51 protein-coding genes and 1 riboswitch (2 of these 52 cut by a window edge) are annotated in these 57671 nt (G+C 60.3%); of the genes, 18 read left to right on the top strand and 33 right to left on the bottom strand.

Annotation, left to right across the window (positions count from 1 at the left end):
• The 6 genes from hfq to AD669_RS02260 all read right to left on the bottom strand — a co-directional run.
• Positions 1–21, bottom strand: the beginning of a protein-coding gene (gene hfq / locus AD669_RS02285) for an RNA chaperone Hfq (RefSeq protein ID WP_007902656.1). It extends 240 nt beyond the left edge of the window; only the first 21 of its 261 coding nucleotides appear in the window; the start codon lies at positions 19–21; its stop codon lies beyond the left edge, outside the window.
• 95 nt (positions 22–116) lie between these two features.
• Positions 117–1088 (bottom strand): tRNA (adenosine(37)-N6)-dimethylallyltransferase MiaA, encoded by a 972-nt coding sequence (gene miaA / locus AD669_RS02280; protein ID WP_053116771.1) that lies wholly within the window; start codon positions 1086–1088, stop codon positions 117–119.
• Positions 1088–2989, bottom strand: coding sequence for a DNA mismatch repair endonuclease MutL (mutL, locus tag AD669_RS02275; RefSeq protein ID WP_172680066.1), 1902 nt, complete (start codon positions 2987–2989; stop codon positions 1088–1090). The genes miaA and mutL overlap by 1 nt, the downstream gene beginning before the upstream one ends.
• 8 nt (positions 2990–2997) lie before the next feature.
• Positions 2998–4434 carry an N-acetylmuramoyl-L-alanine amidase gene (locus AD669_RS02270; protein ID WP_053116769.1) on the bottom strand — a complete coding sequence of 479 codons (1437 nt, stop codon included), beginning with the start codon at positions 4432–4434 and terminating at the stop codon, positions 2998–3000.
• A complete protein-coding gene (gene tsaE, locus AD669_RS02265) occupies positions 4435–4905 on the bottom strand; it encodes a tRNA (adenosine(37)-N6)-threonylcarbamoyltransferase complex ATPase subunit type 1 TsaE (RefSeq protein ID WP_053116768.1) in 471 nt (156 codons plus the stop codon). It lies immediately after the preceding gene.
• Positions 4893–6392, bottom strand: coding sequence for a bifunctional ADP-dependent NAD(P)H-hydrate dehydratase/NAD(P)H-hydrate epimerase (locus AD669_RS02260; RefSeq protein ID WP_053116767.1), 1500 nt, complete (start codon positions 6390–6392; stop codon positions 4893–4895). The genes tsaE and AD669_RS02260 overlap by 13 nt, the downstream gene beginning before the upstream one ends.
• A gap of 63 nt (positions 6393–6455) precedes the next feature.
• Between AD669_RS02260 and queG the strand changes: the two genes are divergently transcribed.
• The gene (gene queG / locus AD669_RS02255; protein WP_053116766.1) at positions 6456–7520 is read left to right on the top strand and encodes a tRNA epoxyqueuosine(34) reductase QueG; all 1065 of its coding nucleotides are present in this window, start codon (positions 6456–6458) and stop codon (positions 7518–7520) included.
• A 90-nt stretch (positions 7521–7610) separates the two neighbouring features.
• On the opposite strand, the gene AD669_RS02250 is transcribed toward queG, so the two are convergent.
• Together AD669_RS02250 and orn are read right to left on the bottom strand one after the other, a co-directional pair.
• Positions 7611–8222 carry a trimeric intracellular cation channel family protein gene (locus AD669_RS02250; protein ID WP_053116765.1) on the bottom strand — a complete coding sequence of 204 codons (612 nt, stop codon included), beginning with the start codon at positions 8220–8222 and terminating at the stop codon, positions 7611–7613.
• A gap of 183 nt (positions 8223–8405) precedes the next feature.
• Complete coding sequence (gene orn / locus AD669_RS02245) at positions 8406–8948, bottom strand: oligoribonuclease (protein ID WP_053116764.1); 543 nt, start codon at positions 8946–8948, stop codon at positions 8406–8408.
• Between the two features lie 107 nt (positions 8949–9055).
• On the opposite strand from orn, the gene rsgA reads away from it, so the two are divergent.
• From rsgA to AD669_RS02225, 4 genes are all read left to right on the top strand, one after another.
• On the top strand, positions 9056–10087 hold the full coding sequence (gene rsgA / locus AD669_RS02240) for a small ribosomal subunit biogenesis GTPase RsgA (protein WP_007915800.1): 1032 nt from the start codon (positions 9056–9058) through the stop codon (positions 10085–10087).
• A gap of 211 nt (positions 10088–10298) precedes the next feature.
• Positions 10299–10706, top strand: a complete 408-nt coding sequence (locus tag AD669_RS02235; RefSeq protein WP_053116763.1) for a TIR domain-containing protein — start codon at positions 10299–10301, stop codon at positions 10704–10706.
• A gap of 2 nt (positions 10707–10708) precedes the next feature.
• The gene (locus AD669_RS02230) at positions 10709–11668 is read left to right on the top strand and encodes a caspase family protein (RefSeq protein WP_053116762.1); all 960 of its coding nucleotides are present in this window, start codon (positions 10709–10711) and stop codon (positions 11666–11668) included.
• Positions 11668–12153: a toll/interleukin-1 receptor domain-containing protein gene (locus AD669_RS02225; protein WP_053116761.1), complete on the top strand. Its 486-nt coding sequence runs from the start codon at positions 11668–11670 to the stop codon at positions 12151–12153. The genes AD669_RS02230 and AD669_RS02225 overlap by 1 nt, the downstream gene beginning before the upstream one ends.
• A 350-nt stretch (positions 12154–12503) precedes the next feature.
• Here the strand turns inward: AD669_RS02225 and dinD are convergent, their stop codons facing one another.
• The 3 genes from dinD to motA form a co-directional block, all read right to left on the bottom strand.
• Positions 12504–13355: a DNA damage-inducible protein D gene (dinD, locus tag AD669_RS02220; protein ID WP_053116760.1), complete on the bottom strand. Its 852-nt coding sequence runs from the start codon at positions 13353–13355 to the stop codon at positions 12504–12506.
• A gap of 166 nt (positions 13356–13521) precedes the next feature.
• Positions 13522–14574 (bottom strand): flagellar motor protein MotB, encoded by a 1053-nt coding sequence (gene motB, locus AD669_RS02215; RefSeq protein WP_053116759.1) that lies wholly within the window; start codon positions 14572–14574, stop codon positions 13522–13524.
• A gap of 3 nt (positions 14575–14577) precedes the next feature.
• Positions 14578–15429, bottom strand: coding sequence for a flagellar motor stator protein MotA (gene motA, locus AD669_RS02210; protein WP_053116758.1), 852 nt, complete (start codon positions 15427–15429; stop codon positions 14578–14580).
• 166 nt (positions 15430–15595) lie between these two features.
• On the opposite strand from motA, the gene AD669_RS02205 reads away from it, so the two are divergent.
• The 4 genes from AD669_RS02205 to AD669_RS02190 all read left to right on the top strand — a co-directional run bounded on the left by AD669_RS02205 (position 15596) and on the right by AD669_RS02190 (position 20921).
• Positions 15596–17134 carry an HDOD domain-containing protein gene (locus AD669_RS02205; protein WP_053116757.1) on the top strand — a complete coding sequence of 513 codons (1539 nt, stop codon included), beginning with the start codon at positions 15596–15598 and terminating at the stop codon, positions 17132–17134.
• A 42-nt stretch (positions 17135–17176) separates the two neighbouring features.
• Entirely contained in the window at positions 17177–17992 is an 816-nt protein-coding gene (gene rhdA, locus AD669_RS02200) for a thiosulfate sulfurtransferase (protein WP_053116756.1), read from the top strand.
• 18 nt (positions 17993–18010) lie between these two features.
• A complete protein-coding gene (gene asd / locus AD669_RS02195) occupies positions 18011–18871 on the top strand; it encodes an archaetidylserine decarboxylase (protein ID WP_053116755.1) in 861 nt (286 codons plus the stop codon).
• A gap of 298 nt (positions 18872–19169) precedes the next feature.
• A complete protein-coding gene (locus tag AD669_RS02190) occupies positions 19170–20921 on the top strand; it encodes a hypothetical protein (RefSeq protein ID WP_053116754.1) in 1752 nt (583 codons plus the stop codon).
• Between the two features lie 104 nt (positions 20922–21025).
• On the opposite strand, the gene serB is transcribed toward AD669_RS02190, so the two are convergent.
• Positions 21026–22240, bottom strand: coding sequence for a phosphoserine phosphatase SerB (gene serB, locus AD669_RS02185; protein ID WP_053116753.1), 1215 nt, complete (start codon positions 22238–22240; stop codon positions 21026–21028).
• Between the two features lie 134 nt (positions 22241–22374).
• On the opposite strand from serB, the gene AD669_RS02180 reads away from it, so the two are divergent.
• Positions 22375–23892 carry an AhpA/YtjB family protein gene (locus AD669_RS02180; RefSeq protein ID WP_053116752.1) on the top strand — a complete coding sequence of 506 codons (1518 nt, stop codon included), beginning with the start codon at positions 22375–22377 and terminating at the stop codon, positions 23890–23892.
• A 326-nt stretch (positions 23893–24218) separates the two neighbouring features.
• Here AD669_RS02180 and AD669_RS02175 read toward each other — a convergent pair whose 3' ends face one another.
• From AD669_RS02175 to AD669_RS02135, 9 genes are all read right to left on the bottom strand, one after another.
• A complete protein-coding gene (locus AD669_RS02175; protein WP_053116751.1) occupies positions 24219–24932 on the bottom strand; it encodes a membrane integrity-associated transporter subunit PqiC in 714 nt (237 codons plus the stop codon).
• Positions 24933–25108: 176 nt separating this feature from the next.
• On the bottom strand, positions 25109–27373 hold the full coding sequence (parC, locus tag AD669_RS02170; protein ID WP_053116750.1) for a DNA topoisomerase IV subunit A: 2265 nt from the start codon (positions 27371–27373) through the stop codon (positions 25109–25111).
• A gap of 7 nt (positions 27374–27380) precedes the next feature.
• Positions 27381–27905 (bottom strand): TIGR02281 family clan AA aspartic protease, encoded by a 525-nt coding sequence (locus tag AD669_RS02165; RefSeq protein WP_053116749.1) that lies wholly within the window; start codon positions 27903–27905, stop codon positions 27381–27383.
• The gene (locus AD669_RS02160; RefSeq protein WP_053116748.1) at positions 27902–28891 is read right to left on the bottom strand and encodes an esterase-like activity of phytase family protein; all 990 of its coding nucleotides are present in this window, start codon (positions 28889–28891) and stop codon (positions 27902–27904) included. Before AD669_RS02160 ends, AD669_RS02165 begins: the two co-directional genes overlap by 4 nt.
• Positions 28891–30798: a DNA topoisomerase IV subunit B gene (gene parE, locus AD669_RS02155; protein ID WP_053116747.1), complete on the bottom strand. Its 1908-nt coding sequence runs from the start codon at positions 30796–30798 to the stop codon at positions 28891–28893. The genes AD669_RS02160 and parE overlap by 1 nt, the downstream gene beginning before the upstream one ends.
• A 41-nt stretch (positions 30799–30839) precedes the next feature.
• Positions 30840–31448, bottom strand: coding sequence for a YqiA/YcfP family alpha/beta fold hydrolase (locus AD669_RS02150; protein ID WP_053116746.1), 609 nt, complete (start codon positions 31446–31448; stop codon positions 30840–30842).
• Positions 31449–31737: 289 nt separating this feature from the next.
• Positions 31738–32553, bottom strand: a complete 816-nt coding sequence (gene cpdA, locus AD669_RS02145; protein WP_053116745.1) for a 3',5'-cyclic-AMP phosphodiesterase — start codon at positions 32551–32553, stop codon at positions 31738–31740.
• A 99-nt stretch (positions 32554–32652) separates the two neighbouring features.
• Entirely contained in the window at positions 32653–33105 is a 453-nt protein-coding gene (locus tag AD669_RS02140) for a DUF1249 domain-containing protein (protein WP_053116744.1), read from the bottom strand.
• Entirely contained in the window at positions 33096–33713 is a 618-nt protein-coding gene (locus AD669_RS02135; protein ID WP_053116743.1) for an NUDIX domain-containing protein, read from the bottom strand. Before AD669_RS02135 ends, AD669_RS02140 begins: the two co-directional genes overlap by 10 nt.
• Before the next feature lie 227 nt (positions 33714–33940).
• Between AD669_RS02135 and AD669_RS02130 the strand changes: the two genes are divergently transcribed.
• Positions 33941–34687, top strand: a complete 747-nt coding sequence (locus AD669_RS02130) for an RsiV family protein (protein WP_053116742.1) — start codon at positions 33941–33943, stop codon at positions 34685–34687.
• Here the strand turns inward: AD669_RS02130 and cytX are convergent.
• Positions 34656–35948, bottom strand: coding sequence for a putative hydroxymethylpyrimidine transporter CytX (cytX, locus tag AD669_RS02125; RefSeq protein WP_053116741.1), 1293 nt, complete (start codon positions 35946–35948; stop codon positions 34656–34658). The two genes, AD669_RS02130 and cytX, sit on opposite strands and share 32 nt — an antisense overlap.
• Before the next feature lie 145 nt (positions 35949–36093).
• Positions 36094–37983: a phosphomethylpyrimidine synthase ThiC gene (gene thiC / locus AD669_RS02120; RefSeq protein WP_053116740.1), complete on the bottom strand. Its 1890-nt coding sequence runs from the start codon at positions 37981–37983 to the stop codon at positions 36094–36096.
• Positions 37984–38129: 146 nt separating this feature from the next.
• A riboswitch (TPP riboswitch) is annotated at positions 38130–38235 on the bottom strand.
• Between the two features lie 206 nt (positions 38236–38441).
• Here thiC and AD669_RS02115 point away from each other — a divergent pair.
• The gene (locus tag AD669_RS02115; protein WP_053116739.1) at positions 38442–39875 is read left to right on the top strand and encodes a TolC family outer membrane protein; all 1434 of its coding nucleotides are present in this window, start codon (positions 38442–38444) and stop codon (positions 39873–39875) included.
• 169 nt (positions 39876–40044) lie between these two features.
• On the opposite strand, the gene waaA is transcribed toward AD669_RS02115, so the two are convergent.
• Together waaA and AD669_RS02105 are read right to left on the bottom strand one after the other, a co-directional pair.
• Positions 40045–41319: a lipid IV(A) 3-deoxy-D-manno-octulosonic acid transferase gene (gene waaA / locus AD669_RS02110; RefSeq protein ID WP_053116738.1), complete on the bottom strand. Its 1275-nt coding sequence runs from the start codon at positions 41317–41319 to the stop codon at positions 40045–40047.
• Positions 41320–41330: 11 nt separating this feature from the next.
• Positions 41331–42227: a LysR family transcriptional regulator gene (locus AD669_RS02105; RefSeq protein WP_053116737.1), complete on the bottom strand. Its 897-nt coding sequence runs from the start codon at positions 42225–42227 to the stop codon at positions 41331–41333.
• A gap of 111 nt (positions 42228–42338) precedes the next feature.
• Between AD669_RS02105 and AD669_RS02100 the strand changes: the two genes are divergently transcribed.
• The 4 genes from AD669_RS02100 (at position 42339) to AD669_RS02085 (ending at position 45857) form a co-directional block, all read left to right on the top strand.
• Positions 42339–42671 carry a multidrug efflux SMR transporter gene (locus AD669_RS02100; protein WP_053116736.1) on the top strand — a complete coding sequence of 111 codons (333 nt, stop codon included), beginning with the start codon at positions 42339–42341 and terminating at the stop codon, positions 42669–42671.
• Between the two features lie 201 nt (positions 42672–42872).
• Entirely contained in the window at positions 42873–44048 is a 1176-nt protein-coding gene (locus AD669_RS02095) for an FAD-binding oxidoreductase (protein ID WP_053116735.1), read from the top strand.
• Positions 44045–44857 (top strand): aldo/keto reductase, encoded by an 813-nt coding sequence (locus tag AD669_RS02090; protein WP_053116734.1) that lies wholly within the window; start codon positions 44045–44047, stop codon positions 44855–44857. The genes AD669_RS02095 and AD669_RS02090 overlap by 4 nt, the downstream gene beginning before the upstream one ends.
• Before the next feature lie 31 nt (positions 44858–44888).
• The gene (locus AD669_RS02085) at positions 44889–45857 is read left to right on the top strand and encodes a hypothetical protein (protein WP_053116733.1); all 969 of its coding nucleotides are present in this window, start codon (positions 44889–44891) and stop codon (positions 45855–45857) included.
• Between the two features lie 84 nt (positions 45858–45941).
• Here the strand turns inward: AD669_RS02085 and hldE are convergent, their stop codons facing one another.
• The 4 genes from hldE to msbA form a co-directional block, all read right to left on the bottom strand.
• The gene (hldE, locus tag AD669_RS02080; protein WP_053116732.1) at positions 45942–47363 is read right to left on the bottom strand and encodes a bifunctional D-glycero-beta-D-manno-heptose-7-phosphate kinase/D-glycero-beta-D-manno-heptose 1-phosphate adenylyltransferase HldE; all 1422 of its coding nucleotides are present in this window, start codon (positions 47361–47363) and stop codon (positions 45942–45944) included.
• A gap of 102 nt (positions 47364–47465) precedes the next feature.
• A complete protein-coding gene (cysC, locus tag AD669_RS02075; protein ID WP_053116731.1) occupies positions 47466–48077 on the bottom strand; it encodes an adenylyl-sulfate kinase in 612 nt (203 codons plus the stop codon).
• Positions 48070–48774 (bottom strand): sulfotransferase family 2 domain-containing protein, encoded by a 705-nt coding sequence (locus AD669_RS02070; protein ID WP_053116730.1) that lies wholly within the window; start codon positions 48772–48774, stop codon positions 48070–48072. Before AD669_RS02070 ends, cysC begins: the two co-directional genes overlap by 8 nt.
• A 256-nt stretch (positions 48775–49030) precedes the next feature.
• Positions 49031–50833, bottom strand: a complete 1803-nt coding sequence (gene msbA / locus AD669_RS02065; protein WP_053116729.1) for a lipid A export permease/ATP-binding protein MsbA — start codon at positions 50831–50833, stop codon at positions 49031–49033.
• Positions 50834–50992: 159 nt separating this feature from the next.
• Between msbA and AD669_RS02060 the strand changes: the two genes are divergently transcribed.
• Both AD669_RS02060 and AD669_RS02055 read left to right on the top strand, forming a co-directional pair.
• The gene (locus tag AD669_RS02060; protein WP_053116728.1) at positions 50993–52855 is read left to right on the top strand and encodes a bifunctional O-antigen ligase/aminoglycoside phosphotransferase family protein; all 1863 of its coding nucleotides are present in this window, start codon (positions 50993–50995) and stop codon (positions 52853–52855) included.
• Positions 52855–54072 carry an acyltransferase gene (locus AD669_RS02055; protein WP_053116727.1) on the top strand — a complete coding sequence of 406 codons (1218 nt, stop codon included), beginning with the start codon at positions 52855–52857 and terminating at the stop codon, positions 54070–54072. The genes AD669_RS02060 and AD669_RS02055 overlap by 1 nt, the downstream gene beginning before the upstream one ends.
• A gap of 18 nt (positions 54073–54090) precedes the next feature.
• Here the strand turns inward: AD669_RS02055 and AD669_RS02050 are convergent, their stop codons facing one another.
• The 4 genes in view from AD669_RS02050 to AD669_RS02035 are tightly spaced (at most 8 nt apart) and all read right to left on the bottom strand, a layout consistent with a single transcriptional unit that may run on beyond the window.
• On the bottom strand, positions 54091–54981 hold the full coding sequence (locus tag AD669_RS02050) for a glycosyltransferase (RefSeq protein ID WP_053116726.1): 891 nt from the start codon (positions 54979–54981) through the stop codon (positions 54091–54093).
• Positions 54978–56132, bottom strand: coding sequence for a glycosyltransferase family 4 protein (locus AD669_RS02045; RefSeq protein ID WP_053116725.1), 1155 nt, complete (start codon positions 56130–56132; stop codon positions 54978–54980). Before AD669_RS02045 ends, AD669_RS02050 begins: the two co-directional genes overlap by 4 nt.
• Entirely contained in the window at positions 56129–57565 is a 1437-nt protein-coding gene (locus AD669_RS02040; protein WP_053116724.1) for a PIG-L family deacetylase, read from the bottom strand. The genes AD669_RS02045 and AD669_RS02040 overlap by 4 nt, the downstream gene beginning before the upstream one ends.
• 8 nt (positions 57566–57573) lie before the next feature.
• A protein-coding gene (locus tag AD669_RS02035) for an antimicrobial resistance protein Mig-14 (protein ID WP_053116723.1) crosses the window boundary here: on the bottom strand, positions 57574–57671 show its end. The gene runs 799 nt beyond the window's last position; the window shows 98 of its 897 coding nt (coding positions 800–897); the start codon falls outside the window, past its right edge; its stop codon occupies positions 57574–57576.

Genomic DNA, 57671 nt, shown 5'->3' with positions numbered 1-57671 from the left:
TAGCGAATGCCCTTTTGACATGTGCCGCACTCCTTTAAGGATTCAATAATAAAAAATAGGTAATTCAGATGGCTTTAGCCGCCACACCCCCAAGGATAGACGGCAATTGCAAGGACTCAGCTCAATATGGAGATGGTCCCAAGGTATTTCAAGGCGCGTGGCAGATTGTCGCAATCAAGACTGTCCAGCCAGTGTAGATCTTCCCAGCTGCGCAGCCAGGTGAACTGGCGCTTGGCTAATTGGCGCGTGGCGATGATGCCGCGCTCCTGCATGTCGGCCAACGTCAGCTTGCCATCCAGGTAATCCCAGACTTGGCGGTAGCCTACCGCACGTATAGACGGCAACCCTGAATGCAGGTCACTTCTTTTACGCAGGGCTACGACCTCGTCGATGAATCCCTGTTCCAACATAATTGTGAATCTTTGTTTAATGCGCTCGTGCAGTACCTGGCGGTTTGCCGGGGCAATGGCCAAGTTCGCGACAGTATAGGGCAATTGTTGCAGTCCCGAAGCGGCTGCTTCAGTACTTTGCGCAGATTGTTGTGCGCGCAGGGCAGTCATGCTCTGACCGCTGACTCGATAGACTTCCAGTGCCCGACTCAAGCGCTGCGGATCGTTCGGATGAATCCGCGCCGCCGACACCGGGTCGATGACCGCCAATTGGTCGTGCAGGGCTTGCCAGCCAAGGCGTGCAGCCTCTTCCTCGATCTGCGCGCGCACCTCGGGATCAGCCGCCGGCATCTCCGCCAACCCTTCCACCAGCGCCTTGTAATAGAGCATGGTGCCGCCGACCAGCAGCGGAATTTTTCCGCGTGCGGTGATTTCCGCCATCGCTTGCAACGCATCGCGACGGAAATCCGCAGCCGAATACGCCTCCGCCGGATCGAGAATGTCGATCAAGCGGTGCGGATGTTCGGCCAGCAGTTCTTTGGACGGTTTGGCAGTGCCGATGTCCATGCCGCGATAGACCAGCGCCGAATCGACACTGATCAACTCGCACGGCAGCACCTTGGTCAGCTCGATGGCCAGATCAGTCTTGCCCGCAGCGGTCGGGCCCATCAGAAAAATCGCTGGAGGGAGCTGGCTCATCAACGACCGCGCAGGAACAGTTTGTCCAGATCGTCCAGGCCCAGCTGGGTCCAGGTCGGTCGGCCATGGTTGCATTGACCGCTGCGCTCGGTGTTTTCCATATCACGCAGCAGGCCGTTCATTTCCGGCAGGGCCAGACGCCGGTTGGCGCGGATCGCGCCGTGGCAGGCCATGGTGCCGAGCAGTTCGTTCAGGTGCGCCTGAATCCGGTCGCTGGTGCCGTATTCCATCAAGTCCGAGAGTACATCGCCGACCAAGCGGTTGGCTTCGGCTTGCTTCAACAAGGCTGGAATTTGGCGGATCGCCAGAGTTTCCGGGCCCAGCCGCTGCAATTCAAAGCCCAGACGTTGAAACCATGCGGCGTGCTCTTCAGCACAATCGGCTTCGCGCTGACTGACTGCCAACGACTCTGGCACCAGCAATGGCTGACCGCTCAGGCCTTCGCTGGCCATGGCGATCTTCAGGCGCTCGTACATGATCCGCTCGTGCGCTGCGTGCATGTCCACCAGCACCAGCCCTTGGGCGTTCTCGGACAAAATGTAGATGCCTTTGAGCTGCGCCAGCGCGTAACCCAGCGGCGGAATGTCTTCCTGTCCGGCCGGCAGTGCATTGGCGTTGGCTTCAGGCAACGGCGCAAAAAACTCGCGATACGCAGCCTGCGCCTCGGCAGCCGGCGGCATGCCTGACTGCGGGCGCGGCGTGTATTGATACTGATAAGCGCCGCCAGCGCTGGCACCGGACGAGGTGTTAAACGCCGGTTGCGCCTGCGGTTGTTCCAGCAGCGCATTGGCCGCCAGACGCATTTCGCCTTGCGGGCCGAACTCGCCGGCATCGAGGCCGGATGGGCGAACGACGGCAGTGGTGACGGAGCCGGCCAGTTGATCTTCCGGACGCACATCGCCCAACGCACGGTGCAACGTGCCGTAAAGGAAGTCATGCACCATGCGCCCGTCACGGAAGCGCACTTCGTGTTTGGTAGGGTGCACGTTGACGTCGACTGCCGCCGGATCAACTTCGAAAAACAGCGCAAACGTCGGGTGACGGCCGTTGAACAGCACGTCGCGATAGGCCTGACGCACCGCGTGGGCGACCAGTTTGTCGCGCACCGCCCGGCCATTCACAAAGAAATACTGCAAATCCGCCTGGCTGCGGTTGAAGGTCGGCAAACCGACCCAGCCCCACAAGTGCAGGCCGTTGCGCTCGATCTCGATCGGCAGCGCCTGCTCAAGAAAACCCGAACCGCAAATCGCTGCCACTCGCCGTGCGCGGGCCGCATCATCGTGGGCCTCGTGCAGGCTGAGGATGGTTTTGCCGTTGTGGCGCAGATGAAAAGCCACGTCGAAACGCGCCAGCGCCAGACGCTTGATCACTTCTTGCAGGTGATCGAATTCGGTTTTTTCGGTCTTGAGAAATTTGCGCCGCGCCGGGGTGTTGAAGAACAGATCACGAACTTCCACCGAGGTGCCGATCGGGTGGGCCGCCGGTTGAACTCGCGGCGCCATGTCGCGACCTTCGGTTTCAACTTGCCAGGCTTGTTCGGCATCGCGGGTACGCGAGGTCAGGGTCAGGCGCGCCACGGAGCTGATCGACGCCAGTGCCTCACCCCGGAAACCGAGGCTCATCACTTGTTCGAGGTCTTCGAGGTTGCGGATCTTGCTGGTGGCGTGACGGGCCAGCGCCAACGGCAGGTCATCGGCGGAAATACCGCTGCCGTCATCACGGACGCGCAGCAGCTTGACGCCGCCCTGCTCGACATCGACATCGATGCGTTTGGCGCCGGAGTCGAGGCTGTTTTCCAGCAACTCCTTGATCACCGAGGCCGGACGTTCAACCACCTCACCGGCGGCAATCTGGTTCGCCAGCCGTGGGCTGAGCAGTTCGATGCGCGCGGCAGCGTTCAGCACTTCGTTCATTCTTTGGACGCCAGTTCGGTGCCAGGAATGGTCAGGTGCTGGCCGACTTTCAGCTCATCACTTTTCAGATTGTTCGCGTTGCGCAGCGTGGCTGGGGACACCTGATAACGCACGCCGATCATTGCCAGGGTTTCACCCGGGCCGACGCGGTGATCGCGCGGGCCTTGGGCGATTTTTCCGGAATCACGCAGCCAGGCAATGTAGGTGCCCGGTGGCGGATTCTGCTGGAAGAACTGGCGCACGCCGCTGCTGATCGAACGCGCCAGCGCTTGCTGGTGGCTTGAGGCCGAGAGCTTGTTCGCTTCGTTGGCGTTGGAGATAAACCCGGTTTCGACCAGGATCGACGGGATGTCCGGCGACTTCAACACCATAAACCCGGCTTGTTCCACGCGCTGTTTGTGCAACGGCGTGACGCGGCCGATGTTGGTCAGGACTTTCTGGCCGACGTTGAGGCTGGAGGTCAGCGAGGCGGTCATCGACAGGTCGAGCAATACGCCCGCGAGCATGCGGTCTTTATCGTCGAGGCTGACGTTGCCGGCACCACCGATCAAGTCGGAACGGTTTTCGCTGTCGGCCAGCCAACGCGCAGTCTCCGAGGTTGCGCCGCGATCAGACAGGGCAAACACCGAGGCGCCGAAGGCTGCCGCAGACGGCGCGGCGTCGGCGTGGATCGACACGAACAGATCGGCGCCTTTTTTGCGGGCGATTTCGGTACGGCCACGCAACGGGATGAAGTAGTCGCCCGTACGGGTCAGTTCGGCGCGGAAGCCTTTCATGCCGTTGACCTGACGTTGCAGTTCGCGGGCGATCTGCAGCACCACGTCTTTCTCACGCTGACCGCGCGAGCCGGACGCACCCGGGTCTTCGCCACCGTGGCCGGCGTCGATTACCACAATAATGTCGCGCTTGCCGGCCGGGGCTGGCGGCAACTTGATCGCCGGTTCCGTTGGGGTGACCGGCACTGCCGGTATGGTCGCGACCGAAGGGGTCGGCGCAGGTGTTGGAGCGGGTTCGGCGTCGGCTGCGTTGTCGAACAGATCAACCACCAGACGGTTGCCATACTGCCCGTTCGGCGCCAGCGAGAAGCTTTTTGGCGTGACGGCTTTTTTCAGGTCGATGACCACGCGCAGGTCGGTCGGCGTGCGTTGTGCCGAGCGCATGGCGGTGATCGGGGTGTTCGCAGTCTGCAATTTCAGCGGCGCGCCCAAGGTGGCGCCATTGATGTCGATCACCAGCCGATCCGGAGCGGTCAGGGTGAAGACGCTGTGCTGCACCGGGCCGCTCAGGTCGAAGACCAGTCGCGTGTTATCCGGCGCTCGCCACAAGCGCACGCTGTTGACCTTTGAATCGGCCACAGCGTTGACGGTTACTGCCATCAACAACAGTCCAACGGCAGCCACCAACGCGCGAAAGCGCATACCTAACCCCATCATTTAATTGGATTCCAATGCCAAAGCGGCACACCAGGCCTCGCCACGCGAGCCCTGGGATAAAATTTTCAGCGAACGCCCGCTGTCTTGCGGGCTAATGGTAATGGTCAGGTCAGGCTTTGGCAAAAAGCCTGCACCTTTATCGGGCCACTCGATCAGGCACAGCGCATCGTCTTCGAAGTAATCGCGGATGCCGAGAAACTCCAGCTCTTCCGGATCGACCAATCGATACAGGTCGAAGTGGAAGGCGCGGACGTCACCGATCTCGTAGGGCTCGACCAATGTGAAGGTCGGACTTTTTACCGAGCCCACGTGGCCCAGGCCACGAATGATGCCCCGCGACAGCGTGGTTTTGCCCATCCCGAGGTTGCCTTCCAGAAAAATCAGGCCGTGGCCCTGGGTCACGCGGGCGATCCGTGCGCCAAAGTCGCTCATGGCCTGTTCATCGGCCAGGTACAGGGTTACTTCAGACACGGTGCTTGCTCCTCCAACAACTGACGAATGGCTGGAATCAGATCACTGGCCGCCAGCCCACGGCCTAATTTGCCTTGTTGCGCCCCGGCGTTGGCGTGCAGCCACACGGCCAGACACGCGGCGTCGAAACTTTGCATACCCTGCGCCAGCAACGCGCCGGTCAAACCGGCCAGCACATCGCCCAACCCGGCCGTCGCCATCGCCGGGTGGCCCTGATGACACAGCGCCAGTCGCCCATCGGGGTGTGCGATCAGAGTACCCGCACCTTTGAGAGTTACAGTCGCTGCGTATTTTTTGCTCAACGCCCGCGCGGCGGCCGGTCGGTCAGCCTGCACTTCGGCGGTACTGATGCCGAGCAACCGCGCCGCTTCGCCGGGATGCGGGGTGATCACGCAATCCTTGGGCAGCTTCGCAAAACCGCTCGCCAGCAGGTTCAACGCATCGGCGTCCCACACTTGCGGCAACGGCGCATTGGCAGCTGCTGACAGCAACGCCCGGCCCCAACTGGCCTGGCCGAGTCCGGGGCCGATCACCAGTGTCGAGACTTTTTCCAGCAAGCCCATCAATTGATTGGCCGACGATGTGCCGAGCGTCATCACCTCCGGCACACGAGTCAGCGCAGCCGGGACGTGCTCCGGGCGCGTCGCCAGCGAAACCATCCCGGCGCCGCTGCGCAAGGCGCTTTCGGTGCTGAGCAGGATCGCCCCGCCAAACCCGTGATCGCCACCGATCAGCAACACATGGCCGAAACGGCCCTTGTGCGAAGTCGGCCTACGCGCCGCCAGTTTCGGAAGATTAGCCGGGGTGAGCCGTTGGGCGATGACCGGAATGTCACGATAGATGTCGGCGCTGGCTTGCAGATCATTAAACAGCAGCGAACCGATGTGATCCGCCGCATCGCCGGTGAACAAACCGAGTTTCAGCCCGATAAAGGTCACCGTCAGATCGGCCTGCACGGCGGCACCGAGCACATGCCCGGTGTCAGCGCACAATCCGGAAGGGATATCGACGGACGTTACCGGCAAGCCGCTGGCATTAATGGCTTTGATCGCCGAGAGGTAAGGCTCGCGCACGTCACCGCTCAAACCGGTGCCGAGCAAGGCATCAAGAATGACGCCACGAAGTTCGCTGTGAGCCTGCCAGCCTTGCACCGCGACGCCTTCAGCCAGCGCCTCGGCATGGGCCAGCGCGGCATCGCCCTGCAATCGCTGCGGATCGCCGACTGCCAACACTTGCACCTGCCAGCCGGCTCGCTGTGCCATGGCCGCGACCAGATAACCGTCGCCAGCATTGTTGCCATGCCCGGCCAGCACCGTCAGTTCGGTCGCCGACGGCCATTGCCGAACCAGCGCGCGCCACGTTGCATGCGCCGCGCGCTGCATCAATTCGAAGCCCGGCGTGCCGGCGGCAATCAACCGCGCATCGAGTTCGCGCACCTGTGCGGCGCCATACAGCGCGTCGGGTAATTCATCTTTCGTGTGCGGCATGCGTCTTCGGGCTCCGATGTCTGGCAGAATTATACGCACCTCAGCTCCGGTTTCTCTCGCCTCATGTCCGCCATCACCACAGACCTGCCCGCCCTCGCCCAATCGATCAAGGATTGGGGCCGCGAGCTGGGCTTTCAGCAAGTCGGCATCAGCGGTCTGGATCTCGCCGAGCATGAACAACATCTGCAGCGCTGGCTCGCGGCCGGCTACCACGGCGAAATGGACTACATGGGCGCCCACGGCAGCAAACGCTCGCACCCGGAAGAACTGGTGCCGGGCACGTTGCGCGTGGTTTCGCTGCGCATGGACTACCTGCCCGGCGACACCGAAATGGCCAAACGCCTGGCCCAACCGGAAAAAGCTTACGTCTCGCGTTATGCCTTGGGCCGCGATTACCACAAATTGATCCGTAAACGTGTGCAGCAATTAGCCGACAAGATTCAATCCGAGATCGGCCCGTTCGGTTTTCGCGCCTTTGTCGACAGCGCGCCGGTGCTGGAAAAAGCCATCGCCGAGCAGGCCGGACTGGGCTGGATCGGCAAAAACACCTTGGTGCTGAACCGTAAGGCTGGCAGCTATTTCTTCTTGAGCGAGTTGTTCGTCGACTTGCCGTTGCCGGTCGATAATCCGCACAGCACCGAACATTGCGGCCGCTGCACCGCGTGCCTCGACATCTGCCCGACCAATGCCTTCGTCGGCCCCTATGTGCTGGATGCGCGACGCTGCATTTCGTACCTGACCATCGAACTGAAAAACGCGATCCCCGAAGACCTGCGCCCACTGATCGGCAACCGCGTGTTCGGCTGCGACGACTGCCAGATCGTCTGCCCGTGGAACCGCTTCGCCAAACCCTCTGGGGAGAGCGACTTCAAACCACGGCACAATCTGGACAATGCGGAACTGGCTGAGTTGTTTATGTGGGACGAGGATAAATTCCTCAGCAGCACCGAAGGCTCACCGCTGCGCCGCGCCGGGTATGAGCGTTGGTTGCGCAATCTGGCGGTAGGGCTCGGTAACGCGCCGTCGAGCATTCCAGTGCTGGAAGCGTTGAAGGCGCGGCGGGACTATCCGTCAGAGCTGGTACAAGAACACGTCGAATGGGCTCTGAAACAACACGGAATCGCATAACCCCCTGTAGGAGCTGCCGCAGGCTGCGATCTTTTGATCTTGAACGTCAAAAGATCGCAGCCTTCGGCAGCTCCTACATGGAATATCGCGTTACGGCTGATCGTTGTAAACGAACTTGGGCATTTCCCAATGGAAGCGGATCGCCAGCAGGCGCAGCAGGAAACCGCCGAACAACGTAATCAGGATCGCCTGCTCGCTTGGCACATTCAGATACAGGCAAAGCATGTAACACCACGCCGCGGCGAACGAGACGCTGGCGTAGAGTTCTCGGCGGAAGATCAGCGGGATGTCGTTGCAGAAGATGTCGCGGAGGATGCCGCCGAAGACGCCGGTGATCACGCCGCTGACGGAGGCCACCAGCATGCCGTGGCCCATTTCCAGTGCGGTCATGCAGCCGATCAGGGTGAAGGCCACCAGACCGACGGCGTCGAGCACCAGAAACAGTGAGCGCAGGTGGCGCATCCAGCGGGCGGTGAACACGGTGAACATTGCTGCGACCGAGGTCAGCACCAGGTATTCCGGGTGTTTGACCCACGTCAGTGGGTAGTGTCCGAGCAGTACGTCGCGCACCGAACCGCCGCCCAATGCCGTGACGCAGGCGATCAGCACCACGCCAAACCAGTCCATGCCACGACGGCCGGCGGACAGCGCGCCGGTCATGGCTTCAGCGGTGATGGCAATCAGATAGAGCATCAGCAACATGGTGGCGATCCAGTCAGGAAGGCGCGCAGTCTAGCCATTTCGGTGCGGCACCAAAAGAGGGCGCCACAGCAAACACAAAACCCCGTAGGAGCTGCCGCAGGCTGCGATCTTTTGATCTTTGTTTTAAACCTGAAAAACAAGATCAAAAGATCGCAGCCTTCGGCAGCTCCTACAGGGATCGCATCAGAATTTGATGAAGTGCTTGCGGTAGTGCTGCAGCTCGGCGATCGATTCGCGAATATCGTCCAGCGCCAAATGGGTGCTGCCCTTTTTGAAGCTGTCGCGTACGTCCGGTGCCCAGCGTGCGGCCAGTTCCTTGAGCGTCGAGACGTCGAGGTTGCGGTAGTGGAAGTAGCTTTCCAGCGCTTTCATGTGGGTATAAAGGAAGCGACGATCCTGGCAGATGCTGTTGCCGCAGATCGGCGACTTGCCCTTCGGCACCCATTTCTCGAGGAAGGCGATGGTTTCCGCTTCGGCTTCGGCCATGCTGATGCGGCTGTCGCGCACGCGCTGGGTCAGGCCGGAGTTGCCGTGGGTGCGGGTGTTCCACTCGTCCATGCGCGCGAGCACTTCGTCGCTGTGGTGGATGGCGATCACCGGGCCTTCGGCCAAGGTGTTGAGGTCACTGTCGGTGACGATGGTGGCCATTTCGATGATGACGTCGTTGTCCGGGTCAAGGCCGGTCATTTCGAGGTCGATCCAGATCAGATTCTGCGGGTTTTGCATGTTTCGGCTCCTGAGCAATGCTGCGCAGTTTAGCCTAGGCCGGCTGCCGGGCGTGCTAAACTCGCGGCCGTTTTACCTAATCGCTGCATTCTTCAGACGGAACACCCATGGCCAAACGCCAACTCAATCGTCGTCAAAACTGGCGCATCGAAAAGATTCAGGGCGAACGCGCCGCACGCGCCGCCAAACGCGAGTCCTCGGCTGTCGAAGCCCTGGAGGGCGGCGACCTGGGCCCGGAACAGACCGGCCTGGTGATCGCTCACTTCGGCGTGCAAGTCGAAGTCGAGGCCATTGACGGCGAACAGGCCGGCCAGGTTTTTCGCTGCCACTTGCGCGCCAACCTGCCTGCGCTGGTGACCGGCGACACGGTTGTCTGGCGTGCCGGCAATCAGGGCATCGGTGTGATCGTCGCGCAACTGCCGCGTACCACCGAACTCTGCCGTCCGGACAGCCGAGGCCAGTTGAAGCCGGTCGCGGCCAACGTCGACATGATCGTCATCGTCTTCGCCCCGCTGCCCGAGCCGCATGCCAACCTGATCGACCGCTATCTCGTAGCCGCCGAACACGCCGGCATCCGCCCGTTGCTGTTGCTGAACAAATTCGACCTGATCGACGAGCACAACGCACCGGCGCTCAATGCGCTGCTGGCGGTGTACCGCACGCTGGGTTATCCGGTGCTGGAAGTGTCGGCGCACCACGGTGACGGCATGGAACAGCTGCAAAAGCAGCTCGACGGACGCATCAGCGTGTTCGTCGGTCAGTCCGGTGTCGGCAAGTCGTCGCTGGTCAACAGCTTGCTGCCTGAAGTCGAAACCCGCGTCGGGCCGCTGTCCGAGTTGTCCGGTCAGGGCACGCACACGACGACCACCGCGCGCCTGTTCCACTTCCCCGGCGGCGGTGAGTTGATCGACTCCCCGGGTATCCGTGAATTCGGCCTCGGCCACGTCAGCCGCGCCGATGTTGAAGCCGGTTTCATCGAGTTCGACGACCTGCTCGGCACTTGCCGTTTCCGCGACTGCAAGCACGACCGCGAGCCCGGTTGCGCCTTGCTCAAGGCACTGGAAGACGGCCGCGTTCAGCAACAGCGCATGAACAGCTACCGCTCGATCATCGCCAGCCTGCCCGAAAACGGCTATTAAACAGTCGCACCGGCAGCCCTTTCCCCAAGGGCTGCCGGATGTCGGTTTTCCCCTGACACCCTCCTCCCTTTTTTAAACATCGGTCTTTTCTGTAGGACTTTTGCACGCCTGATTGCAGGACATTTCTCTTTCTTCGCCCAAGCCTTGTGGGCACGTTTCATGAGCCTACATTGAGTTCCTCGTCGCACGTTCGCGCCCCAGAGGAACCCCCATGCAAACCTACCATTTGTTCATCAGCCACTCGTGGAACTACTCCCACGCCCACGACAATCTGGTGCGCCTGCTCAGTGCCCACCCCGACTTCACCTACAAGAATTTTTCGGTGCCGCCGCACAACCCGATCATGGGCGCGCAGACTGACAAACAGCTCGAAGAAGCCATCGAAAACAAGATTCGTCCGTGCTCGGCGGTGCTGATCATGGCCGGCATGTATTCGACCTACAGCAAGTGGATCAACAAGGAAATCGAGATCGCCAAGCGCATGGGCAAGGTGATCATCGCGGTGAAACCGTTCGGCGCCGAACGCATTTCCACGGTGGTGCGTAACGCCGCACACGCCGAATGCGCGTGGAACACCAACAGCATCGTCGGCGCGATCCGCCTGCACACGGCGGCCTGATCATGCGCAAGGGACTGTTTATCGGCATCAACGACTACACGCATATTTCGCGCCTGAGCGGTTGCAGCAATGACGCCATGGCCATGGCCTCGGTGCTGAAAACCGACGCCGACGGCGACCCCAACTTCAAGAATGTCGTGCTGACGTCGGCTGAGGATTACCTGGGCCGGGAGATGCTCGAAGACCAGATCCGCGAGCTGTTTTCCGGCGACTGCAATGTCGCCCTGCTGTATTTCGCCGGGCATGGCGGTTTCGATACCGACAATGACGAAGGCATGTTGCTGCCCCAGGATTATCGCAACGCCAAGGACGGCATCCGCATCAGCGACATCCTCAACTGGGCGAGCAAAGCCACGCGCATCAAGAACAAAGTGATCATCCTTGATTGCTGCCAAAGCGGCGCCGCCGGCGAGGTTCGTGCCTTGCGCAGCGAAAGCAGTGTGGTCGGCGAAGGCATGACCATTCTGACCGCGTGCAAAAAGGAAGAACCGGCCATGGAAGGCGCGCAACACGGCGTGTTTACCGGTTTACTGCTGCAGGCTTTGCACGGTGGCGCGGCGAACATTCTCGGCAAGATCACGCCCGGCAGCCTCTATTCCTTTGTCGATAACGCGCTCGACGCTTGGGAACAACGCCCGGTGTTCAAGACCAATGTGTCGCAGTTCATTTCCCTGCGCGAAGTCTCGCCGCTGATCCCCAAAGAGATCCTGCGCAAATTGCCCGAATGGTTTGCCGAAGCCGAATCGACCTACCCGCTCGACCCCAGCTACGAACCGACCGAAGCCAGCTTCAATCCGGAACACGGCGAGGTCTTCGCGCAACTGCAGAAGTGCAATCGCCACAGCCTGATCGAACCGGTCGACGCCGAGCACATGTACTACGCCGCCCTCCACTCCACCGGCTGCCGCCTCACCGCGCTCGGCGCCTACTACCGCGAACTCGCAATCAAAGGACACTTCTGATGCCTGTGTTTATCAGCTACCGCCACATGGATCGTATGCAGGCCATGGCGATCAACAGTCGCCTGAAACAGGCGAACATCAAGACTTATCTGGATGTGCTCGATCCAGAATCACAGACCACCGACGACATCACCGGCGTCATCACCCGCAACATCACCGAGTGCACGCACTTGCTGGCGGTGGTCTCGGAGCGGACGGCTTCGTCGTGGTGGGTGCCGTTCGAGATTGGCGAGGCGACCATCAGCAACCGGCGGATCTGCTCGTTCAAGACAGGGCCGGCGGAGCTGCCGCTGTATCTGGATAAATGGCCGAAATTGAGTACGGATAAAGATCTGGATTTCTTTATTGATGCTTATCGTGAGGAAGTGACGAACAAGCGTTCGGTGATGCTGGATTCGATGAGTGAGTCGATGAAGGGGACTTACAAGAGGAATGCCGAGCAGTTTCATGATCAGTTGAAGGGCAGGATTCGGCGGGGGTTTTGATTGTTCGGCTTGGCTTGAGAGCCCCTCACCCTAGCCCTCCCGAAACGTCGGACCGCCCGGAGGGAGAGGGGACTGACCGAGGTGAATGTTCGAGGTACGCCGACCTGAAATTCCTGAGTCGTACTCAGGTTTTGAACACCCTGTCGGCCGGCTCCATTTCCTGAGCCGAACTTAGTTTTTGGCAACCACGAAGATCGGCTCCCTTTCCCCTCTACCCCTTGGGGGAGAGGGCTGGGGTGAGGGGGATGGATCTCAAGCCCTCCACAAAAACCAAACCGAAAGCCCAAAAAACCCACAAACGTCAGCGGCTTTCATTTTCCCTGAGGTCAATCTGTTGAATATCGAACAAATCACTCCGTCGGCAGCTTCGGAGCCTGCTTCGCGATGCTCTTCTCCTGTGTTTTAACCCGACGTTCAAGCTTGCGGATATCTTCCTCCGCAGGTAGCTCTTCAGGTTTGATACCTCGCTGATCCAACATATCGCGCACGCTCAGATTGTTTTGAACATGCTCTCGGGCGATGGCCATCTCACCTGTGAGGTCAACCTGAAGCACATTGTGATTGGTCATTTCAGTGGCAAGATTTTTGGCGGCGATGGTTAATGTCGGTAGAAAATCTGCCAATGGACGACTTTTGATAATGCCGTATCGATCCTTCATCGCCTGGGTTGTTTGCCCACCAAAGAGTGCGGCATCACCTCGGGAGCGAATACGCGCGAAACCCTCATCGTCAACGCCTCGCTCATAGATGTTTTGCGACAGTTCTTTTTCTGACTCACGCAAGCGGTCACGAGCATCAAAACGCGCCTGCAGGCGCATCCTGTCTTCAATCAACTCTTGCTTACGCGATTGCAGCGCGAAGTAACTTTGCGCGAAGGCAATCGGCTGTTTGCGTGGGTCACCATTCTGAGCAATCAGGTAGCAGGCATAACGCGTGAGCATGAAGTCTTCGGTTGGCCGCTGCCCACCTTTGCCAATTTCGATCATTTTCGTGACGCCACGAAAATGATCCAGAGCATCAATCCCCGTGGTTTCACACGAAGTTATTGCTCGCTGGATGAGCGTAAGAAAATTTTCCCAACGGGCATACCCCAGTGGCTCTTGCAGCTCGCGAGCAAACCAGAACTCGATATTTTCGCCAGGAACCCGATGCGCCAAACCGTCGAATTGCTGCTGTTGCGCAAAAATAGTTTGATTTTCCATGACGACTCCCTGTCGGTCAGAAGGATTTGAACACGTGGATGATCATTTAGAGCTACACCGAAACACAGGCTGAACGGGGATTATCAATCAGCCCCAGACTGAAAGTGTGTCCGATCGTCGCTAGCGGGCACAAAAAAGCCGACATCACTGTCGGCTTTTTCGTCTCTTACTGCTTCGGCGCAGGAGCCGGCGCTGGCGCCGCACTCCCCGGTTCCGCCGGTTTCGGCGCGGCGTCATCAAACAAGTTCAGCCGTTCACGCAACTCATGCGGCGGCACCGGTTGCTGATCCGCCGGCAGAGCATTCGGATCAACCGGCGTTGCCGGGGTGGCGCCGTTGTGGCTTTCATCGACTGGTTTCGCTGCGTCCGCACCTTGCGCACCCTCGATCGCTTCCTGGGCCTTTTTGGTCAGGACGACGATGTCGATGCGGCGGTTGACCGGGTTGAACGGGTTTTCCCGGTCGAACAACGCCGAAGAGGCATAACCGACGACCCGCGCCACTTGCGCCTCCGGATAGCTCCCCGCCACCAGTGCACGACGTGCAGCGTTGGCGCGGTTGGCCGACAGCTCCCAGTTACCGAAATCGCCAGTGCCCGTGTACGGCTTGGCGTCGGTGTGGCCGCTGATGCTGATTTTGTTCGGCACCGCTTTGATGGTGTCGGCCATGGCCAGCAGGATGTCTTCGAAGTACGGCTTCAGGCGTGCAGAGCCTGAGTCGAACATCGGCCGGTTTTCGGCGTCCATGATCTGGATGCGCAAGCCGTTCGGGGTGATTTCGAAGAGGATCTGATCCTTGAATTTCTGCAGTTGCGGGTTCTCGTCGACCTTGTTTTGCAGTTCTTGCAGGAGCAGTTCCAGGCGTTCTTTCTCGACCTGCTCGGCCATGCCTTCGACCTGTTCGGTGTCGACGGTGACCTTGTCTGGTTGCGGCTGGGATTTCACCTCAGGGTTGAGGGTGTTTTCCGGCGCCAGGGTCGGCGTGCCGCCCAAGTCGATGATGTACGGCGTGCCGCTTTCGGAGAAGCCGACCGGGTCTTTGAAATAACCGGCGATGGCGATCTTCTGCTCGGGTGTGGCGGTGGACAACAGCCACAACACGAGGAAGAACGCCATCATCGCCGTCGCAAAGTCGGCGAAGGCGATTTTCCACGCCCCGCCGTGATGCCCACCGGCTATGCGCTTGACGCGCTTGATGATAATCGGCTGATTATTTTCCATGACTTAGCGACCGCGAACCGCTTGTTCCAGCTCGGCGAAGCTTGGACGGTGCGCCGGGTACAGAACCTTGCGCCCGAACTCCACTGCCAGCGATGGCGGCATGCCGGAAGCCGAAGCCACCAGCGAGGCCTTGATGGCTTCGTAAACGTTCAGCTCTTCCTTGGCATCGTGGGCCAGCGAATGCGCCAGCGGGCCGAAGAAACCGTACGCCGCGAGAATACCGAAGAAGGTACCGACCAGTGCCGCACCGACGTGCAGACCGATGGATTTCTGATCGCCTTCACCCAGCGAAGCCATGGTCACTACGATACCGAGTACCGCCGCAACAATACCGAAACCCGGCATGGCGTCGGCGATACCGTTCACCGCGTGGGATGGGTGTTCGAGGTCTTCTTTAAGGCTGTACAGTTCCATGTCGAACAAGCCTTCCAGCTCGTGCGGGGCCATGTTGCCGGACGACATGATGCGCAGGTAATCGCAGATGAACGCGGTCATGCGTTCGTCTTTGAGCACGGCCGGGTACTTGGCGAAGATCGGGCTCGCGGCGGCATCTTCGATGTCGCCCTCGATGGCCATCATGCCTTCGCGGCGGCTCTTGTTGAGGATCTCGTAGATCAGACCCAGCACTTCCAGATAGAACGTGTGGGTGAAGCGCGAACTGAACATGCTCAGGGATTTCTTGAGCACGTGCATCGTCATGTAGCCGGGGTTGGCCTGCAGGAACGCACCGAGTGCCGCGCCACCGATAATCAACACCTCGAAAGGCTGGATCAGGGCGGCAATTTTGCCGTGGGAAAGCACGTATCCGCCGAGCACGCTCGCGAATACGACGATGATGCCGATAATTTTAGCCATAGGTAGAAAGTACTTATTTAAGTCGGGTTCAAGGTCATATTCGGAAGTTAAAAAATCTCTTCTTCTACTTATCGGCAAAACTGCGCCAGACTATAGCCAGTTCAGGCGAAAAGCCAATTTAGCCCATGCCGGGCGCGTCTAAAGCAGATGAAGATCCCGTCCAGACATGGCTAATGAAACGAACGTCCCACACGCAAAACCGACCACCCTCGAAGGCTGGGTCAAGCTGCTCGACAGCGTTCGCCTGCCCGTGCCGCAAGAGGCACACGACAAGGTCTGTCGCGCGATCCGTGATAACCGCAGCTCGCTGCGCGACATCGCCGATTTGATGCAGGACAGCCCGGCGCTGGCCTTGAGCATCATCCGTGAGGCCAATCGTCACACCCACGGCAACATGGGCACGCCGGCAGAAAATCTGGAAGTGGCGATCAACCGTCTCGGCCTCGCCCGCACCGAAGAATTGCTCGCGCGCCTGCCAGCCGAACCGCAGATGCAAATCCCCAAGGCCCTGCGCCAATTGCAGATGATCAGCCAGCATGCGACGCAACAGGCCAATGGCTTTTTCGCCAGTCGCCTGGCGCGGCTGTGGCAGGACATTCATTGGGGCAGCCTGTTGTTTCTGTCGCCGCTGTGGCCACTGGCGCTGACTTATCCACAGTTGCTCGAAGAGTGGGAGCTGCGGGTTATCCACAAGGGCGAGTCGGCGCGCACCGTCGAAAAGCAATTGTTCGGCGTGCGCCTGCTGCGGATCGCGGAAGCGCTGGTTGCGGTCTGGCACCTGCCGATCTGGGTGCAGCAAGGCTATAAATTGCTGCTCAGCGAACAGCGTGAACTGGTCAAAGTGCTGCGCATCGCCCGCGACAGCGAACACCCGCTGCGCCAGCAAAATCGCCTCGACGATGACCCGACCCTGCGCCGCTGGCTCAATCAACCGGCCAACACCGTGCTGCTGGCCAACGGTCTGGCGCTGTCGGCGCAACAGGCCTGGGACAGTCCGCACAGTGAACGCTGGCAGTACCTGACCAGCCTATATCTGCAGATTTCCATGGACGAGGTGCAGCAACAGTTGCACCAACAAGCCGCGAACAGTGCCCGGCAACATGCGATGCCTGATTTGTGGCACCCGGCGGTTTCGCTGTTGTGGCCGTGGGGCACTCGTCGTTTACCCGCCGGGATGTTGCCCGCCGCCGCGCCGACCTCTGAAGATTTGAGCCAGTGGCGTAAGCAATGCGCCGAACTGCTGGCCGAGCCGAGCCGTTTCACCAATGCCATGAGCCTGACCGTCGCCGCCCGCGATGCGCTGGTGGCCAGCGGCATGCGCCGGGTGATGGTCCTGATGGCTGACCGCACGCAATCCAATCTGCGCGTGAATCAAACCTTCGGCCTGCCGAAAGAAGCGGCAGCGCTGAATTTTGTCGTCAGCCAGAGCAGCGTCCTGCAACGTTTACTCGCGCAACAGGCGCAGGTGCGGATCAACCCGGACAACAACGCACAATTTTCCGCGTTGCTGCCATCGGGCCTGCGCACGCTGTTTCGCGGTGAGCATTTGTTCCTGCGTTCATTGGTCAACAATGGCCGGGTGATCATGATCGTCGTCGCCGATCAGGGCGGCGGGCCGTTTGCCGACATCACCGTACAGGCCTTTGGCAAAACCGCGCAGTGCATCGAAAAAGCCCTGCACAGCTTTAGCAGCCGTGGCCGATGAGGCTGCGCTACAATCCTCCCCTTTGTGCTCTGGAGACCTCGCATGTCTGACTTCTCTGGCTTGCCGCTCGTCATCGAACCGAGCGACCTGCTGCCTCGGCTTGAGTCTGAAGAGCTGATTCTGGTGGATCTGACCAGTGCCGCCCGCTACACCGAGGGACATCTCCCCGGCGCGCGCTTTGTCGACCCCAAGCGTACCCAGCTCGGCCAGCCGCCGGCGCCGGGTTTGCTGCCGGCCAAAGCCGATCTGGAAGCATTGTTCGGCGAGCTGGGCCATCGCAAGGGCGCGGTCTACGTGGTTTACGACGACGAGGGCGGCGGCTGGGCCGGGCGCTTCATCTGGTTGCTCGACGTGATCGGTCACCACAAGTACCACTATATAGACGGTGGTTTGCCGGCGTGGCTGGCGGATGGCATGCCGATGTCGATTCAAGTGCCGGCAGCCGTCGGCGGCCCACTGCCGTTGACCCTGCACGACGAGCCGACCGCGACCCGTGAATACCTGCAAAGCCGTCTCGGGGCTGCCGATCTGGCGATCTGGGATGCGCGCGGGCCGCTGGAATACTCCGGCGAGAAAGTGCTGGCCGCCAAGGCCGGGCACATTCCCGGCGCGGTCAATTTCGAATGGACGGCGGGCATGGACAAGGCGCGTCAGCTGCGAATTCGTACTGACATGCCGCAGATCCTCGAAGACCTCGGGATCACCAAGGACAAAGAAATCATTACCCACTGCCAGACCCATCACCGGTCGGGCTTCACTTATCTGGTGGCCAAATCCCTCGGTTATCCGCGGGTCAAAGGCTACGCCGGTTCCTGGGGCGAATGGGGCAACCACCCTGACACGCCAGTCGAGATTTAAGGTTTTTAAGGACAACTAATGAAAGAGCGTCTGTTTATCCTCAGCCAGTACCTGCTGCCTCATCACCTGCTGTCGCGCCTGGCCGGCTGCGTTGCCGAGTGCCGCGTGCGCTGGTTCAAAAATGCGTTCACCCAGTGGTTCGCCAAGCGTTATCAAGTCGACATGTCGCAAGCGCTGGTGGAAGACCTGACCGCTTACGAGCACTTCAACGCCTTCTTCACCCGCGCCCTGAAAGACGGCGCGCGTCCGCTGGACGAAACTCCGGGCGCGATCCTCAGCCCGGCCGACGGTGCGGTCAGCCAGCTCGGCCCGATCGAACACGGTCGCGTGTTCCAGGCCAAGGGCCACAGCTTCAGTGTGCTGGAACTGCTCGGCGGTGATGCGGCCAATGCGGCACCGTTCATGGGCGGCGACTTCGCCACTATTTACCTGTCGCCGAAGGACTACCACCGCGTGCACATGCCGCTGGCCGGCACCCTGCGCGAGATGGTCTATATCCCGGGCCGGATTTTCTCGGTGAATCAGACCACCGCTGAAAACGTGCCGGAACTGTTCGCTCGCAACGAGCGTGTGGCGTGCATTTTCGACACCGAGCGCGGCCCGATGGCGGTGGTGCTGGTCGGCGCGATGATCGTCGCTTCGATTGAAACCGTGTGGGCCGGTCTGGTCACGCCGCCGAAGCGCGAGCTGAAAACCTTCCGCTACGACGAAGCCGCGCGTGCGCCGATTCATCTGGAGAAAGGTGCTGAACTGGGCCGCTTCAAACTGGGTTCGACCGCGATCGTGCTGTTCGGGCCGGATCAGGTGAAATGGGCTGAAGAACTGGTTGCCGGTTCGCCGGTGCAGATGGGCCAAGGCCTGGCACTGCCAAACGCCTGATTCCAGAAACACGCAATCCCTGTAGGAGCTGCCGCAGGCTGCGATCTTTTGATCCTGGTTTTAAGATCAAAAGATCGCAGCCTGCGGCAGCTCCTACACGTTGTTATGTGTGCATGTTGATCGTTCCCACGCTCTGCGTGGGAATGCAGCCGTGGACGCTCCGCGTCCGAAGATCAAAAGATCGTCCGATCGCGGCCCGAGCCTGCGGCAGCTCCTACACGTCGTTATGTGTGCATCGTCAATGACGAAGCGTTGAGGCAGAACACCCGCTCGCTTATTTGCTGCTATGGTTTTTGGCATGAGCCAGACCATCTCTCCCCCACAGCTGCGCGCCCCGACCCCGAGTCAGCCGCGCCTGTCATTTTGCGAAGCCACTCCGCGCGACCTCAAGCGCTGGATCGCCGGCCTGCCCAAGGCCAACATTGGCGAAACCGCCCGCCAGTTGTATCAAGGCCTCGGCGAACTCAACCAATTACTCACCCCCAGCGACAATCGTCTGCACCTGCTCGAATTGCTGCGGCCCGAGGTGTATTTCGTCTGTCAGCATCTGGAGCGACATTTCCTGCATCAGGCGATCATGCTCGATGAGCGTTCGCGCAAGATCAGCAATCTGTGTCAGGCCCTGCAAAGTCATCTGGCGATCGGTTACAAACAGATCGTTCTGCGGATTACGCCGAAGTACAGCAAGGATCGTGCAGCACTGCTCGGTTTGGCGTTGCAGCGCGCGGCGCATGCGTTGAAGGGCCAACTGGTTCGCGCAACCCAGCTATACAGTCCGCCGCCAGAGCATTTGTGGTTTGAACTGCATCAGCTCTATCGCATCGCGTGTGAATTGCAGCTGCAACAGCGGCGCGTGCATGACGATCTGGCCAGCCTGACCACGGAGCTGAGCCTCGAACAAACCTACATCGCCGCCCTGCTCCTCGGCAGCGCGCGCTGCAATCAACTGCGCCAGAACCAGATCGCCCGCCTTGCCGAAGTGCTTGAACCATGGAGCGCCCTGCTCAAGCTGCACCCCGGTACGTCCGACGACGGCCTGTTTGCGATCAGCGCCGAACTCGATATCGGCCCGCGTTACCGCAGCATGTTTCGCAGTGAGCAGCGCGCCGGTATGCTCGGCTTCGATCCGCAACGGCTGGTGAATACCCTCGAAGCGCATTTGCTGCATCAGGACACGTCCAAGCCTTTGCCCGTCCCGACCGGACTGAGTTTCGACACGCTGCAACATTTACACGCGACGTGGGGCGAAGCGGCCGAGCGCAGTTTTCAGCGCACCGTCGGCCAAGGCAATCTTACCGTGTGCGTGGGCATGAGCGCCCTGCACTTCTACCTTGGCGGCGAGCGCAGTTTCAGCGACATGCTCAAACATCCCGGCGCCCGCGCAGCGAATTTCAGCCACGCCGTGGTTCAAGGTGAAAAGGACAGCTGGAGCCAGGCCTTCGATGCGGCGCCACAGAATAACGAGGAGTTTTTGCCCTACGAAGAAATCCAGTACGACCACCTCGGCGAAGACGAAAGCAGCGCCGACGCCGCACCGCACTATCCGACTTATGCATTGCCCGTGATCAATCACAGCCCCGGCGGCTACTGTTTAGGCTGGCCGAAAGAAGTCCCCGCCGAGTTGCAGGCCGGGGAAATGCTCGGGATTCAGGACAGCGTCAGTCTGGGCTGGAGCATCGCGGTGATTCGCTGGATTCGTCAGGTGCGCGGCGGCGGCACACAAATGGGCATTGAACTGGTGGCGCCACACGCCCAGCCCTGCGGCTTGCAACTGGTGCGTTCGCGGGACGATCACAGCCAGTATTTGCGTGGATTATTGCTGCCGGAGATCAGCGCGATCGACGTGCCCGCGACACTGCTCGCGCCGCGCCTGCCGTTTCAGGAAGGCAGCAAAGTGCTAATCAACACCCACGGCGAAGAACACCGCGCCGGGCTGGATCGGCGGGTGGCGAGTACGCACAGTTTTAATCAGTTCGCTTACCGCTCGCTGGAAGCCGCGCAGAATGGCGGGAGCGAGGAGGATTTTGATTCGTTGTGGAAGTCACTCTAGACCGAGGCGCGGCCTTCGCGAGCAAGCCCGCTCCCACTTTTGAAATGCATTCCAATGTGGGAGCGGGCTTGCTCGCGAAGAGGCCAGCTCAGACAGCAAAAATCTTAAAGCTGCCCATCACGATCACGGAAGCCCAGCAAATACAGCACACCATCCAGACCCAACGTCGAAATCGCCTGCTTCGCCGATTGCTTCACCAACGGCTTGGCGCGGAAGGCTACACCCAGCCCGGCAATCGCCAGCATCGGCAGATCGTTCGCGCCATCGCCCACGGCAATGGTCTGCTCCAGACGCAAACCTTCTTTATGCGCCAACTCTTTCAGCAAATCAGCCTTACGCTGCGCATCAACAATCGGCTCGATCGCCACGCCGGTGCACTTGCCGTCGACCACCTCCAGTTCGTTGGCGAACACGTAGTCGATGCCTAGTTTGGCCTGCAATTGCTTGGCGAAATAGGTGAAGCCGCCAGACAGAATGGCGGTCTTGTAGCCCAAACGCTTGAGCTCGGCGAACAACGTTTCCGCGCCTTCGGTCAGACGCAACGACGCGCCGATCGAATCAAGCACGCTGACGTCGAGGCCTTTGAGCAGCGCCAGACGTTCTTTGAAACTTGCGCGGAAATCCAGCTCGCCGGACATCGCCCGTTCGGTAATGGCCGACACTTGCTCGCCGACACCGGCAGCCTTGGCCAGCTCATCGATCACTTCGGCTTCGATCAGCGTCGAGTCCATGTCGAACACGGCCAGACGACGGTTGCGACGGAACAGCGAGTCTTCCTGGAAAGCGATGTCGACGTTCAGCTCTTGCGCGACGCTGAGGAATTCGGCGCGCAGAGCCTGCGGATCGGCCGCTTCGCCACGCACGGAAAACTCGATGCAGCCCTTGCCCTTGTCCGCAGGCGTGTCCAGCGGCATACGACCCGACAGACGGTCGATGTGGTCGATGTTCAAACCGTATTTAGCAGTGATCGAGCTGACGGCCTGCAATTGGCCGGCGGTCACCTTGCGGGTCAGCAAGGTCACGATGTGGCGTTTTTTGCCCTGGTTGCCCACCCATTGCTGGTAATCCTCTTCGGACACCGGGGTGAAGCGCACCTGCTGGTCGAGCTCGTAGCCCTTGAACAGAATGTCCTTGAGCACGGATTTGCCTTGCTCGGAGTCGGGAATTTCAACCAGGATGCCGAACGACAGGGTGTCGTGGATCACCGCCTGACCGATATCGAGAATGTTCACACCACCTTGTGCCAGAACACCGGTAATGGCTGCCGTCAGACCCGGACGGTCGACCCCCGTGATGTTAATCAGGACGATTTCGCGCAACGCGCACCCCCGCAACTGGAAAAAAACCGCATTCTACCCACTTTCAGTGACCATCGGGCACCGTCAGCGCTTTGCCGGTCTAGGGCCTGTCGCTATACTGCGCGTCAACTTCACGGACAAAAGAGCCGAGCTCAGTGAACCGGCCCACGCCAGTTAAAACCGATAACTTCTTCCTGCTGATCTTCCGTGCACTGCGCCACCGCCGTGTACCGATTGCATTGCGCATTGCCAGCCATAACGTGATCCTGGTCGCTCTGGCCCTGGTGATCTATGCCGGCGTGATGGGTTTGCAATTCAAGCAGGCCATGCACCAGCAGGCCGATGCGCTGGGCGAAAGCCTGACCACGCAGACCGCGACCTCTGCCACGGAGCTGTTGGTGTCCAACGACATCCTCAGCCTCAACGTGCTGCTCAACAACCTGACCAAGAACAAACTGGTGGCCCACGCGGCGATCTACAGCGTGGATAACCGCATCCTCGCCGAGTCCGGTCAGCGGCCCAAGCACAGCCTGTTGGGCGAAGCCGAAGGCATGTACGAGAGCAAGATCACGTTCCAGGACGTGACCGCCGGGCAACTGCGCATCAGCCTCGACATGGATCAGTTCCAGCAGCCGATGACCATCAGCCTGCAAAGCATGGGCATTCTCAGCGGGATTCTGTTGGCACTGTCGCTGGCCCTGAGCCTGCGCATTGGCCGTAATTTGTCGACGCCACTGCTGCAATTGCGCGTGTGGCTGCGCAACATCGATGAATTCACGCCGGGCACGGATCGTCAGGACGAGATCGGCGATCTGGCGCGTCAACTGCACGCCAACTACGCCCCGGAACCAGCGCCCGTGCCTGAACCGGAACCCGAGCCGGAATTCGAAGAAGAGGACGACGAGCCCGAGTTCGAAGTGCGCAACCTGCGCGATCCGAGCTTCGACGAAACCCGTCCGATGGCCGCTCAGAAACCGGCGCCACGCCACGTCGTCAGCACCGTTGAAGACGATGAAGACGACGACGCGTTTGCCGATCTGCGCGACGAATCGCTCGATGCAGCACCGCAACCGGTCGTGCGCAAAGCCACGCCGAGCGTGCCGCAACACAGTGCGGTGCTCGCCGTGCAGCTGGGTTCGCAGGAACAACTGCGTCGCCTGCCGCGTGCGCGTCTGGAAGAATTGCTGGAACGTTATCGCGACTGTCTCGATCAGGCGGCTTCGTTGTATCAGGGTGAAATCGAAACCTTGAACGACGGCAGCACGCTGATGCTGTTCCACACCGAAGACAGCGGCGATGATTACCTGACCAACGCGATCTGCTGCGGCGAGCTGCTGCGCGCGCTGGGCCATCAGTTGCAGATTGAAGTCGCGGACAGCGGCATCACCCTGCAATTGCAGTTGGGCCTGACCTTGGGCGATGAGCTGTTTGGGTTGAGCCAGATCGATCTGCTGCTGACGGATTCGGCGCAGGATGCTTTGGCCCTGTCGCAGCACAGCCGCAATCTGCTGCTGGTGGAACGCAAGATTGGTGACGACGCGCTGATCCGCCAACGCGCGCGAATCCGCCCGATCGCCAGCCCTGAGGGGGCTTGCTGTGTGGAGCGGTTGATGGAGCCTTATCCGTCGATGCTGGAACGGCAACTGGCGCGGATGCATGAGCGTCGGGCTTAAGCCTTCGGCCTGAAACACAGAAGCCCGCAGACGAGTGATTGTCTGCGGGCTTTTTTGTGGATGACTGAAAAGCCCCTCACCCTAGCCCTCTCCCAAAGGGAGAGGGGACTGATTGGGGGATATTGCAGAGCTGCACCGACTTGAACGCCCAGCTGTGAATCCATAATCGCCAAGCGCTTGCAGGTCGACGTATGACGCCAGACACCTCGGTCAGTCCCCTCTCCCTCCGGGAGAGGGTTAGGGTGAGGGGCTTTTGATCTTGCCTACCAAACCCCAGACACAACAAAGCCCGCACAAGGCGGGCTCTGTTTTAACTCGATCCAGCGTCAGAAGCGGAACACTTCCATATCCGTCCGAATCGGCGAAGCCATCGGAATCTTCGGCTGCTTATCCGCGTCCGCCGCCGGCGCTGCCGGTTTCGGTGCCGATTTACGCGGCGCTTCAGCCACTGGAGGCTGATTAGCCAACGGTTTCAGCGCCACCGACAACTGCTCGGCCAGACGCTGCAACAGAATCCCCTGCGCCTGAACCTGCGAAGCCGTACTGCCTGCATGCAGCTCTTGCAGATGAATGATGCGGTTATCACGCACCTGACCACGACGGTCAATCAAACGCCACTGCGCATCAAGGATCGCCGGTTGTTTAACGCCGGAGTCCAGACGCGTAATGGTCAGCAACACCTGCACATCCGGGGTAAACCCGCTGGTGGCCGGTGCCAGCACCACACGTTGGCTGTCGAGGTGACCCGCGACCTGACGCATCAACAACTGATCGATATCCGACGAAAGGCTGCCGGCCCAACGACCATCGGTCGCCGCTTGCAGGCTGCCGTCGGGTTGACGTTGCAGCAGTGTTTCACGTTGCAGGTAATCGGCGACGACTACCGGGCCCAGCAGAACCGCCATGCCCGCGCTTTGCGCAGGCTGAACCGGACTTCCGCTGTCCAGTTGATACAGCGACACCGGCTGGTGAACGCTGCAACCCGCCAGGCCAAGAACGCCGGCGAGCAACAAAATAAGTGGAAGGCGTAGCGCAGTCATCATCCCGTCCAGGTGGCCGCCACAAGGCTGACCACAGTGAAAATACTCAATAAATATGAAGAACGCTCGGCCACGCCGGCGCTTGAAAGGCCATATCATCCGTGAATATGCGTTCCGACTCCAGCGCCAAAGCGTCGATCTACGCGTTAAATCGTGGATCGACGCGTCTAGGACGCTTAATTGAGGTTTTCGACGAGCAGCGCATCCACTCTCTGGAAGCCCCTAGGTAGCTTATTGCCACGACGTCCACGCTCACCTTTGTAGTGTTCGAGGTCGTCGGCCTTCAGCGACAGAGTCCGTTTTCCGGCCTGCAATACCAACGTGGCGCCTTCCGGAATGACGGCGATGTCCGTGACATATTCTTCGCGACTGGCCACACGTTCACCGGAAATACCGATGATCTTGTTGCCTTTGCCCTTCCCTAATTGTGGCAGATCGCTGATCTTGAAGATCAGCAGGCGACCTTCGGTCGTGACCGAGGCCAGCCAGTTGTGCTCACGATCAGCCACTGGACGTGGCGCGATGACTTTGGCGTTGTTCGGCAGGCTCAACAGGGCTTTACCGGCCTTGTTCTTGGCTTGCAGGTCTTCGCCTTTCACGACGAAACCGTAACCGGCGTCGGAGGCGATCACGTACAACGCGTCGTCTTCCGGCATCAGCACGCATTCAAACGAGGCGCCCGGTGGCGGCGTCAGACGGCCGGTCAACGGTTCGCCCTGGCCACGCGCCGACGGCAACGTGTGCGCGGCGACCGAATAGCTGCGGCCGGTGGAGTCAATCACCACGGCAGACTGGTTGGAACGCCCCGCCGCCGAGGTCTTGAAGCCGTCGCCGGCCTTGTATGACAGGCCGGTCGCGTCGATGTCGTGACCTTTGGCCGAACGGATCCAGCCTTTTTCCGACAGCACAACGGTGACTTTCTCGTTCGGCAGCAGATCATGCTCGGTCAACGCTTTGGCTTCGCTGCGCTCGACGATTGGCGAACGACGGTCGTCGCCATAGGTTTCGGCGTCCTTGATCAGCTCGGTGCGCACCAGTTTCTTCAACTTGGCTTCGCTGCCCAGCAACGCTTGCAGCTTGGCTTGTTCCTTGAGCAGTTCGTCCTGCTCGTCGCGCAGCTTCATCTCTTCCAGTCGCGCCAACTGACGCAGACGGGTGTCGAGAATGTAGTCGGCCTGAATCTCGCTGAGGGCGAAACGCTCGATCAGCTTGGCTTTCGGGTGTTCCTCGGTACGGATGATGTGGATCACTTCATCCAGATTGAGGTAGGCAATCAACAAACCGTCCAACAGGTGCAGACGACGCTCGACTTTATCGAGGCGGAATTGCAGGCGGCGACGCACGGTCTGCACGCGGAATTCCAGCCATTCGACCAGCAAGGCGCGGAGGTTTTTCAGTTGCGGTTTGCCGTCCAGACCGATGATGTTGACGTTGACCCGGTAGGTCGACTCCAGCTCGGTGCTGGCGAACAGGTGCTGCATCAGCGCGTCGTGATCAACGCGGCTGTTGACCGGAATGATGACGATGCGGCACGGGTTTTCGTGGTCGGATTCGTCACGCAGGTCAGCGATCTGCGGCGCTTTCGACGGTTTCGCCTGCATCAGCGCGGCGATCTGCTCCAGCACTTTCGCACCGGAAACTTGGTGCGGCAGCGCGGTAACGATGATGTCGCCATCCTCGACGTGGTACACGGCGCGCATGCGCACCGAGCCCTTGCCGGTTTCGTACATTTTCAGCAGGTCGGCGCGCGGCGTGATGATTTCCGCTTCGGTCGGATAGTCCGGGCCCTGAATATGCTCGCAGAGCTGTTCGACGGTGGCTTTCGGCTCATCGAGCAGACGCACGCAAGCAGTGGCGACTTCGCGCAGGTTGTGCGGCGGCACATCGGTGGCCATGCCCACGGCGATGCCGGTGGTACCGTTGAGCAGAATGTTCGGCAGGCGCGCCGGCAGCACCAACGGTTCCTGCAGGGTGCCGTCGAAGTTCGGGCCCCAGTCTGCAGTGCCTTGGCCCAGTTCGCTGAGCAGCACTTCGGAATAACGCGACAGGCGCGCTTCGGTGTAACGCATGGCGGCGAAGGACTTCGGATCGTCCGGCGCACCCCAGTTACCCTGGCCGTCGACCAGCGTGTAGCGATAGCTGAACGGCTGGGCCATCAGCACCATCGCTTCGTAGCACGCCGAGTCACCGTGCGGGTGAAACTTACCGAGCACGTCACCGACGGTACGCGCCGATTTCTTGTGCTTGGAATCGGCGTCCAGGCCCAACTCGCTCATCGCATAAATGATGCGACGCTGTACCGGTTTCAGACCGTCGCCGATATGCGGCAGCGCACGGTCCATGATCACGTACATGGAGTAGTTGAGGTAGGCACTTTCGGTGAAGTCAGCCAGCGACCGGCGTTCTACACCGTCCAGGCTGAGATCAAGGGGATTGCTCATGCAGGCCTCATCGGTTCGTTGTCTGGCGCAGCAACATGGTGCCACCGCGCTGAGTAAATTCAAGTTTGTTCAAGGCGCTCATGCCGAGCAGCACCTGATCGCCATGCAACCCCGGCGCCACCAGTGCGCGGACGTCCCGCAGCACGATGTCGCCCAATTGCAGGCGGGCAATTTTTGTCCGATAGCCCTGGCTCAGGCCGTTGGCCGTGCTCAGGGTCACACCGAAACCTTCTTCCAGCTTCAAACGTTTGGCCAGATCCGCCGGGATCGCCACATCGGTCGCACCGGTGTCGAGCATAAACTCCACCGGCTCACCGTTGATCTGACCGCTGGCGACAAAATGCCCTTGGGCATTGCCGGCCAGTTTCACCTCAATAAATCCTTCGCCCTGCTCCGAACTGACCACCACGTTCGGATTCTGCTGGCGTTGCTCCCACTGGCCGAAAAACCGCGTAGCGAGAAACAGCGCCGCGCACCAGGCCAGAATCATCAGCACGCGACCGGCGCGTTTGCCCGGGGGTTGCTGGCTCAAGGCTTGGCGCTCCAGCCACCGTCAGGCGCGGCAAAGCGCCAGATGATCGGACGTTTTTCGCCGTCGGCGCGGACGCCTTCATTGTTGTCGATACCGATCCACGCGCCCTGCGCATCCACCACCAAGGCTTCTGCCAGACCGTAGGCCTGTGGGTATTGGCGCTGCGGCTGCAAGGCATCTTCAGCGAACGACCAACATTGCTCGACTTTAGCCGTGACCGCGTCGCGGCGGCAGATCTCGAAGGCATTGCGTTCCAGCGTGAACAGCTTGCCGTTGAACAGCGACAGATCGGCGAAATCACGGGTGACGGCGCGGGCCTTGGGGAATTGCGGTGGCTGCATTTCCACGCCCGCCTCGCTGAGCAACACACAAGCGCCGTCGCAATCCCAGACCGTTTGCTGACGCTTGATGGTCAGCAGACCACGGCGCTCACGCTCGGCGGCCAACCAGATCTGATCGCCCGCCGGGTTGATCGCCAAGCCTTCGAACAGCGCATTGAAGTGCAGCAACATGCCACTGGCGCGGGCTTCTTTGACCAGCATTGGCGAGATTTTCAGCCATGACGCCGGGCCTTGTGGCGGCACTTGCAACACGGCCGCGTGGGCCTCGCTGACGATGAAGCGATTGCCAGCGTTGTCGCAGGTGATGCCTTCGAAATCCAGATCGCCGCCACGCACAAACGATGCAGCCCACGTGCGCGAACTGATGCCCCACGGCAAACCGCTGTCAGGCACCGGCGGGACGTCGATGTGCACGGTTTCGGCCTGCCAGACCTTGTCGCCGGTATTGAGACGGTAGATCTGATCGTCATCGCGATCGGACACCGTCCACAACTCGTTACCGCACAGCGCCAGCCCCGAAAGGTTGCCGCCGCGCATGCCGTCGACCGGATGCTCGGCGAGCAGGCGCAGCTCTTGTATCGGCTCGGCCGACACGCTCATTGAACTCAGCAGCAACGCACCCGCCAAGGCCCAGCCAAAGTGCATCAGGTCAGCACCTCGGCGAGGTTGCCTTTGGATTCCAGCCAGGTTTTGCGATCGCCGGCGCGCTTCTTCGCCAGCAGCATGTCCATCATTTCCGAGGTTTCGGCGTAGTCTTCGCCCAGCGTCAGCTGCACCAGACGCCGAGTGTTCGGGTCCATGGTGGTTTCGCGCAGCTGCGGCGGGTTCATTTCACCCAGACCTTTGAATCGGGTGACCTGCGGTTTGCCGCGTTTCTTCTCGGCAACCAGACGATCGAGAATGCCGTCGCGCTCGGCTTCGTCAAGGGCGTAGTAAATCTCTTTGCCCAGGTCGATACGGTACAGCGGCGGCATGGCGACGTAGACGTGACCGGCATCCACCAGCGGGCGGAAATGCTGGACGAACAGCGCGCACAGCAGCGTGGCAATGTGCAGACCGTCGGAGTCAGCGTCGGCGAGGATGCAGATCTTGCCGTAGCGCAGCTGGCTCATGTCCGCCGCGCCAGGATCGACACCAATAGCGACGGCGATGTTGTGCACTTCCTGACTGGCGAGCACTTCGCTGCCGTCGACTTCCCAGGTGTTGAGGATCTTGCCGCGCAACGGCAGGATCGCCTGGAATTCCTTGTCCCGCGCTTGCTTGGCGGAACCGCCGGCGGAATCACCTTCGACGAGGAACAGTTCGGAGCGCATCGGATCCTGGCCGGCGCAATCCGCCAGTTTGCCCGGCAATGCCGGGCCTGCGGTGACGCGTTTGCGCTCGACTTTCTTGCTCGCCTTGAGACGACGACCGGCGTTGTTGATCGCCAGTTCGGCCAGGGCCAGACCGGTTTCCGGGTTGGCGTTGAGCCACAGGCTGAAGGCGTCTTTAACCACACCGGAGACGAACGCCGCTGCTTCACGGGACGACAGTCGTTCTTTGGTCTGGCCGGAGAATTGCGGCTCCTGCATTTTCATCGACAGGACGAACGCAATGCGCTCCCAGACGTCTTCCGGCGCCAGCTTCACGCCGCGTGGCAGCAGACTGCGGAATTCGCAGAATTCTCGCATCGCATCGAGCAGGCCCTGACGCAAACCGTTGACGTGGGTGCCGCCCTGCGCCGTCGGGATCAGGTTGACGTAACTTTCCTGTACCGCGTCGCCACCTTCCGGCAGCCACAGCAGCGCCCAGTCGACGGCTTCTTTATTACCGGCGAACGCGCCGCAGAACGGCTCGTTCGGCAGGCGTTCGAATTCGTTGACGGCGTCGACCAAATACGAGCGCAGGCCGTCTTCGTAATGCCACTCGACTTTTTCGCCGGTGCCTTTGTCTTCGAAGCTGACCAGCAGGCCCGGGCACAGCACAGCCTTGGCCTTGAGCACGTGCTTGAGACGGCTGATGGAGAATTTTGGTGAGTCGAAGTATTTCGGATCCGGCGCGAAGTACACGCTGGTGCCGGTGTTGCGTTTGCCGACGGTGCCGACGATTTCCAGCTCGGTGGCTTTGTAGCCATCGGCGAACGTCATCTGGTATTCGTTGCCGTCACGCTTTACGCGCACGCGAACTTCGGTCGACAAGGCGTTGACCACGGAAATACCCACGCCGTGCAGACCGCCGGAGAACTGGTAATTCTTGTTGGAAAACTTGCCGCCCGCGTGGAGCTTGGTGAGAATCAGTTCGACGCCCGACACACCCTCTTCCGGGTGGATGTCGACCGGCATGCCACGGCCGTCATCGCTGACTTCCAGCGAGTGATCGGCGTGCAGGATGACCTGCACCGATTTGGCGTGGCCAGCCAGGGCTTCGTCGACACTGTTGTCGATGACTTCCTGGGCGAGGTGATTCGGCCGACTGGTGTCGGTGTACATGCCGGGGCGTTTGCGCACCGGGTCGAGGCCCGAGAGGACTTCGATGGCGTCGGCGTTATAAGAGCTAGCGCTGGGAGTGGCCATAGGGTCTCGTCGTCAGTCATTCATGAAATAGGGGCAAGACTTCACAATGCGGTGAAATCGATTGCCTGATACACATCGGCACCAATGCCGGCAAAACTCAGCAATGCCGGCAATTGCCCGGCAAAGCCTTGGAAACTGTGGTCGCCGCCGGCCTGAATGCGCAAGGCACAGGCGCGGTAATACTGCTGGGCGAGGCGATAATCCAGTGTTTCATCGCCGGTCTGCAACCATACCTGATAGCGCTGGGCGTCCACAGGTGCTGGCACTTCCAGCTCGGCCAGGGCCGTTACATGGTCGTGGGTCAATTCCCAGGTTTCATCGGTATACAGGTTTTTCTGCGTGCCCAGATAGCCGTCGAACATCCGGTGCGGGCTGACCGCCGGGTTGACCAGCAGGGCTTTCAGGCCATGGCGCTCGGCCAGGTGAGTCGCATAGTAGCCGCCGAGTGAGCTTCCCACCAGCAGCGGGCTGCCCAGCTCGGCGATTGCCTGCTCCAACTGACCGATGGCTTCGCGCGGATGGTGATGCAGGGCCGGGACACGCAGTTTGTCGCTCAAACCCAGTTGCTCCATCACCGTTACCAGCTGACAGGCCTTTTTCGAGGCCGGGGCGCTGTTGAAACCGTGGATATAGAGGATCGAACCGGACATTTGAGCTCCCTGAGTGTCGGCGAAAGATAGCGGAGTTTACAGGGAGAAGGGCCGGGTTTGGGGGTGGGCTCGATAAATTGGTGTGACAGCACGAGCGGCCCTCACCCTAGCCCTCTCCCGGAGGGAGAGGGGACCGAATGGGGGATATTTGCGAACTACATCGACCTGAACGCTTTGCTGTGAATCCGCAATCGACAACACTGCTTCAGGTCGATGGATAGCGAAAGACACCTCGGTCGGCCCCCTCTCCCTCTGGGAGAGGGCTGGGGTGAGGGTTTTGATTTGTCGCTCAATAACCGTTGGAGCCGTAATCGACTGTGTAGGCGAAACCGGTGACGCGTTCCACGCCAGTTTCCAGCCGCCCATCCGGCAACAGCCGTAACCAGCGATACCCCGGCGCCTGCTCCCCCACCTTGAAATCCTCACTGCCCGGCTCAAACTGAATGCACGTCGACGGCGAAGCCATCAGCCGCACGCCATTATGCTCACGATCAATCTCCTGATGCACATGCCCCCACAACACCGCGCGGGCCTGTGGAAAACGATCCAGCACCTCGAAAAACGCTTCAGGATTGCGCAAACCAATTGGCTCCATCCACACGCAGCCAATCGGAACCGGATGATGGTGAAAGCACACCAGATGATGCCGCTCCGGCGCTTCGCTCAGCGAACGGGCCAGCAGCTGCAATTGATCGTCTTGCAAATACCCCGGCACCGAACCCGGCACCGCCGAATCCAAAAGAGTCACCCGCCAGTTACCGATGTCCACAATCGGTTCCAGCAATGCGCTTTGCACGGCGGCAACCGCCATGATCTGCGGTTCATCGTGATTACCGGGAATCCAGCGCGCCGGCGCATCGATCTGCGCGCTCATCTGGCGAAACTGTTGGTACGACTCCAGCGTGCCGTCCTGGGAAATATCCCCGGTGGCCAGAATCAGGTCGATCTGCGGCTGTTGCTCCAGTACCAGTTCGATGACCTTTTGCAGGCTCTCGCGGGTGTTCATGCCCAGCAGCGAACCGTCCGCCTCGGCGAACAGATGGCTGTCGGACAACTGCACCAGCAGCGCCGCATCGGCGGGGGTCAACGTGGATACGCTCGGCAAGGCGTTCTCCCAAGGCAAAAGCACGGAATCGATCAAGTGTCGCAATTATGCTGGGGGATCAGTAAAAGAGGAAAGCGGTGAACCGGACGCAGTTCACAACTAGCGTACGACTTCGTACTCGTGCCCCAGCGCCAGGCAATGACTCAGCCATTCCCCCAGGAACAGATTGAGCTGAGCCTTTTCATCCGGCTGATGCATCGCGGCGTTCGGGTAAGGATAGATGCCGCGAAAGCGTCGAGCATGTTCAGCGCTGACCACTTCGGCCATGCGCGCGTCGTGATAGACCTGCACTTCCAGTTGCGGCACCGGCAGCCACGGCAGGCTGTGTTCCTGACGCACTTGCAAAGTGGTGGTGTACGGGCAGGTTTGCAGCACTTCGAGGGCCAGCACGCCGAGCATCTGCTCGCCCTGGGTCACGGCGATGCGCCGCGCTTCGGGGTCGTTGCGCATGTCCGGCACCAGTCGCATCAGGCGCGCGTAGTTGGCCTCGCAGGCGGCTTGCAGCCCCGCGAGGTCGACTCGATAGCGATCGCGCAACTTGTTTACAACCATAACCCCCTCACTTCGGCGCGGTTCAGCGCCAGCCACTGCAAGGCGATGATGCTCGCCGCGTTGGCAATGCGTCCGTCACGGACGGCCTGCAAGGCATCTTCAAAGGCCCAGACCGTGACGCGGATATCTTCTGCCTCTTCTTCCAGGCCATGCAGGCCGCCTGCGCCTTCGGTGCTGCAACGCCCCAAGTACAAATGCACGAACTCGTTGCTGCCGCCCGGTGACGGGAAATATTTGGTCATCGGCCACAGGGCCTTGATGTCCAGCCCAGCTTCCTCCTGCGCCTCGCGGTGAGCAACTTCTTCCGGTTGTTCATCCTTGTCGATCAGACCAGCGACCAGCTCGACCAGCCACGGGTTGTCGGTCTTGCCCATGGCGCCGATGCGAAACTGCTCGATCAGCACCACTTCGTCGCGCTGCGGATCGTAAGGCAGCATGCACACGGCATCGTGGCGGACGAAGATTTCACGGTTGATTTCGCGGCTCATGCCCCCGGCGAACAATTCATGGCGCAGGTGCACGCGGTCGAGCTTGTAAAAGCCCTCGTAGCATTTTTCGCGCCGCACGATATCGACGGCGGTCGGAATAGCGTTGGCAAAATCAGTCATGAGCATCCTCTTTACTGCAATTCCATTACGAGGCTGCGCTGCTTGATTGGCAACCTCGACTTCGCGCCATCCTAACGCGCCCGAACGGTTTGATGCAGCCCCTTTACCGTCAGCGGGATGGACGGTGGAGGCGAAACCCACTCTAATTAGCTTAGTGGCGAACTGACTGCCTCGTTGAGAGTCGAAGCGGTAACTTTTTGCCTTCCCTTGTTTTCGAAAGGACGCCTATGTCGCTTTTCAAAATTGCCTCCGTGGCCGCCATCGCCCTGACTCTGGGCGCCTGCGCGAGCCTGTTCCAGCCCAACTACCGCACGCCGCTGGAGACCACTCGCGACGCATCCGAACAGTTGAAACCTGGCTGTTCCAACCCGGATTGTCCGCTGGTGAACATCGACACCCTGCGCTTCCCGGCCGAACCTGCACTGGACGGCATCATCGAAAAACGTCTGCTGCAAATGACCCGCACCGAGAAAAATGCCCCGGTAGCGCCGACCCTGGCGGCTTATCGCGATCAGTTTCTGGCCAGTGCCGGCCCGCGCAACAGCAGCTACCTGCAAGCGAAAGTACGCGAGCAGCATGACGGCTTGGTGATCATCGAGTTGTCGAGCTACCTCGACACCGGCGGCGCGCATGGCAATCCGGGTCGCGGTTTCATCAACTATTCGCGCCAGCAGCACAAGGTGCTGAACCTGTCCGACATGTTGCTGCCGGGTCAGGAAGACGCATTCTGGAAAGCGGCGCAGGTTGCGCACAACAGCTGGTTGATCAGCACCAAGCTTGATCAGGAAGCGGAGTTCGTGAAGAACTGGCCGTTCGTGAAAACCCAGAACGTGGCGCTGACCTATGGCGGCGTGATCCTCAAGTACGACGTGACCACCATTGCGCCTTACGCACTGGGCCACGTCGAACTGAAGATTCCTTATCCGCGTCTGAACGGCATTCTCAAGCCTGAGCTGTTTCCCGGCCGTAACTGAAGGCCCGGCCCAGCACTAGCTGCAACAGCCCTGCCAGCACCAGCGCCGGCAGGGTTGCGCCGACATCCGGATACAGATTCGCCAGCAAGTGGTAGGTGCTCACGCCACCCAGCCACGCCAACAACGCCGGCCAGCGCAATGCGGCTGATGCGACCTGAGCGCTGCGCTTGCGCAGAATGAAGTGATCCACCAGCACCACACCGAACAGCGGCGCAAACACCGAACCGATCAGCAGCAGAAAATTCTGGTACTGCGCCAACGGCGCCAGCAAGGCGATCAGCGTGCAAATCACGCCGATGGCCAAGGCCAGATGCTCGACTTTCAGACGCAACAGAATCCCGCTGGACACCGCTGCCGAGTGAATATCGGCGAAGGCGTTTTCCGATTCATCCAGCAAAATCAGCAACAGCGGAATGCCCAGACCGGCGCCAGCCAATGCCAACAGCAGCGCGTTGACTTCACCGCTCGGCGCGAAGGCCAGGGTATAGGCGACGCCAAGGCTCATCAGCCAGAAGTTACCGATGAAGAAACCGACCGCAGTGCCACCGAACACATTCCTCGCACGCTTGCCGAATCGCGAGTAGTCGGCGATCAGCGGCAGCCATGACAGCGGCATCGCGATGGCAATGTCGAAGCCCACGGCGAATGGCATCGAACCGTCACCGGCGCGCGACCAAAGATCGACCAGATCGGCTTTGGCAAACAGGTTCCAGGTCAGCCAGATGCACGCGGCGAGCAACAGCCAGATGCCCCACTTGCGCAGGATCTGCCGCACGAAGGTCAACGGGCCACTGACCGCTAGCAAGGTTGCCAATGCGCCGAAAAACAGCGTCCACAACACCGGGTTCGACCACAACGAACCTTCGCTGAACGCCCGGGTGCCGAGCAGGCTGGCGGCGTCGCGCATGACGATGATTTCGAACGAACCCCAACCGATCAGTTGCAGCAAATTGAGCAGCGCCGGCAGGCTCGCGCCTTTGCTGCCGAGGCTGAGCTTCAGCGCGGCCATCGACGACAGGCCGGTGTCACTGCCGATCACGCCAACGGCGGCCAGCAACAGCACGCCGACCAGCGTGCCAAGGAAAATCGCCAGCAACGAACCGGACAGGCCCAAACCTGGCGCGAGCAATGCGCCGGTCTGCAAAACCATCAGGCCGATGCCGAGGGAGAACCACAGGGAAAAAAGATCGCGACCACCGAATACACGCTTGTCGGCGGGTACGGCGAGGTCGGGGGAGTAAGTGCTGGGTTGAATGCTCAAGGGTGTTATCTCAGAGGGACATTTGTTGTTGTGTGATCGTTCCCACGCTCTGCGTGGGAATGCCTCTAGGGACGCTCCGCGTCCAGTGACGCGGAGCGTCACGGGCTGCATTCCCACGCGGAGCGTGGGAACGATCAGTACGGGGTCAAACTTTCTTGTACAGCTGACTGCCTTCCTTCTTGAACCGCTCGGCCTGTTCCGCCAGGCCTTGGGCGACGTCCACGTCGACCGCTTCGATCCGCTGGTTGGCCGCGTATTCGCGGACTTCCTGGGTGATCTTCATCGAGCAGAATTTCGGCCCGCACATCGAACAGAAGTGCGCGACCTTCGCCGAATCCTTCGGCAGGGTTTCATCGTGATACGAACGCGCGGTGTCCGGATCCAGACCGAGGTTGAACTGGTCTTCCCAACGGAATTCGAAACGCGCCTTGCTCAAGGCGTTGTCGCGAATCTGTGCGCCCGGATGCCCTTTGGCCAAGTCCGCCGCATGCGCCGCGATCTTGTAAGTGATGATCCCGGTCTTCACGTCATCCTTGTTCGGCAGGCCCAAGTGTTCCTTCGGCGTCACGTAGCAAAGCATCGCGCAACCGAACCAGCCGATCATCGCCGCACCGATGCCGGAGGTGATGTGGTCATAGCCCGGCGCGATGTCGGTGGTCAGCGGGCCGAGGGTGTAGAACGGCGCCTCGTCGCAGCACTCCAGCTGCTTGTCCATGTTCTCTTTGATCAACTGCATCGGCACGTGGCCCGGGCCTTCGATCATGCATTGCACATCATGCTTCCAGGCGATCTTGGTCAGCTCGCCGAGGGTCTCCAGTTCGCCGAACTGCGCTTCGTCGTTGGCGTCGGCAATCGAGCCCGGACGCAGGCCATCGCCCAGCGAGAAGCTGACGTCGTAAGCCTTCATGATTTCGCAGATTTCGTCGAAGTGGGTGTAGAGGAAGTTCTCTTTATGGTGCGCCAGGCACCACTTGGCCATGATCGAACCGCCACGGGAGACGATGCCGGTCACGCGCTTGGCGGTCAGCGGCACGTAACGCAGCAGCACGCCGGCGTGGATGGTGAAATAGTCGACGCCCTGCTCGGCCTGCTCGATCAGCGTGTCGCGAAACAGCTCCCAGGTCAGGTCTTCGGCGACGCCATTGACTTTTTCCAGCGCCTGATAAATCGGCACGGTGCCGATCGGCACTGGCGAGTTGCGGATGATCCACTCGCGGGTTTCGTGAATGTGTTTACCGGTGGACAAGTCCATCACGGTGTCCGAACCCCAGCGAATGCCCCAGGTCAGTTTCGCCACTTCTTCTTCGATCGAAGAACCCAGCGCGCTGTTGCCGATGTTGCCGTTGATCTTCACCAGGAAGTTACGGCCGATGATCATCGGTTCCAGTTCGACGTGGTTGATGTTGGCCGGAATGATTGCGCGGCCACGGGCGATTTCTTCGCGGACGAATTCGGCAGTGATTTCTTTCGGGATGCTCGCGCCGAAGCTGTGCCCGGCGTGTTGCTGCGTCAACAGGCCGGCAGCGCGGGCTTCTTGCAGCTTCATGTTTTCGCGGATGGCGACGTATTCCATCTCGGCGGTGATGATGCCTTTACGGGCGTAATGCATCTGGCTGACGTTGGCCCCGGCCTTGGCGCGGCGCGGGTTGTTGACGTGGGCGAAACGCAGTTTGGTCAGCTCGGCATCGGCGAGACGTTGTTGGCCGAAGTTCGAACTCAGGCCTGGCAGGCGCTCGGTGTCGCCACGGTCGTCGATCCACGCCGAACGCACATCGCCCAGACCTTTGCGCACATCGATCACCACGTTCGGATCGGTGTACGGGCCTGAGGTGTCGTAAACGGTGACCGGCGCGTTGATTTCGCCGCCGAAATCGGTCGGCGTCACGTCGAGGCTGATTTCGCGCATCGGCACGCGGATGTCCGGGCGGGAGCCCTGAACGTAGACTTTTTGCGAACGGGTGAACGGCTTGACCGATTGCTCGTCGACCTTGGCCGAGTCACTCAGGTTGATCGCGTTTTTTGATTTTGTAGTCATCACGGGCTCTCCAGACAGCATCCAGGCAGTGGATTGTCGGAGCAGAACCTGAAAGGCACGGACGCACCAGGACTGGTGCTGTGCATCGTCGCCGAGCGTTCGATTGTCGAACAATTTCCCGGACGAAGCACAAGAGGACTCGCCGGGTGACGAGAAATCTTGTTCCCTACGCAGGCGCTAACCTGATCAGGTTCAACGGGATCCGAAATTATTCGATCTCAGCCTCATAGCAAGGCACCCCGACAAGAACCCGGCCAGTCTAGACACAACTGGCAAAGAACGCCAACACCGCGGCAAACACCATGATGAATGGCGCAAATACAGGGGCTTGGCCGATTGTTGTGAACCGATTGCGCAACTACACTCGCTTTGCCCTGCCGCGCCTTGACGCTACAGGGGCCGCGCCGTAGCCTTGGCGCGCACATTATTTCCATAATATTAATGCTAGGGATCGCCTCATGCTGCGCAAACTCTCACTGGCTATTGCCGTGTCTTGTGCGTCCAACGCAATGGCCTGGGCAGCAGAAGCGCCCTTGTCGACCAAAACCGATCTGGTCAGCGTTTACCAGGAAGCGGTCGACAACAACGCCGATCTGGCCGCCGCCCGCGCCCAGTACGGCGCACAGAAAGAAGTGGTGCCACAGGCCCGCGCAGGTTTGCTGCCGAACCTGTCCGGCGGTGCCGAAACGGCCAACGTGCGCACCTCGATTGATCAGCCTTCAGCCATCGCCAACCGCAGCGCGCATTCGTATCAGGCGACCCTCGCCCAACCGTTGTTCCGCGCCGATCGCTGGTTCCAGTATCAGGCCGCGAAGGACGTCAACGAGCAGGCCGCACTGCAACTGTCGGCAACCGAGCAGAACCTGATCCTGCAATCGGCCGAAAGCTATTTCAACGTGCTGCGCAGTCAGGACAACCTGGCCTCGACCAAGGCCGAAGAAGCCGCGTTCAAGCGCCAGCTCGACCAGTCCAACGAGCGTTTCGATGTCGGCCTGTCGGACAAGACCGACGTCCTGCAATCGCAAGCCAGTTACGACACCGCACGGGCCAACCGCATCGTTGCGCAGCGTCAGGTCGATGATGCGTTTGAAGCGCTGATCACCCTGACCAACCGTCAGTACAACTCGATTCAGGGCATCGTTCACTCGCTGCCGATTCTGCCGCCAGCGCCGAACGATGCTAAATCGTGGGTCGATACGGCGGCACGCCAGAACTTGAATCTGCTGGCCAGTAACTACGCCGTTAGTTCCGCCGAAGAGACGTTGAAGCAGCGCAAGGCCGGTCACTTGCCGACCCTCGATGCTGTGGCCAAATACGAAAAAGGTGACAACGACGCCCTCGGTTTCGCCAACCCGAACTCGTTCGGTGCGCCTTACGGTGGCAACGTTGAACAGACCACCGTCGGCCTGCAACTGAGCGTGCCGATTTACAGCGGCGGGCTGACCAGTTCGCAAGTGCGTCAGTCGTATGCGCAGCTGGATCAGAGCGAACAACAGCGCGAATCGCTGCGTCGGCAGATCGTCGAAAACACCCGCAACCTGCACCGCGCGGTGAACACCGACGTCGAGCAGGTACAGGCGCGCAAGCAATCGATCATTTCCAACCAGAGCGCGGTGGAAGCCACGGAAATCGGTTATCAGGTCGGTACGCGCAACATCGTTGACGTGCTCGATGCGCAGCGTCAGCTGTACACCTCGGTGCGCAACTACAACAACACGCGGTATGACTACATCCTCGACAACCTGCGTTTGAAGCAGGCGGCGGGGACGTTGAATCCCGGCGACCTGGAAGATCTGCGCCGTTATCTGAAAGCCGACTACAACCCGGACAAGGATTTCCTGCCGCCGGACCTGGCCAAGGCTGCGGAAGAGCAACTCAAGGCCCGCCCATAAACAATCTGGAATGAATCCCCTGTGGCGAGGGGATTTATCCCCGATGGGTTGCGTAGCAGCCCCAAAACCATTCACCGCGGTGATTCAGTCAGATTTGGCAAACAGGATTTACGACTGCTGCGCAGCCGATCGGGGATAAATCCCCTCGCCACAGTAATATTCCAAGCGACTATTTGATCAGCCGCGCCAAGCCATCCAGCAACCGCTGCAACGCGCCCTGATTGCGGCGCATTACCGCCAGCCCGGCGTCGGCCATGCGTTGCGCATCACGCGGCAACTCGAACAAGCGCTGCACTTCCACCGCCAGCCCTTCGGCATCCTCCACTTCTGCCAACGCCCCGGCCTCACGCAATTGCGCGGCGATGTCGAGGAAGTTGAACAAATGCGGGCCGCTGAGCACCGGTTTCGCCAGCGCGGCCGGTTCCAGCAGATTGTGCCCGCCGTTCGCCACCAGACTGCCGCCTACAAACGCGCTGTCGGCCAAGGCATACAGAAACAGCAACTCGCCCATGGTGTCGCCAAGCAGCACTGAAGTCTGCGCATCGACATTGGCCCCGGTCGAACGTCGCACCGTGGAGAAACCTTCACGCTGACATAGCTCAAACACCGAGTTGAAACGCTCAGGATGGCGCGGCACCAGAATCAGCAACGCGTCCGGGTGATTGGCCAGCAAACGACGATGGGCATCAAGCACCACTTCGTCCTCGCCTTCGTGAGTGCTGGCGGCGATCCACACCGGACGCTCCAGCGCCTGCCATTGCCCACGCAATTCGGCGGCGCGTTGCAGCAGTGCGGGGTCAATGGTCAGGTCGAATTTGATCGAGCCCGTCACCTCGACCGTTTCCGGACGCGCGCCCAGATCACGGAAGCGCTGCGCTTCTGCCTCAGTCTGAATGGCAAAAAAACTCATCTCGGCGAGCATCGGCGCGGTCAGTTTGCGGAACCGCCCATAACCGCGCGCCGAACGCTCGGACAAGCGTCCGTTGGCCAACGCCACCGGAATCCCGCGTTTGGCGCACTGATGAATGTGGTTGGGCCACAACTCGGTTTCCATGATCACCGCGAGTTTCGGTTGCACGCGATCAAGAAACCGCGCCGCCGCACACGGCAAGTCATACGGCAGGTAGCAATGCTGGATGCGCGGCTCGTTGGCGAACAGCGCTTGAATCCGTTCCGAACCGGTCGGGGTCATGCAGGTTACGGTGATCGGCAGCTGTGGATAACGTTGCAGCAGCGCGCGGATCATCGGCGCAGCGGCAATGCTTTCGCCCACCGACACCGCGTGCACCCAGATGCCACCGGGTTGCAGCGTCGGCATGCCGTAGGAGAAACGTTCGCCAATCCGCTTGGCATATGCCGGCGCCTTGCGCGCTCGCAGCCACAGCCGAATCGCCACCAATGGCAGCCCCAGGTAAAACAGCGCGGTGTAGAGAGTTCTATTCATGGCGGCGGAGTTTATCGACTTTTGTCGCCGATCGCCCGCAAGTGCACGGCAAAACGCTCCGCCAGCCAACGCGCCGCCGGGCCGAGCGGCTCGTCACGGCGCCAGACCAGTTCCACCACCAGCGCCGGCGGTGTCCATTCGCTGTCGAGTTCGACCATCAAACCTTGATAGGCCGAGTACTGCACGACGTGGCGTGGCAGCCACGCCCAGCCGAGATCGCGCACCAGCCATTCGGCCATCACGTAGTAGCTGTCGGCGCGCCACACCTGCGGGCTGGCCGGTTCGTTGCCGGGGTAGACGCTGGTTTGGGTCGACATCAACAGTTGCCGATGCTGCGCCATTTGCTGACATGTGACGTAGCTCTGCGTCGCCAACGGATGATTGATCCCGCAGACAGTGACCATTTCCACGCTGCCAAGGACTCGACGCTCCAGCGCTTCGGGGATTTCGTCGTGATAGAACAGCAGGCCGAGGTCAGCGCGACGCTCCTCCAGTTTGCGCGCGACTTCACCTTGCGCGGCGCTGGTCAGTTGCACTTCGAGGCTGGGGAATTGCTCGGCCAGTGCGCCGAAACTTTCCACCAATGCCTGATAAGGCATCGCTTCATCCTGCGCCACGCGCAACTGCGCTTCCTGACCGCGCATCATCGCCATCGCCCGACCGTTGAGGCGCTCGCACTGGCGCAGCACTTCCCGCGCCTCTTCGAGCAACGCCTCGCCCGCTTCGGTGAGGGTCGGCTGGCGACCGCTGCTACGCTCGAACAGGCTGACACCGAGGTCGTCTTCGAGCATGGCGATGGCGCTGCTGATCGCCGACTGCGCCTTGCGCTGCTGCCGCGCCACGGCGGAAAACGAGCGCTGCTCGGCGACGCTGACAAACACCCGAAGTTGATCCAGATTCCACTGCATATCGACTCGCCAACCCATCTTCAGAACAGATAGGTAATGACTTTACCCCATCTGTGGAATCTCTAGAATGCCGGCTCAGCAAAGCAACGTTTCACCTTGAGGATTTGAACCATGAACGCCTACGCCTACCTGGCCATTGCCATTTGCGCCGAAGTGATCGCCACCGTGTCGATGAAAGCCGTCAAAGGCTTCAGCACGCCGTTGCCGCTGGTGTTGGTCATCGTCGGTTACGGCATCGCGTTCTGGATGCTGACGCTGGTGGTGCGCACGGTGCCAGTCGGCGTGGCTTACGCGGTGTGGGCGGGGATGGGGATTGTGATGGTCAGCGTCGCGGCGCTGTTTATTTATGGGCAGAAACTGGATGTGCCGGCGATGCTCGGAATGGCGCTGATCGTACTGGGCGTCGTCGTCATTCAGCTGTTCTCGAAAACTGCCGGCCACTAATCGGCAAACACCTATCCCTGTAGGAGCAGAGCTTGCTCGCGAAGGCGTCGTGTCAGGCAAAAAATTCATCCCAGACACACCGCTTTCGCGAGCAAGCTTGGCTCCTACAGGTTTTGCATTCGTCGCATTGATCATCGACAAATCCCGCGCTTTGCCGAGTCTGTATACTGCGCCCTCGTCTTGAACACCTGAGGTCGTTGCATGCCATCCGTTATTTCCACCGACGTTCTGATTGTCGGCGCTGGTGTCGCCGGCCTCTGGCTGAACGCGCGTCTGCGCCGTCAGGGTTTTTCGACCGTGCTGGTGGAAAGCGCCAGCCTCGGTGGCGGGCAGACCGTGAAGTCCCAGGGCATCATCCATGGCGGCGCCAAATACGCGCTGCACGGTGCGCTGACCGGCGCTTCGGAAGCCATCGCCGACATGCCGCGCCGCTGGCGTGAAGCGCTGGCCGGCGACGGCGAGCTGGATCTGTCCGGCGTGCGCCTGCTCTCAGAAGCTCACTATCTGTGGTCGCCCGGCACCCTCGCCGGCAACCTCACCAGTTTCTTCGCCAGTAAAGCCGTGCGTGGCCGCGTTGATCAGGTCAAGGGCGAGCAACTGCCGCCGGCCCTGCAAGACAAACGCTTCAAGGGCAAGGTCTACCGCCTCGCCGAACTGGTGGTGGACGTGCCGAGTCTGGTTCAGCGTCTCGCCGATCTGGCCGGCGACGGTCTGCTCGCCGGGCAAACTATCGAACCGCTGCTGGAAGCGGGCGTGCTGGTCGGCCTGAAAGTCGACGGCCGCGAAATCCGTGCGCAACGTATTGTGCTCAGCGCCGGCGCCGGTACTGCGCAGTTGCTTGAAGACCTCGGCCTGAGCCAACCGGCCATGCAACGTCGACCGCTGCACATGATCATCGCCAAAGGCCCGGGCCTGAAGCCGCTGTACGCGCACTGCCTGGGCGGCGGCACCAAACCGCGCATCACCGTGACCACCCATCCTGCCGCTGACGGTCAGTGGGTCTGGTACATGGGCGGCGACATCGCCGAAAGCGAAGGCGTACACCGCGAGCCCGCCGAGCAGATCGCCACAGCACAAAAAGAGATTGCACAGTTGCTACCGTGGATCGACCTCAGCACCACGCAATGGGCGACCTTGCGCGTTGACCGTGCCGAACCATTGCAAACCGGGCTGACCCGCCCGGACAACGCCTTCCTCGCCGAGCAAGGTCGTCTGCTGGTCGGCTGGCCGACCAAACTGGCGCTGGCGCCGGACTTCGCTGATCGCGTGATCGCTGCACTTGAGCGCGACGGCATTCAGCCCCACGCCAGCGAACCGTTACCGGCCCTGCCGAAACCACCGATGGGCGTTCCTGCCTGGGAGCAACTGCTGCCATGAGCCTTCCGAGCCTGCACGACTTCCACCGCCCGCTGGGCAGCACCGGCCTGACGGTTTCGCCGCTGGGTCTGGGCACGGTCAAACTCGGCCGCGACCAAGGCGTGAAATACCCCAACGGTTTTCAGATCCCCGGCGATGACGAAGCGCGGATGTTGCTGCGCCAGGCACGCGAACTCGGCATCAACCTGATCGACACTGCCCCCGCTTATGGTCGCAGCGAAGAACGCCTCGGCCCGCTGCTGCGTGATCAGCGTCAGGACTGGGTAATCGTCAGCAAGGTCGGTGAAGAGTTTGCCGATGGCCTGTCGCACCACGACTTCAGCGCTGCGCATACACGCATGTCGGTTGAACGCAGTCTGCAACGTCTTGAAACCGATTTTATCGATCTGGTTCTGGTGCATTCCGACGGCAACGACATGGCGATTCTTCAGCACGAAGAAGTTTACGCAACCCTCGCCGCGCTCAAGGCCGAAGGCAAGATTCGCGGCTTCGGCTTCTCCGGCAAAACTGTCGAGGGCGGCTTGAAAGCGTTGGAGCAAGGGGACTGCGCGATGGTCACCTACAATCTGAACGAACAGAGCGAGAAAGCAGTCATTGACTATGCTGCTGCCCACGGCAAAGCCATTCTGGTGAAAAAGGCCTTGGCCAGCGGTCACGTTTGCCTGAGCCCGGGAGTCGATCCGGTGCGCGCCAGCTTCGAGTTGTTGTTTGCCCAGCCAGGCGTAGCCAGTGCTATTGTCGGAACGATCAATCCGCTGCACCTCGCCCACAACGTTGCGACCGTAGCCCAAGTCCTTCGTGGTCACTGACGCCGCCCCGCGGCATTAAGCAGGAGCCGACATGCCGCGCACGCTCATCAGAAAGAACCCGAGCAACTTCAAAACCCTGCCACTGTTCGTCGAAGCCACGCCTGAAGGCCTGACCTATCAGAGCGTCGGCATGCCGCTGAATTTTTCCCAGACCCTGCAACGGCGCAAACCGGTGAGCGTGGCGGACGCCGAGCGGTTTTCGCTGGAGCTGGCCAACCTCGGTGTGTCGGTGCGCCTGACCCTGCATTGGCAGAATCGCGATTACTGGGTGCTGGTGCGTCAACGACGGCAGGATCGCGGCGACGTGGTGCTGAAACTGATTTCCGGTTATGTGCCGGCGCACGAACTGAACATTCCGCTGCACACGGCGATTCAGGAAATTGCTGAAGAGTGTTTGCTGGAAACCCCGGAAGGCTGGCTCGGCGGCCGATTCAACGATACGTGGCTGCCGGCGCCCTACTCGTCTGCCCTGCATTATCGTGAAGCGCTGCCGTTTCGCCTGTCGCCGCTGTCGGGTTCAGCGCGACCGGTGCGCTGCGCCAATCTGCAATTGCAGGAACGGCCACGGGCTTATGTGCATTTGCCGACGGCGTCGCTGCAATTGATTTACGACCTGCGCCTGGACGTGCCCAAGGAAGCGAAATCCTTGAGCCTGTTTCATGTCGACGAGCGGCTGGAAGGCGATCAACTGGTGGCGCGGCTGGATCGCAAGCGGCCCGATTTGTACCTGATGCCGTTGCAGGACGGTCAGCCGTTGCCGGAGTTGTACACCCTGAAAAAGGATCAACTGTACCCGGCGAGTACTCGCGGTTTATATCTGGCGGAAAGCTTCGCCCGCCAGGAGGGCTGGCTGGTGCGCGATGAGCGGATTCGTTGGAAGGACTGGTTGCGTCAACAAGGTCTGACGCCACCGGAGAAGACGACTGGCCTCGCGCGATTACGCGGCAAGGCCAAGCAATTGCTGAAGAAAATCGTACCGCGCAAGAAAGTGAATTCCTGAAAGCAAAAGATCGCAGCCTGCGGCAGCTCCTACAGGGGAATACATTCCAATGTAGGAGCTGCCGCAGGCTGCGATCTTTTGACCTTAATGACCGCGGATTTTTTCCACAATCGCCGTGGTCGAGCTGTTTGCCACCAGCCCCAGCACTTTCACCGTACCGCCATACGCAGTCACGATATCCGCGCCGACCACTTGGTCGATGCCGTAATCCCCGCCCTTGACCAACACATCCGGCTTGACCTCGCGCAGCAGGTTTTCCGGCGTGCCTTCAGGGAAGCTGATCACCCAGTCCACCGCGCCCAGACCGGCAAGAACCGCCATACGACGGTCGACGCTATTGATCGGACGGCCCGGGCCTTTCAGACGGCTGACAGAGGCGTCATCGTTGATCGCCACGATCAGGCGATCACCTTGGGCGCGCGCCTGTTCCAGATAGGTCACGTGGCCGGCATGCAGAATGTCGAAGCAGCCATTAGTGAAGACGATGCGCTCGTTGTGCGCGCGAGCATCGTCAACCGCCAGCAGCAGTTGCTCCAGCCCCAGCACGCCACGCTCCGAACCTTCTTCGCGCTGGATTGCGCGACGCAGTTCCGGGGCGCTGATCGCCGCCGTACCCAATTTGCCAACGACGATGCCGGCGGCCAGGTTGGCCAGGGCCACCGCGTGAGGCAGTTCTTCGCCCGCTGCAATTGCTGCCGCCAACGTGGAAATAACGGTATCGCCGGCACCGGTGACGTCGAACACTTCACGGGCACGTGCCGGCAAGTGCAGCGCCGGATGATCCGGGCGCAACAGGGTCATGCCGTGTTCGCCACGGGTCACCAGCAGCGCGCCGAGCTCGAGGTCGTGCATCAGGGTCGCGCCCTTGCTCACCAGCTCGTGCTCATCGGCGCAACCGCCGACGATGGTTTCGAATTCGCTGAGGTTCGGCGTGATCAGGCTGGCGCCACGGTAGATCGAGAAATCCTTGCCCTTCGGATCGGCCAGCACCGGAATGCCTTTGGCACGCGCGGCCTGGATCAGCACCTGATGGTTTTTCAACGCGCCTTTGCCGTAGTCCGACAGCACCAGCACCTTGATGCCTTCGAGCAAGTCTTCGACCTGCGAGGCCAAGGCCAATGCATCAGTGGCAAACGGTTCTTCAAAGTCGATACGCAGCAATTGCTGGTGCCGGCTCATGACCCGCAGTTTGACGATGGTCGGCTGATGCGCGATGCGCTGGAACAGAGCACGAACGCCCGCACCTTTGAGACTGTTGCTCAGGCTGTCGGCAGCTTCGTCATCGCCGGTCACACCGACCAGCGACGCCGGCGCACCCAGCGCGGCAATGTTCAAGGCAACGTTGGCAGCGCCGCCCGGACGGTCTTCGATTTGCTCGACTTTAACGACCGGCACCGGCGCCTCAGGGGAAATCCGTGAGGTACCACCATGCCAATAACGGTCGAGCATGACATCGCCGACCACCAAGACAGGGGCTTGATCGAATCGCGGCATGGACAACTTCATGGAGCAACCCACATACAAAATGAACAGGGGCGCGATATTAACACAGGGTTGGCGCCGGCTTGCGCGCAGGCTGCAACAGGATGAAACAGGTGGGTTTTCTGCTCATTTTTTGAGCAGCAACCCCGCCAACTGCTGACAGGCTTCGGGCAGTTCAAGGGCTTCAGTGTCGATTCGGCATTCCGCACTCAGCGGGGGCTCGTAGGGACTGTCGACGCCGGTGAAGTTGCTGATCCGGCCCTCGCGAACCGCTTGATACAACCCTTTCGGATCGCGCCGCGCACAGACCTGCAACGAGGTGCTGACATGCACCTCGATAAAGTCCTCCGGGGCAAACAGTCGGCGTGCCGCCTCACGCTCGGCGCGGAACGGCGAGATGGCCGCGACGATCACGATCAGCCCGGCATCGACCATCAGCCGCGCCACCTCCGCCATGCGCCGAATGTTCTCGCGACGACAGCCATCGCCCATGCCCAGATCGCGACACAGGCCACTGCGCACATTGTCGCCATCGAGCAAAAACGTGTGCAGGCCAAACTGATGCAGATACAGCTCCAGCGCATTGGCCAGCGTCGACTTGCCTGCACCGGAAAACCCGGTCAGCCACAGGCAACGCGGACGCTGCCCCTTGATCATGGCGCGGGCCTGATGCGACAGCGCCAGACTATAAGGGCGAATGGCCGGCGCTGGCGCTGGCAGCGACAGCGATTCATTCATAACCGAGCAACTCGTAGTCACGCTGATAAACCCGTCTCACCAGTCGCCGGGTGCGCGCGGTGCAAAATTCACGTGCGGGCATTGGCTGACGTTGCCGGGAGCTGTTGACGTGGGGCAACTGACTGGCCAGACCCAACTGCTCGCAGACCAACTGAAAGTCGCGCTGCAGATGTTCCTGATAGCCGATGAAATCCAGCGCCAGATGGCCCAGCGAGTCGGTGAGAAAATCGGTTTGCGCCGCAAAGTGCAATTGCCGGGGAATGTTCTCGGGATGCAGCCAGCGCAAGACAAAATCGTCAAAATCCCGGTACTGCCTGACCAGTTGCTGCGCGGCCTGATCGCGGCCACTCAGTTCATTACCGCGCAGAAACGCGAAAGCCGAATAGGCACGCTCCAGCGGGTCGCGCACGAAGGCAAACTTCCAGGCCGTGGCGAATTGTTGCGGAAACTGCTCCTGATACCAGTACAACGGCAGATGCCCCGGGCGCCAGCCGTCGAACATCGCTTCGCAGACACTGCTGCCGGCGCACTTGGGCACATGAATGAATAAACAGGAGTGCTGCTGAAAAGCCTTTGGAAACGCCACGCTGGCCGACATCGACTTGTTCACGACCTGCCGATCAACCACCGACAAGCGCCCCAGCAGGAAGGCCCGCTGCGGTTTGGGCAGCAGTTTCCACAGATAGCGTTGCAACATGAGAGTACCCGCGCGACGGGGATGTCCCCCTCGATAGATGTAAGAGTTCGTTGAGGAACCTTAACAAGCGCGGTGCCCGGTTTTATGCCGGTTTGGTCAAGAAGGGTAAAGGTCTGGATACAAACAACGTCCCACAGCTGAAACGCATTTTCCCTGTAGGAGCTGCCGCAGGCTGCGATCTTTTGATCTTGCTTCTATAAAAACAGATCAAAAGATCGCAGCCTGCGGCAGCGCCTACCGGGCCGCGTGAACATTATCAGGCGATGTCTTCAGCCGGAGCATCCAGGCCCATGGCGTTCAAACGGGCGTAGTAACCGTTCTGCGCCAGCAATTCATCGTGGGTGCCGCGCTCAACGATTCGGCCTTGATCCATGACCAGAATCAGGTCAGCCTTCTCGATGGTCGACAGACGGTGCGCGATCACCAGCGTGGTGCGGCCCTTCATCACTTGATCCAGAGCCGCCTGAATGTGCCGTTCCGATTCAGTGTCGAGGGCCGAGGTAGCCTCGTCGAGAATCAACAGCGGCGCGTTCTTGAGCAACGCACGGGCAATCGCCAGACGCTGACGCTGACCACCGGAAAGCAGCACGCCGTTCTCGCCAACCTGAGTGTCGAGGCCTTCAGGCAACTGCGCGATGAAGTCCATCGCGTAGGCATCACGCGCGGCTTTCTCGATGTCTTCACGCGGCGCGCCGGCCAGATCGCCATAGGCGATGTTGTTGGCCACGGTGTCGCTGAACAGGGTTACGTGCTGAGTCACCTGGGCGATATGACGACGCAGATTCAGCAATTTGTAGTTTTCAACTTCCACACCGTCGATGAGGATTTCGCCCTTGTCGTGGTGATAGAAGCGCGGAATCAGGTTGGCCAGCGTCGACTTGCCGCTGCCGGAGCGACCAACCAGTGCAACCATCTGCCCCGGTTCAACGCTGAAGCTGATGTTGTCGAGCACCTGACGCTCGGTGCCCGGGTAGGTGAAGCTCAGGTTACGCACGTCCAGACGACCGGTGACCGCATCGCGCTCGACCGTGCCGGTGTCGACTTCAGGCGTCACGTCCAGCTGTTCGAAGATGCTTTCCGCGCCGGCCACACCTTTCTGGATGGTCGAACTGACTTCGGACAATTGGCGAATCGGTTTCGGCAGCAGGCCGGCCAGAGTGATGTAGGCGACCATGTCACCGGCCGAAGCGTCACCGCGCAGGTACAGCACGAGGAACATCAGCACGGCCATGGCGCTGTAGATCACCAGTTGCAGCATCGGCGTGTAGATCGCACCGGTGCGGGTCATGCGCAGCTGTTTGTCGGTGTTGCTCTGGCTGGCCTTGAGGAAGCGCTTCTCTTCGTAGACTTCGCCGCCGAAGCTGCGCACCACGCGATAACCCTGAATGGTTTCCGACGCCACGTGAGTGACGTCGCCCATGGCCAGCTGGATTTTCTTGCTCTGTTTGCGGAATTTCTTGCTCGCGGTGCGCACCATCACTGCGATCAGCGGCAGGATCGCGACCATCACCAGCGTCAGCTTCCAGTTCATGAACAGCAGGGAGGCGAACAGGAAGATCACCGTCATGCCTTCACGGATTACGACCTTGATCGCATCCGTTGCCGCCCCCGTGACCATGGTCACGTTAAAGGTGATGCGGGAAATCAGATGACCGGAGTTATGCTTGTCGAAGTAGCGGTTCGGCAGCACCAGCAGGTTGTTGAACAACTGCACGCGCAAGTCATGCACCAGGCCTAAGGAAACCTTGGCCAGAAAATAGTTGCCCAGATAAGATCCCAGACCCTGCCACGCAGCGATCAGGATGATCAGCAACGGTACGGCCTGCAGCAGTTGCAGGTCACGCAGGTAAGGCACGGTCGGGAACAGCACGGCTTCCGGGTTCGACAGGCCGTCGACGAAATACTTGAGAATGTAACCAAGCATCGGCTGGGTCGAAGCGAAAATCAGAAAACCGACGATGCTGATCAGAAACAGACTGATGTACGGCCGAACATAGCCGAGCAGGCGGAAGTAGATTTTCAAGCTCGAGGGGCTTGCGGCAGGACTGGAGTCGGTCATATCACGCGAAGAGTCGATAAATAAGGACGCCGACTTTAACACAGCTTCTTCGGGGTTCTGGCAATCGGCGAAAGGCTGTTATTGTTAGACACCGTTTTAAGCATCAAATAGCCATCATCCGAATGGTCGATCAACTTCTTCAGGATTGAATCTCACAGCATGCAACTTCGCGGCTTCAGCAGTACGTCCAATCGAGTCTTCGACTTCATTAGCCTGTGGATACTTCCCGTCGGCTATTTTCTGCTCCTGTGCGCGCTGTTCTTTTTGCCGGGCCGAAGTCTGCATCACAAGCTGTTTTACGGCTTGTTCAGCATTCCGACCTTGATCGCTTTGTGCCTGCGCCCGCGCGAACTCAAAGAGTTGCTGCGCGAACCGATTTTTGTCGCACTGCTGGTGTTTGTCGCCTGGGCATTGCTCAGCCTCAGTTGGGGGCCGCGCGAAGAAGGCCTCGCCGGGATGTTCAAACCGTCATTGCACACCTTGCTGCTGTTTGCCGGCACCTATCTGCTGGTGCGTTATCGCAGTGAGATCCTGCAACCTCTGCTGTTCGGCGCCGCGTTAGTGGCGTTGGTCGCAACGACGTGGTTCCTGTTCAGATTCGCCAATATTTACGAGCCGGGCATGCGTCTGATCGGCGGTGGCGCTTTTGACAACCCACTGCTCAGCTCGCACCTGTTCGGTTTCTTCAGCGCCTATTGGCTGAGCGTAACCATGACCTGCAAACGCCGCCAGATGATGTGGCTGAGTGTGCCGGCAATGGCAATCATGTTCATGGCGGTCATTGGCACCGGCTCCAGAACGCCGCTCGTGGCGCTGACCATGGCCGCGTTGTGGCTGTGCTTCATTTGCTGGAACCGCCGCTCGGTGGGCTTGTTGATCGGCCTGGCCCTTAGCGGCGTGACGGTCGCCGTCCTGTTTGCACAAATGATCATCGAACGTGGCGATTCGTATCGACTGGAAATCTGGAAGCAAGTACTGCACATGATTGCCGACCATCCCTGGATCGGACATGGTTACAGCGCCACGTTGTCCGTCGACCCCGGCGTCGGCATCAATTTCCAGGAGCCACACAGCTTTGTCCTGGGTGTGCTGTATTACGTCGGCATTGTCGGTCTGGTGCCGTGGCTGTTCTTTATTTTCCGCGGCCTGCTGAGCAGTTGGCGTCAGCGCGTACAACCGCTGTTGATCGTCGCCTCGACACTGCTGATCTTTGGCATCGGTGCCGGACTTACCGAAGGCGGCGGGATCATTTCGCGCCCCAAGGAACACTGGTTTCTGCTGTGGATCCCGTTGGCACTGATTGCGGCGGTGAGCATCAACCAACGCGCGCGCCGTCTATTGACCCTACCGGTACAAAAACTCAACGCGAGCGACCTGCAGCAGATGAGCCTTGACGCTCAGGTCATCGAAGAAGACGGCCTCGGCCCGAAAGTCCTGCGCCTGACCGATGGCAGCTTCCTCAAACTGTTCCGCCGTCGCCGCTGGTACACCTCGGGCAGCTTCAATCCCTATTCAGAGCGCTTTGCCGTCAACAGCGAACAGTTGCGCCTTATGGGCATTCCCACCCCGCAAGTGCTCAATCTTTATCGCCTCGACGATGGCAGCAGCGCCGTGCACTACGCCCCCCTGCCCGGCCATACGCTGCGTCAGGTATTGCAGAGCATTACCGCTCCTGCCGTTCGTCAGGCGCTGGTGGAACGCTTTGGCAAGTTCATGGCGCAATTGCACGAGAAAGGCGTCTATTTCCGCTCTCTGCACTTGGGCAACGTGCTGGTGCTGGAGGATGGCGAGTTCGGCTTGATTGATCTGGCCGACCTGCGCGTTTACCCTAGCCCGCTCAGTCTGGCCCTGCGCCAGCGAAATTTGCGCCATATGCAGCGCTATACCGTCGACAAACGCTGGTTGTTCGAAGACCACTTCGAAGCATTACTCCAGGGCTACGCCGTCATGGCGTCGCAATCTGCGGTGGATAATCTGCACAGGCAAGTGCTGGCCGGCAACACTGCGGCTCGAGTTCATTGATGATCGAAACCAACCCCCTCATTGCGCTGGCAGCCTATCTGCTGGCCATCGTGTCCGCCGCGCTTTTACTGCGCGTCGTGCCGAAAATCGCCCGTCACCTGCAGCATTCCGGTGAAAGCCGCTATGCCAGCATCGATGGCCTGCGCGGCTACCTGGCGTTTGGTGTGTTCGTGCACCACGCCGTCATTACCTGGATCTTTCTGCGCACCGGAGAGTTCGGATTTCCGCCGAGCAACTTCTACTCGATGATCGGCCAAGGCAGCGTTGCGCTGTTTTTCATGATCACCGGCTTCCTGTTCTGGAACCGTCTGCTGACCCAAGGGCGTCAGCACGACTGGCTGGCCTTCGGCATTTCACGGGTGTTTCGCCTGTATCCGCTGTACCTGCCGCTGATGTTGATCGTCTTCGTCACCGTGTTCCATTTGCAGAACTGGGAACTGAAAGAGCCTGGCAGCGCCCTGTTCAAACAGATTCTGGCGTGGCTGACCTTCGACCGTCCGGACATCAACCAATACCCGCAAACCGGCATGCTGATTTCCAACGTCACCTGGACGCTGGCCTATGAAGTGTTCTTCTATCTGGCGCTGCCACTGGCCGGGATGGTGTTCATCTATCGCGGCAGCTGGATACAAGTGGTGCTGTGCCTGATCGGCATTTACGCGCTGTATCAAGTGGTCGGCTGGGAGCACTCGCTGAAGAAACACTTCCTCGCCAGTTTTCTCGGTGGCATCGCCGCGGCGTACTGGATTCGCAAGCCTGCGCTGGTGGCCTGGAGCCGCACACGTCTGGCGGGCGTGATTGCCGTGTTGGCGCTGGTGATTGCCTTCACCGCGTTCAATCGTGCGTTCAAGACCGGGCCGCTGTTCCTGCTGTCATTGTTTTTCGTGATCGTGGCGTCGGGCAACAGCCTGTTCGGTGCGCTCAAGCCACGCAGCATCCGCTGGCTCGGCGAGATCAGCTACAGCACCTATCTGCTGCACGGTTTTGTGTTGTGGCTGATGGTGCAGCGTCTGCCGCTGCTGCTGAATCTGGATGCGCGGGATGCGGATGTCTATCTGCCGCTGATCGCGATCTGCACCTGCCTGCTGATTCTGATCAGCAGCCTGAGCTTTCTGTACATCGAGTTGCCGGGCATGGCCGCCGGCAAGAAGGTGCTGCAGTGGATTCGCTCGCGGCAGAAAGGCGATAAGCAGCTCTCGGAGAAAGTCGCCCGCTAAGCGCGGGCGACCGCTGTTTCAGCCCTTTTCCTGCGGCGAAAACAGCAACCGCCCAAGACCGCGCCAAGTCTTCTTGTTCCAGGCCTTGAACGGGATCTGCTTCAGCAGCTCCCACGCCAGCTTGCGATTGCGGTTGGCGGTTTTCAGGAACATCGAATTCAGCGACTTGTAGCGCACTTCGTCGTACAGCGGATGATCGCTGAACAACGCATAGATGCGCAGAATGCTTTCGATCATGAAGCGATGGTTCTTGTACGAGTTGGTCGCGTGCTTGCGATAGCGTGCCATGACCACGTTCAAGCCATCGATAAAGTAACCGGCGCGGGTCACCTTCAGTTCGATGTAGAGGTCTTCGAGGCGAATCGTCGGGTCGAAGCCACCGACCTTGTCCAGCGCTTCGCGGCGAATCATCAGGGTCGGGGCTGGCGGATAAGGTTTGCGCTCAAGAAACATGTCGTCGAAATCCAGACGACGGAACGGCACATCGCGACGCTGACGCTTTTCCGGATAGAGGTTGCCGTCGGCGTCCATCAATTCGATGTTGCCGGCACAAATCCCCACTTCCGGCTTGCCGTCCATGTACGCCACCTGAATCGCGATGCGCTCCGGGTACATGATGTCGTCGGAGCCGAATGGCACGATCAAGCTACCCTTGGCCCGCGCGATGGCGCCATTGAGCGTATTGGTCAGGCCCTGATTCTGCTGCACACGGAAATCGAAACCGTAATGCGCCTGCAAGGCATTGATGCGCTCGACGCTGTCGTCCTTCGAGCCATCATCGACCACCAGCAGTTCGATGTTCTGGTAGGTCTGATTGATGACACTGAGGATGCTCTCCTCGATGTACGGGCCGTGGTTGTACGAGGCGATGATCACGGTGACGAGGGCATTGGCTTCTTGTTCGCTCATGGCTGCACCTTGCGCGCTTGTTCCAGGCCTGAGTCGATCAGATCCAGGTATTCCTGACGGAACACCTCGATGTCATGTTGTTCCTGCAGATAGCGGTAGGCTTGCTCGCCCTTGGCCTTGAGTTCGTCATCGGACAGCGCGAGGTACTGATCCAGCGCCGCGACAATACTCGGCACATCCTTGGGCGTAATCGCCAGACCGCCAGCGCCTTCAATCAGCGGCACCATCGCTGGCACGTTCGAGGCGATCACCGGCAAATGTCCGCTCATGCCTTCCAGCAAGGCCAGACCCAAACCTTCGGCCAGCGACGGCATCGTCCAGATATCAAATGCTCGCACGTATTGCAGCGCGTTTTCCTTGAAACCCAGCAAGTGCGCGCGACCCTTCAAACCCAGTTGTTCGATCTCGGCAGCCAGCGGTGCTTGCAAGCGCCCGGCACCGATGATTGCCAACTGCGTGTTCGGGTATTTGTCTTTCAGCGCGGCAAAAGCCTGCAACAGATAAGTGTGACCCTTGACCGAAACCAGCCGTCCCAGCGCGCCGATCAGGCGCACATTCGGGTCGATGCCGAGCAGCTCACGCGCCTTTTCGCGGCTGTGCTGCAAACCTTCGGCCTGTTCGATGTCGATGGCGTTGGTGATGGCGTAAGTATTCTGATCGGTGAAGCCGCAATTGCAGTCCAGCAGGTACTGCTTAACCGCAGGCGAGACACCGACGAAACGCCAGTGGCGGTCGATCAGTCGTTGAGTCTGACGACGACGATAGAAGCGGTCGTACTCGCCGAAACCATGGGAGATGCCAATGCACAGCGGCACCTTCAACCAGCGGTTCAGGGTGAGCATCATGTTCACCGGTTTGAAGCGGTTGCAGATGACGACGTCGAACTTCTCGCGGCGGCAGAACTTGTACAGTTCCCACATCGCACGCAGGCGCATGCCTTTCAGGGATTTGTCGGAAAACTCGAAATACACCGAGCGATCGGCGCGGCTGACCGGCTCACCGGGCGCGGGTTTGCCACGCAGGAACGCTGCGGTGATTTGATAGCGATCCGACGGCAACGCCTTGACGATCTGCTCGGCAAGGTCAGCGAAATCATGGGCTTTGACGTTGTAGTCAGGCTGCAACTGCAGCACCTTCGACCGTTGACTCATAACTCTCCCCGATTAACGCCTGATTCACCCGGTTTCAGCAGCCACAGCAATTCCTGGCGTCTGACCGCTTTTCGAAAAAATTCGTTTTCGCCGTACACCGACGGCGCGCGACCGGCCAGCAAACGCTGGATCACGCGGCGCAAACGGCGTTTGAACGGCGCTGGCGGCTGCAAGTCATGCATCATGCCCAGCGCCATGGCTTTGTCGCGTTGCTGTTCGATGGTCAGTGGCAGGCACAGCGGCTGCATCGGCACGGCGCCATCGAACGCTGGCGGCAGCGCGATGCCTGCACCGGCATTGCCCATCGGCCAGCGATCGTTGTCGTGCAAATGGTTGGCGTAGCCGAGCAGGGTTGGCTGCCAGTCCAGAGTGTTCAGCACTTGCAGCACGGCTTGCTGGCTGCACAGATGATCAGGATGCGGATCCAGCGTCGGATGCGGCAGGACGATCACGTCCGGACGTGCGCGCAGCAGCACTTCGCGCAGGTCGGCCAGCAGATTGTTCCAGGTCGGCGCGCCATCGACATCGCTCGGCAAGCTGAACGGGTTCAACTGGCGGAACAGACGGGTATCGCTCAGATCGGCTTCGCGTGAAGCCATCGCTTGATTCGGCGCCGCCTGCATCGCTGCCAGTTGCAGACAGAAGTAACCGAGTTGCACGCAGTTCTCCGCCGGCACACCGGCCCAGCGCGGCACGGCGAGGCTGTCCCAGGCGCGCAACCGGCCCTTGAGCCGCGCGGCTTCGACCTTGTTCAGGCCCATCTGCTGATAATGCTCGGCTTCGATTTCGCCGGCGGTCAGGGTGACGATCCAGGCTTCATCGGCCTGGCTGTACAAACCGTAGGCAGCCAGCTCGGCGTCGTCGGCGTGCGGTGCGATGACCATCACTCGTGAACGGCGATAATCGGTTTGCTCCAACGCCCACAAAACCGGTTCACCGGAGACGCGACAGAAGCGCCCGCGCAAGCGCAGCACACCTTGCGACAAGGCTTGCGCCTGACCGCTGAGGTTCAGATAACGCAGGCCTTTGACGCCACGCTCGAAGGTTTGCGCGTCAGGATTTGTACCGCCCACCAATTCGATACGCGGATCGAAGAAGCGGCCCAGCCACGTGCTTTTGACCTGCACCGCGAGAATCAGCGTGGCGTCATCCATCACCATCACGCCGTCATCCAGACGCAATTGCTCGCCGTTCAGATGCACTTTCGGCTGTGGCGTAAACGGTGGAAAGCTGTACTGGTAATCGTCTTTTGGCGAATAGAACAGGTGATCGGCAAACCACGCCTCATGGGCGACCCAGCCGATCACCGCGAGCAGCAGCGGCAACCACCAGGCGACCAAAACGCCGATCGCGATCAACACGATCAACGCAATCAGCAGGCCGATACGTTTGTTGCGCCGGTGGCGCTTGAGCAGTTGCTGTTTGCGGCTCATGGGCGGGCTCATACGGTGAACACCGGCACAGGATTGCACCAGCGATCCTTGTATTCACGGTCGGCGCGACCGAAGGAAAAGCGCAACGGCTTGTTCAGCGCGCGCG

The organism is Pseudomonas sp. P1.31 (assembly GCF_001269815.1).
Lineage (GTDB): Bacteria > Pseudomonadota > Gammaproteobacteria > Pseudomonadales > Pseudomonadaceae > Aquipseudomonas > Aquipseudomonas rustica.
This window is presented reverse-complemented; position numbering and strand designations above follow the sequence as displayed.

Coding starts and splice junctions, on each gene's coding strand:
- miaA (WP_053116771.1), bottom strand. CDS start 1,088: ATGAGCCAGCTCCCTCCAGCGATTTTTCTGATGGGCCCGACCGCTGCG.
- AD669_RS02270 (WP_053116769.1), bottom strand. CDS start 4,434: ATGATGGGGTTAGGTATGCGCTTTCGCGCGTTGGTGGCTGCCGTTGGA.
- AD669_RS02260 (WP_053116767.1), bottom strand. CDS start 6,392: ATGCCGCACACGAAAGATGAATTACCCGACGCGCTGTATGGCGCCGCA.
- queG (WP_053116766.1), top strand. CDS start 6,456: ATGTCCGCCATCACCACAGACCTGCCCGCCCTCGCCCAATCGATCAAG.
- AD669_RS02250 (WP_053116765.1), bottom strand. CDS start 8,222: ATGTTGCTGATGCTCTATCTGATTGCCATCACCGCTGAAGCCATGACC.
- orn (WP_053116764.1), bottom strand. CDS start 8,948: ATGCAAAACCCGCAGAATCTGATCTGGATCGACCTCGAAATGACCGGC.
- rsgA (WP_007915800.1), top strand. CDS start 9,056: ATGGCCAAACGCCAACTCAATCGTCGTCAAAACTGGCGCATCGAAAAG.
- AD669_RS02235 (WP_053116763.1), top strand. CDS start 10,299: ATGCAAACCTACCATTTGTTCATCAGCCACTCGTGGAACTACTCCCAC.
- AD669_RS02230 (WP_053116762.1), top strand. CDS start 10,709: ATGCGCAAGGGACTGTTTATCGGCATCAACGACTACACGCATATTTCG.
- AD669_RS02225 (WP_053116761.1), top strand. CDS start 11,668: ATGCCTGTGTTTATCAGCTACCGCCACATGGATCGTATGCAGGCCATG.
- dinD (WP_053116760.1), bottom strand. CDS start 13,355: ATGGAAAATCAAACTATTTTTGCGCAACAGCAGCAATTCGACGGTTTG.
- motB (WP_053116759.1), bottom strand. CDS start 14,574: ATGGAAAATAATCAGCCGATTATCATCAAGCGCGTCAAGCGCATAGCC.
- motA (WP_053116758.1), bottom strand. CDS start 15,429: ATGGCTAAAATTATCGGCATCATCGTCGTATTCGCGAGCGTGCTCGGC.
- AD669_RS02205 (WP_053116757.1), top strand. CDS start 15,596: ATGGCTAATGAAACGAACGTCCCACACGCAAAACCGACCACCCTCGAA.
- rhdA (WP_053116756.1), top strand. CDS start 17,177: ATGTCTGACTTCTCTGGCTTGCCGCTCGTCATCGAACCGAGCGACCTG.
- asd (WP_053116755.1), top strand. CDS start 18,011: ATGAAAGAGCGTCTGTTTATCCTCAGCCAGTACCTGCTGCCTCATCAC.
- AD669_RS02190 (WP_053116754.1), top strand. CDS start 19,170: ATGAGCCAGACCATCTCTCCCCCACAGCTGCGCGCCCCGACCCCGAGT.
- AD669_RS02175 (WP_053116751.1), bottom strand. CDS start 24,932: ATGACTGCGCTACGCCTTCCACTTATTTTGTTGCTCGCCGGCGTTCTT.
- parC (WP_053116750.1), bottom strand. CDS start 27,373: ATGAGCAATCCCCTTGATCTCAGCCTGGACGGTGTAGAACGCCGGTCG.
- AD669_RS02160 (WP_053116748.1), bottom strand. CDS start 28,891: ATGCACTTTGGCTGGGCCTTGGCGGGTGCGTTGCTGCTGAGTTCAATG.
- parE (WP_053116747.1), bottom strand. CDS start 30,798: ATGGCCACTCCCAGCGCTAGCTCTTATAACGCCGACGCCATCGAAGTC.
- AD669_RS02150 (WP_053116746.1), bottom strand. CDS start 31,448: ATGTCCGGTTCGATCCTCTATATCCACGGTTTCAACAGCGCCCCGGCC.
- AD669_RS02140 (WP_053116744.1), bottom strand. CDS start 33,105: ATGGTTGTAAACAAGTTGCGCGATCGCTATCGAGTCGACCTCGCGGGG.
- AD669_RS02135 (WP_053116743.1), bottom strand. CDS start 33,713: ATGACTGATTTTGCCAACGCTATTCCGACCGCCGTCGATATCGTGCGG.
- AD669_RS02130 (WP_053116742.1), top strand. CDS start 33,941: ATGTCGCTTTTCAAAATTGCCTCCGTGGCCGCCATCGCCCTGACTCTG.
- thiC (WP_053116740.1), bottom strand. CDS start 37,983: ATGACTACAAAATCAAAAAACGCGATCAACCTGAGTGACTCGGCCAAG.
- AD669_RS02115 (WP_053116739.1), top strand. CDS start 38,442: ATGCTGCGCAAACTCTCACTGGCTATTGCCGTGTCTTGTGCGTCCAAC.
- waaA (WP_053116738.1), bottom strand. CDS start 41,319: ATGAATAGAACTCTCTACACCGCGCTGTTTTACCTGGGGCTGCCATTG.
- AD669_RS02105 (WP_053116737.1), bottom strand. CDS start 42,227: ATGCAGTGGAATCTGGATCAACTTCGGGTGTTTGTCAGCGTCGCCGAG.
- AD669_RS02100 (WP_053116736.1), top strand. CDS start 42,339: ATGAACGCCTACGCCTACCTGGCCATTGCCATTTGCGCCGAAGTGATC.
- AD669_RS02095 (WP_053116735.1), top strand. CDS start 42,873: ATGCCATCCGTTATTTCCACCGACGTTCTGATTGTCGGCGCTGGTGTC.
- AD669_RS02090 (WP_053116734.1), top strand. CDS start 44,045: ATGAGCCTTCCGAGCCTGCACGACTTCCACCGCCCGCTGGGCAGCACC.
- AD669_RS02085 (WP_053116733.1), top strand. CDS start 44,889: ATGCCGCGCACGCTCATCAGAAAGAACCCGAGCAACTTCAAAACCCTG.
- hldE (WP_053116732.1), bottom strand. CDS start 47,363: ATGAAGTTGTCCATGCCGCGATTCGATCAAGCCCCTGTCTTGGTGGTC.
- cysC (WP_053116731.1), bottom strand. CDS start 48,077: ATGAATGAATCGCTGTCGCTGCCAGCGCCAGCGCCGGCCATTCGCCCT.
- AD669_RS02070 (WP_053116730.1), bottom strand. CDS start 48,774: ATGTTGCAACGCTATCTGTGGAAACTGCTGCCCAAACCGCAGCGGGCC.
- msbA (WP_053116729.1), bottom strand. CDS start 50,833: ATGACCGACTCCAGTCCTGCCGCAAGCCCCTCGAGCTTGAAAATCTAC.
- AD669_RS02060 (WP_053116728.1), top strand. CDS start 50,993: ATGCAACTTCGCGGCTTCAGCAGTACGTCCAATCGAGTCTTCGACTTC.
- AD669_RS02055 (WP_053116727.1), top strand. CDS start 52,855: ATGATCGAAACCAACCCCCTCATTGCGCTGGCAGCCTATCTGCTGGCC.
- AD669_RS02050 (WP_053116726.1), bottom strand. CDS start 54,981: ATGAGCGAACAAGAAGCCAATGCCCTCGTCACCGTGATCATCGCCTCG.
- AD669_RS02045 (WP_053116725.1), bottom strand. CDS start 56,132: ATGAGTCAACGGTCGAAGGTGCTGCAGTTGCAGCCTGACTACAACGTC.
- AD669_RS02040 (WP_053116724.1), bottom strand. CDS start 57,565: ATGAGCCGCAAACAGCAACTGCTCAAGCGCCACCGGCGCAACAAACGT.